A 56,886-nucleotide genomic window follows, 5' to 3' on the forward strand; every position below is an offset into this window, starting at 1 on the left:
TTTAAAGAAAGCGTAATAGCTCACTAGTCGAGTCGGCCTGCGCGGAAGATGTAACGGGGCTCAAACCATGCACCGAAGCTACGGGTATCACCTTTTGGTGATGCGGTAGAGGAGCGTTCTGTAAGCCTGTGAAGGTGAGTTGAGAAGCTTGCTGGAGGTATCAGAAGTGCGAATGCTGACATGAGTAACGACAATGGGAGTGAAAAACTCCCACGCCGAAAGACCAAGGTTTCCTGCGCAACGTTAATCGACGCAGGGTTAGTCGGTCCCTAAGGCGAGGCTGAAAAGCGTAGTCGATGGAAAACAGGTTAATATTCCTGTACTTCCAGTTATTGCGATGGAGGGACGGAGAAGGCTAGGCCAGCTTGGCGTTGGTTGTCCAAGTTTAAGGTGGTAGGCTGAGATCTTAGGCAAATCCGGGATCTCAAGGCCGAGAGCTGATGACGAGTGCTCTTTAGAGCGCGAAGTGGTTGATGCCATGCTTCCAAGAAAAGCTCCTAAGCTTCAGATAACTGGGAACCGTACCCCAAACCGACACAGGTGGTTAGGTAGAGAATACCAAGGCGCTTGAGAGAACTCGGGTGAAGGAACTAGGCAAAATGGCACCGTAACTTCGGGAGAAGGTGCGCCGGCGAGGGTGAAGGACTTGCTCCGTAAGCCCATGCCGGTCGAAGATACCAGGCCGCTGCGACTGTTTATTAAAAACACAGCACTCTGCAAACACGAAAGTGGACGTATAGGGTGTGACGCCTGCCCGGTGCCGGAAGGTTAATTGATGGGGTTAGCGCAAGCGAAGCTCTTGATCGAAGCCCCGGTAAACGGCGGCCGTAACTATAACGGTCCTAAGGTAGCGAAATTCCTTGTCGGGTAAGTTCCGACCTGCACGAATGGCGTAACGATGGCGGCGCTGTCTCCACCCGAGACTCAGTGAAATTGAAATCGCTGTGAAGATGCAGTGTATCCGCGGCTAGACGGAAAGACCCCGTGAACCTTTACTATAGCTTTGCACTGGACTTTGAGCTTGCTTGTGTAGGATAGGTGGGAGGCTTTGAAGTGGGGACGCCAGTTCTCATGGAGCCATCCTTGAAATACCACCCTGGCAACCTTGAGGTTCTAACTCAGGTCCGTTATCCGGATCGAGGACAGTGTATGGTGGGTAGTTTGACTGGGGCGGTCTCCTCCCAAAGAGTAACGGAGGAGTACGAAGGTGCGCTCAGACCGGTCGGAAATCGGTCGTAGAGTATAAAGGCAAAAGCGCGCTTGACTGCGAGACAAACACGTCGAGCAGGTACGAAAGTAGGTCTTAGTGATCCGGTGGTTCTGTATGGAAGGGCCATCGCTCAACGGATAAAAGGTACTCCGGGGATAACAGGCTGATACCGCCCAAGAGTTCATATCGACGGCGGTGTTTGGCACCTCGATGTCGGCTCATCACATCCTGGGGCTGAAGCCGGTCCCAAGGGTATGGCTGTTCGCCATTTAAAGTGGTACGCGAGCTGGGTTTAGAACGTCGTGAGACAGTTCGGTCCCTATCTGCCGTGGACGTTTGAGATTTGAGAGGGGCTGCTCCTAGTACGAGAGGACCGGAGTGGACGAACCTCTGGTGTTCCGGTTGTCACGCCAGTGGCATTGCCGGGTAGCTATGTTCGGAAGAGATAACCGCTGAAAGCATCTAAGCGGGAAACTTGCCTCAAGATGAGATCTCACTGGGATCTTGAATCCCCTAAAGGGCCGTCGAAGACTACGACGTTGATAGGTTGGGTGTGTAAGCGCTGTGAGGCGTTGAGCTAACCAATACTAATTGCCCGTGAGGCTTGACCATATAACACCCAAGCAATTTGCGCGTAAGCCGAATTGTGGTGGTGAAGACGAAAGCCCCGAAAGTTCGCAACATCACAAATCACATATCCGAATTAGCCAAGAGTGTTCACAAGACATTCTGGGCAACCGAATTTCTTGACGACCATAGAGCATTGGAACCACCTGATCCCATCCCGAACTCAGTAGTGAAACGATGCATCGCCGATGGTAGTGTGGGGTTTCCCCATGTGAGAGTAGGTCATCGTCAAGATTCATTTCGCAAAACCCCTATCTGCGCATGCAGGTAGGGGTTTTGTCTTTTCCGGCTATTTAATCCTTCCTACCTCGGTTCAAGGCAAAGGTCTTTTGCGCCTCGGATAGCTCCGCAGACGGCGCCAGGGGTGCGACAATTATTACCGTCCGATGACGTGACTTTCCCGCACCGACCCTGCGTCAAGACTTAGGTTCGGGGCAATCCTCGCACCCGGACAGAGCGATGCCAGCGTACCGTGCTGCGCATTTCTGGACCTCCACCGCCCTATACACTGAGGTAAGAAGCAAAATGGCCAAGGCCGCCGATGTCGTTGTGCAATGCCTGGAAAACGAAGGTGTCGAGTATGTGTTCGGCATCCCCGGCGAGGAGAACCTCGACCTGCTCGAGTCCCTGCGCAAATCGAAGATCAAGCTGGTACTGACCCGCCATGAGCAGTCCGCAGGCTTCATGGCTGCCACCTATGGTCGCCTGACCGGCAAGACCGGCGTCAGCCTGTCGACCCTCGGCCCCGGCGCCACCAACCTGGTGACCGCCAGCGCCTATGCCTACCTCGGCGGTATGCCGATGATGATGATCACCGGCCAGAAGCCGATCAAGAAGTCCAAGCAGGGCCGTTTCCAGATCATCGACGTGTGCGGCATGATGGACCCCATCACCAAGTACACTCACCAGTTCGCCTCGGCCGACAACATCCCGGCCCGCATGCGTGAAGCCTTCCGCTTGGCCGAAGAAGAGAAGCCGGGTGCCGTGCACCTGGAACTGCCGGAAGACATCGCCGCCGAGCAGACCGACGCGCTGCCGATCCCGCGCAGCCTGCACCGTCGCCCGCTGGCCGAGCACGTGGCCATCGAAGCCGCTGTCGAAAAACTGAAGAACGCCCGTAACCCGATCCTGGTGATCGGCGCCGGCGCCAACCGCAAGATGACCGCCAAGGTCCTCAAGCAACTGATCGACAAGACCGGCATCCCGTTCATCACCACCCAGATGGGTAAAGGCGTGGTCGACGAGCGTCACCCACGCTTCCTGGGTAACGCCGCGCTGTCCTCCGGTGATTTCGTGCACCGCGCCGTCGAAGCCGCCGACCTGATCGTCAACATCGGCCACGACGTGATCGAGAAACCACCGTTCTTCATGGTTCGTGGCGGCACCGAAGTGATCCACGTGAGCTTCCGCTCCGCCGAAGTGGACGCCGTGTACTTCCCGCAGGTGGAAGTGATCGGCGATATCGCCAACGCCGTGTGGCAGATCAGCGAAGCCCTGACCGACACCAGCCACTGGGACTTCACCCGCCTGCTGGCGATCCGCGAAGCCAACGAAGCGCAAATCGCCGAAGGCGCCGACGACAACCGCTTCCCGGTCTACCCGCAGCGCATGGTCGCCGACATCCGTCGCGTGCTGCCGTCCGAAGGCATCGTTGCCCTGGACAACGGCATCTACAAGATCTGGTTCGCCCGCAACTACAAGGCGCACAAGCCCAACACCGTGCTGCTCGACAACGCCCTGGCGACCATGGGCGCCGGCCTGCCGTCGGCGATGGCAGCGCACCTGGTGTACCCGGATCGCCCGGTGATCTCGGTGTGCGGCGATGGCGGCTTCATGATGAACAGCCAAGAGCTGGAAACCGCGGTACGTCTGGGCATGCACCTGACTGTGGTGATCCTGCGTGACGACGGCTACGGCATGATTCGCTGGAAGCAGGCCAACATGGGCTTCACCGATTTCGGCCTGGACTACGGCAACCCGGACTTCGTCAAATACGCCGAAGCCTACGGTGCCAACGGCCACCGCGTGGAAAGCGCCGAAGGCTTCCTGCCGCTGCTGGAGCACTGCATCAAGACCCCAGGCGTGCACGTGATCGACTGCCCGGTCGACTACAGCGAGAACGACCGCATCCTCAACAGCGAGCTGCGTGAGCGCGCGCTGGCGGTCTAAACCGTAACAAAACATCGTTGGCGAGCCGGCCCCGCAGTCTAGTGGGAGTCGGCTTGCTGACGACGGCCCACCGCTAGACAGCGCTTGTTACCGCTTCACCATAAGCATCTACCGCGCCCCACGGTCCAGCCTTTGGCACGCTCAGGTTCCTAAACCTTTATGGAGAACCCGAGATCGTGACCATCGGATCGACTCACAACCATCCCGCCAATATTGCCATTGAGCCAACAACTCCGGTTCTGCCTTGGGCTGCCCGCTTCCCCAACCCTCCTGATCTTTGTTTCGATTATCGCCGCTTGCTCGAACAGTACTGCCTGCGCACGGCTATCGATACCGTGATCAACCTTTGCAGCCACACAGATGCACGATTCAGGGGCGACTTCACCCTTGACGACTATCCGCATTATCAGATCCGCTAACTGGCGATTTGAACCAAGTGCGTAGGATTGTTCTTTCAGGCGTTTGCGCATTCTCCAGTCGTGCCATGGGAATCTCCTGACTATTGCTCCTTTAGCTTTGCCCGTTCTACTGGCGGCCTTCCACAACAACCACAAAGGAAGCCGCCATGCAGCAGCAATGTTCTCCCGTCAGCCCCGTCCGAATCGCCGTCATCCAGTACGACCCGCAAGTCGGCCTGGAACACTCCGGCGACAACCTGGACAGAGGCCTGACCCTGGCCCGCCGAGCCGCACGCGAAGGCGCTAACCTGATCGTGCTGCCGGAGCTGGCCAACACCGGCTACACCTTCCAGTCTCGAGCCGAAGCCTATGCTCATGCCGAAACGCTGCAGGATGGCCCAAGCCTGCAGGCCTGGGCGCAATTTGCCCGTGAGCAGCAGGTGTACCTGGCTGCCGGTTTCGCCGAGCGTGATGGGCTAAAACTCTATGACAGTGCGGTGCTGTTTGGTCCCGAAGGACGACTTGGGCATTACCGCAAAGCGCATCTGTGGAACCAGGAAAAGCTCTGGTTCACCCCGGGGGACCTGGGCTTCCCGGTGTTCGAAACGCCCATCGGCCGTATCGGGCTGTTGATCTGCTGGGACATCTGGTTCCCGGAAGTACCCCGGCTTATGGCTGCCCAAGGCGCCGATATCATTTGCAGCCTGAACAACTGGGTGTGGACGCCGCCGCCGCTGTTCGACGAAGCCGGGCGCTGCATGGCGTCGTACCTGACCATGACCGCCGCCCACGTCAACAATGTCCACATCGCAGCCGCCAACCGCATAGGCCGTGAGCGTGGTGGGCGTTTCCTGGGTTGCTCGCTGATCGCCGGCACCAACGGCTGGCCTATCGGCGAGGTGGCCAATGCCGAGGAGGAGTGCATCCTGTACGCCGATGTAGATCTCGTTGCGGCGCGTTCGGCCCCGATCTGGAACAGCCTCAACGACCTGCCCCGGGACCGACGCACCGATCTGTACGACGCTACCTTGGGGTATCGCTTGCATTCGGCGATGCCACGTTGAGGGGGGAGAGGTCGTGGAACATGCTCTCTCTCAACATCGACAACGTGTACCTGCCCTGATCCTCAGCAGCCTGATTGCGCTGCTCGTTGCCGCCCTGGCGCTTGACCAGTGGCCAGACTATGCACAGCTCACCGCGACACTGGATCAGCCATTGAGTCGGTTGCGCTGGATCATCGGCGATATCAGCGAAGTCGCCTTCTACAAGCACGAACTGCCTGCCTTGGGGCTTCTGCTGGGCGCAAGCCTTGCGCACTGGGCGCACTTGCGAGGTCATCGCTGGCAAGGGTTTGCCATCTGCTATGGCACCGGCCTGTGGCCGTGGCTGTTCATCAGCTCGTTGCTCGGTTTGCTGTTGAGCCATGCGCTGTGGGGCTGGACCCTCGCCAGCGGCCTTTGGCAACCGACCTTCGTCGCCTTCGTATCACTGCCAGCTGCCATGGTGCTGTTGTTCGGCGGTGGCTGGCGGGTGGCGATCAATGGCGCGCTGTTAGGCGCATTACTGGTAACGCCTGCCAGCCTGTTGCTGGTCAATTACCTGTGCTATCCGCTTCAGTTGCCCGCGGTAATAGGCAACGTCAGCGGCATGGCCCTGGCAAGCGTGATGGCGTTCCTGTTGTGCAGGCGGTTCCCGGGCCTTGTACGTGATGGTCAGCGTCCTGTAAGGCCTGCACCCGTTGCCAGCAACCCAGACTACGGGGTGATCTGGACGCTGCGCCGGGTTTTGGCCGACTTCAGCGAAGCACCGTTTTTCGGCAATGAACTGGCGAGTCTCGGGTTATTGCTTGGCGTGGTGTTGGCTTACGTGCTGGCTCCGGCGGCACCGGCCTACGGCTCGCAACTGGTGCTGCAGATGCTGGCAGGGCAGGCGCTCGCCTCGTTGTTTGGCGTGCTGTTCTGGCGACGTCAATGGATCGAGCGAGGCTGGTATCCCACCTACATCCCGATCGTTTCGATTGTGCCGGCCGCAGTGCTTACCCTAGGTGGCAGCTGGCAAGTAGTGGTCTCTAGTGCCGTGCTGGGAGCGCTGATTGCGCCGCCGTTGGCCGTGGCGATCAGCCAGCGCTTGCCGGGCTACATGCATGGCTATATCGGCAATGTGTTGTCCATGGCTATCAGCACCTTGGCCATCGTGCCGCTGATCAATCTACTGCCAGGGGGTGAAGCATGATGCGTTTGTCGGTCGGCAGCCTGGGCGGCACGGTGAGCATGCAGGCAGAGGCAGCAGGGCAGGGTGTAACCCCGAAACTGGACTGTGAAGCGCTGCTGGCGATGTTGCCGCAGTTGCGCAACATCGCCCGTATCCGCACCGCCACGCTGTGCCTGCTGCCCAGTGCGTCACTGGGCTTCGAGACTCTACTGGGGGTACTTGCGTGGGCCCGTGAAGAGATCGAGGGTGGCGCACAGGCCGTGGTGCTAACCCAAGGCACCGACACCCTTGAGGAAACCGCCTGGTTTCTTGATTTGCTCTGGCCCTTCGAAGAGCCCTTGATCATCACCGGGGCCATGCGCTCAGCTAGCCAGCCGGGTACTGATGGCCCGGCGAACCTGCTGGCAGCGGTGCAAGTGGCGTTGGATGTGTGCAGTCGCGGGCGCGGTGCATTGGTGGTCATCAACGACCAGATCCATGCGGCCGCCGCAGTTCGCAAGACGGCAAGCCTGGCAATGGCTGCCTTCGAATCACCCGGCAGCGGCCCGGTGGGCGTGATGGTGGAAGGCGTCGCACGTTACCGCCATCCGCCGTTGCCCCGTCAGGTACTGTCATTACCAGCGCATACGACGCAACGTGTTGCTCTGCTGGAGTCCTGTCTGGGTGCTGACACTGCCTTGCTGCAGGCGCTACCGCAGCTGGGATATGACGGGCTGGTAGTGGCGGGCTTCGGCGCGGGCCACGTTTCCCTTGTCTGGGCTGAGGCTATGATGGCCCTCGCCAGTCACATGCCCGTTATCGTCGCCACGCGCACCGGCAGCGGCCCGACGGCGCGAACCACCTATGGCTTTGTCGGCGGCGAAATCGACCTGCAGGCCAAGGGTATGCGCATGGCCGGAGCGTTGTGCCCACGCAAATGTCGCATCCTGCTGTGGCTGTTGATTGGTGCTGGGGATGTGCCGCAACTGGAGCAGTGGCTACCCCGATGAGACGATGCCCGCTCCCCACGGAGCGGGCACGTTTTGCTGCTGCTGTGCTAGGGTGCACGCACATTTGCCCAGGACACCCCACCCATGCTCCCCCCGCTCAGCGAAAAAGAACTCGACCGCCTCGAAGACCTGCTGATCACCTACGGCAACGACTATTCGGTCATCAACCTGGCCGAGCTCAACGGCCTGTTCACCGCCCTGGCCAGCTCGCCGACCCAGGTCAATCCGGAAATTTGGCTGCCTGCCGTTTCAGGCGGCAAGGTCCCGAAATTCAAGAAGCCCGCCCATGAAGAGGCCTACACCGCGCTGATGCTGCGCTACGCCAGCCAGATCGCGGAAGAACTGGCCGACAACCTTGCCGACTTCGAGCCATTGTTCGAAGAGAGCGAGGATGAAGGAGGGCCGGCGATCATTCTCGAAGAGTGGTGCTTCGGCTACATGCGCGGCACGCAAGTCGCCGAATGGAGCGCGCTGCCACCCGAGCAGGACCGTCTGCTCAAGGCCATCTCGCTGCATGGCCTGGAAGACAACTTCGAGTTGCTCGACTCGATGAGTTTCGATGAACTCCAGGCCTGTGTGCCGCAGGTAGTGGAGGCGGCGCGCGGGTTGTACCAGTATCAGAAACAGCAGCGCCATTGAGGCCTTCGCGGGGCCGATTATTCCACCTGCCGAAATACTGGATTGCTTGCGGCACTCATTCTGCTGCCAACCGATCCAGTGCAGCATGTTCTCCAGCAGCGCCACTCCCGGCGCTGATCCGGAGCCAAGCACATGCCAACCCCGATCAAACTCTACAACTTCCCCAAGTCCGGCCATGCCCACCGCATCGAGCTGATGTTGTCGCTGCTGAACCTGCCCACCGAACTGGTGTTCGTCGACCTCGCCAAGGGCGCGCACAAGCAACCCGATTTCCTCGCCCTCAATCCGTTCGGCCAAGTGCCGGTGATCGACGACAACGGCACCGTGATCGCCGACTCCAACGCGATTCTGGTGTACCTGGCCAAGGCCTACGGCGGTGAACGCTGGCTGCCCCAGGACCCGCTCGGTGCCGCCCGCGTGCAGCGCTGGCTGTCGGTGGCCGCCGGTCCCCTGGCCTTCGGCCCTGCCGCCGCACGGCTGGTCACGGTATTCGGCGCCTCGTTCAACACCGACGAGGTAATCGGCCGCGCCCACACCCTGCTCAAGGTCATCGATGCCGAACTGGCCCAGCGCCCGTTCCTGGTGGGCAGCGAGGCGACCATCGCCGATATCGCCAACTACTCCTACATCGCCCACGCGCCAGAGGGCAATGTGTCGCTGGAACCCTACCCGAATGTGCGCGCCTGGCTTGCCCGCATCGAAGCGCTGCCAGGGTTCGTGCCGATGCCGCGCACGGTCATCGGCCTGCAGACCACGCTGTAACCCCTGAGGAATGCCGCCATGCGCTCTCCCTGGCACGAAGGTGAAAAACGACTGCAGGAGCAGGTCGGCGTTGCCGAGCGCATGGAGGCGTTCGGGCAGAAAGTCATCCGCGACCATATGCCTGACCAGCATCGGGTGTTCTACCACCAGCTGCCGTTCATCGTGGCGGGTGCCGTGGATGCGCAGGGTAAACCCTGGGCAACCCTGCTCGAAGGCCCGGAAGGCTTCGTCAGCTCGCCCGATCCGAAGCAACTGCTGATCGACACTGAGCTGGCCAGCGATGATCCCGCCACGCCTGGCCTGGCCCAGGGCGGCGCCATCGGCCTGCTGGGGATCGAGCTGCACACCCGCCGGCGCAATCGCCTCAACGGCCAGGCCCGCCGCGTCGCAGGGGGGCTGCTGGAGGTGGCGGTCGAACAATCGTTCGGCAACTGCCCGCAGTACATTCAGTTGCGCGAATACACCCGTGTCGATGAGCCCTCACAGGGGCGCCAGGATGCAACGGCACTCGATGCTCGAACCCGGGCGATGATTGAAGGCGCCGACACCTTCTTCGTTGCCAGTTACGTCGAACATGACGATGGCCGGCGCTCGGTGGACGTGTCCCATCGCGGTGGCCGCCCGGGTTTCGTCAAGGTCGAAGGCAACCGGCTGACCATCCCCGACTACGCCGGCAACCTGCATTTCAATACCCTCGGCAACCTGCTGGTGAACCCGCTTGCCGGGCTGTTGTTCGTCGATTTCGCTACCGGCAATGTGTTGCAGCTGTCCGGCCGCACCGAGGTGATGCTCGACAGCCCGCTGATCAGTGCTTTCGAAGGCGCCGAGCGGCTCTGGGCGCTGGACGTCGAGCAGGTGGTGCTGCGCCCGGCAGCGCTGTCGCTGCGCTGGGCCTTCCAGGAATATGCCCCGACCAGCCTGGCGACCGGCACCTGGGTCGAGGCCGAGCAGCGCCTGCAACAGCGTGAGCGGCAGCGCCAGTGGCTGGCCTGGCGGGTGGAGCGTATCGAACAGGAAAGCCGCGACATTCGCTCGTTCTATCTACAGCCCGATGATGGCAAGCCCGTGCCCTTTGCCCCAGGGCAGCACATCCCTATGCGCCTGCAACTCGACGGCGAGGCGCCGCTGGTGCGCACCTACAGCCTTTCCAGCGCACCGTCCGACGGTTACCTGCGTATCAGCGTCAAGGCCCAAGGCCCGGCTTCGCGACACCTGCATGAGCGCTTGAAGGTCGGTGACGTGCTGCAGGTGCGCCTGCCCATGGGCAATTTCACCCTCGATCAACAGAGCCAGCGGCCCCTGGTGCTGATCGGCGCCGGGGTCGGCATCACACCGCTGATGGCCATGCTCCGCGAGCAACTAAGCAGCGGGCAGGGCAGGCGTATCCACCTGTTCCACGGCGGGCGCAGCCTGGCCGAATTGCCGTTCCGACAGGAACTCGCCGCACTCAAGCAGCAGGCCGGTGACCTGCTGGCTATCCACCGCGCCCTGAGCCAGCCCGAAGCCGATGCCGTACCTGGCCGCGATTTCGAGTTCGCCGGCCGTCTGGGCATCGCCCAGATCAAGGCCGTACTGGCGCTGGACGACTACGACTTCTACCTGTGCGGCCCGGCCAGTTTCACCCAGGACCTGTACGAAGGCCTGCGTGCGCTGCATGTGCCCGACGCACGCATCCACGCCGAGGCGTTCGGCCCCTCGACCCTGCGCCGCCACACTGACGACCGGCAACCCGTGCTGCAACAGCCCCCGGCCGCCACCCAGCCGGTGCCGGTGTACTTCGCCAGCTCCGCCAAGGAAGCCCGCTGGGCACCCGACAGCGGCACGCTGCTGGAGCTGGCAGAACGCCGAGGCCTGTCACCGGATTTCAGTTGCCGGGGCGGCTCCTGTGGTACCTGCAAAACCCGCGTGGTCAGTGGCCAGGTGCATTACCCCAACCCGCCTGCCGAGCTGCCCGATAGCGGCACTGTACTGATCTGCTGCGCGGTGCCGGCCCAGCCGGAGGACGGTGCGCAGCCGTTGGTGCTGGAGCTGTGAGGTTGGCCGGTGAAGCCAGCACAAAACCCCGCTATAACAGATAATCCCCCGCACCCCCTAGGCCCAGGAGCCCGCATGGACCAGATCCACCTGATGAAGGTGTTCGTCGCCGTCGGCGAACTGGAAAGCTTCGCCGCCGCCGCCCGTCGCCTGGCGATATCGCCTGCGGCAGTGACCCGTGCCGTCACGGCCCTGGAAGAACAACTCGGGGTCAAGCTGCTGCTGCGCACCACCCGCAGCGTGCGCCTGACCGAAGCCGGCGGGCGCTACCTGGAAGATACCCGGCATATCCTCGCCAGTATCATCGAAGCCAACGAAGCGGCCGCCGGCATCAACGCCGCGCCCAAGGGCGACCTGGCCGTGACCGCGCCAATCCTGTTCGGCAAGAAGTTCGTCATGCCCTGCATCGTCCGCTACCTGCAGCAGTACCCCGAGGTGGACGTATCGGCCTACTTCCTCGACCGAGTGGTGAACCTGGTGGAGGAGGGTATGGATGTGGCGGTACGGATCGGCCAGCTACCCGACTCCGGCCTCAAGGCCCTGCGCGTGGGCAGCATGCGCAGGCTGCTGTGCGCCTCGCCTGGGTATCTCGAACAACACGGCACCCCACGCCATCCCAGCGAGCTGCAAGGCCACGCGATCATCGCCGCCGGCGTTCTCTCGCCACGCACCGACTGGCGCTTCGGCGCCATCGACGACCCGACCCTGATCCGCATGAAGCCACGCCTGACCGTGACCAGCAACGACGCGGCCATCGCCGCCGCCAGTGCCGGGCTGGGTATCGCCCGGTTGCTGTCCTACCAGGTGGCGGACGAGCTGGCGGCCGGGCGGCTGCAGGTGATCCTTGCCGAGTACGAAGAAGCGCCCTGGCCGATCCACGTGCTGCACCGCGAGAGCAAGTACGGCTCGACCAAGGTACGCACCTTCATCGACATGCTGGCCGAACACCTGCGTGCTCAGCAGCATTTGAATTGAACTCGATGACATCGTACAACCATGGAGCTAGGCCACCAAAATTTCCCCCACTAAGCATAGGTAAGCCCTGATATAGCTCAATCACAGGCAAGTACGCGCTCATGACAATTTAAAAATTGTTGTACGACGACCTATGACATGGCACTCTCGCACCTGAAACATTTTGTCTCAAGTCGCCCGGGCGACCACAGGCAATCACCAGCAACTCTAAAAATAATTCAGGTGATCCATGAGCATAAAAGGCATCCGTTGGTGGATGGTCAGCCTTGTTACAGCTGGACTGGTCGTCAACTACCTCGCCCGCAACACCCTCTCGGTGGCTGCCCCCACCTTGATGTCCGACCTCTCCATCAGCACCGAGCAATACGCCAAGATCGTCGCCACCTGGCAGATCTGCTACGCCCTGATGCAACCCATCGCCGGCTGGGTCATCGACTTCATTGGTACCAAGCTGGGCTTTGCGGTGTTCGCCCTGGCCTGGTCGCTGGCCTGTGCCGGGGCGGCGCTGGCCAGCGGCTGGCAAAGTCTGGCGTTCATGCGCGGGCTGCTGGGGATGACCGAAGCGGCCGGCCTGCCTGCCGGCGTCAAGGCCACCACCGAATGGTTCCCGGCCAAGGAGCGTTCGGTCGCCATCGGCTGGTTCAACATCGGTTCTTCGCTCGGCGCCTTGCTGGCACCGCCGCTGGTGGTCTGGGCCATCCTGCACAGCGGCTGGCAACTGGCGTTCGTCATCGTCGGCGTCTCGGGGATCGTCTGGACCCTGCTGTGGATGCTGCTGTACAAGCACCCCAAGGACCAGAAGCGCCTGAGCGCCGCGGAGCGCGACTACATCCTGTCCGGCCAGGAAGCCCACTTCAAACAGGAAGCGCGGGTCAAGGGCGCCTGGAAGCGCATCTTCAAGGAGCGCAACTTCTACGCCATCGCCTCGGCGAGGATTCTCTCCGAGCCGGCCTGGCAGACCTTCAACGCCTGGATCCCGCTGTACCTGATGACCGAGCGGCACATGAACATCAAGGAAGTGGCGATGTTCGCCTGGCTGCCGTTCCTGGCCGCGGATATCGGCTGCGTGCTGGGCGGTTACTTGAGCCCGCTGTTCCACCGCTACTGCAAGGTGTCGCTGTTCACCTCGCGCAAGATGGTCCTGGTGTTCGGCGCCAGCTGCATGATCGGCCCGGCCTGCATCGGCCTGGTGGAAAGCCCGTACACGGCAATTCTGCTGCTGTGCATCGGCGGCTTTGCTCACCAGACACTATCCGGCGCGCTGTACTCGATCACCTCCGACTCGTTCAGCAAGGACCAGGTGGCGACCGCCACCGGCATGGGCGGCATGTTCGGCTACCTGGGCGCGGCAGTGTTCACCCTGGTGTTCGGCATCCTGGTCACGCAGATCGGCTACAGCCCGCTGTTCGTGGTGCTGGCGGCGTTTGACATCATTGCGGCGGTGGTGGTGTGGAACCTGGCGCGCGAGCTGCGCAGCGAACCCCGTGAGGCGGCACCGACAGAGGCGCAGGTGGTGCTCGGCACGGGCCGTTAAACCCGTTGCGATGGATCAAAGGGGCTGCTTGCAGCCCCTTTGGCGTTTTCAGTCGGTGCCAAGTGCCCGGTACTGCAAGCTGAAACCCAGGTGCAGTTGTTCATGTTGGCGCAGCAGCCGCAAGCCGGGCCGATCGGGCAGGTGATGGGCGTTGATCGGGTGGCTGACCGGCTCGATGCAGAAGAAGCCCTGGTCCTTGGGGCAGTACAGCAGGTAGTGATCGGCACCCCTGGCATGGCAATCGAGGCGATAACCCGCCGTCGGCTGGACAATGCTGCAGGTGCCTTGCCAACCACTGAAGGCATGATCGACCCCATCGCTGGGCAATGCCTGCAGCGTGTCGAAACACCATTGCGGCGGGATCGTGGCCTGGCGCGAGGGCAACTGCCCCTCATCACCCACCCACACCTGCTGCGCGGGCGCCAGCAAGCGGGTGTCGGCAAAGCGCGGAAAGTACGGGTGAAACCCCAGCCCATGCCAGGTCGGCCGTGGGTCGAGGTGGGTCGCTTCCAGCTCAAGGGTCAGGCAGCCTTCATCCAGGCGTACGTCCAGGGTCGCGCGGTAAGCAAAGGGCACCTGGCTGTCCAGGCTCAGGCGGGCATGGCCGTCATCCACGCTATCGACTTGCCAGGGCTGCTGCCAGGCACTGCCATGGATAGGGTAGGGGTCATGGTCGGTATTGGGCGCCAATGCCAGCCAGCCATCAGGGCACTGAAAGCCGCCCTCAGCGATGCGGTTCGACCAGGGCGCCAGCAGGTAGCAGCCCAGGCGTCGTGGTGAGCCGCTGGCCAGCGCGGCGCTGTCGCTGTGGCGCAGCAGAGCCTGGCCGTTGGCCTTGGCCTGCCAGTTGATCAGGCTGGCGCCCAGGGTGGGCGCCAGGCTCAGGCGGGTCAGACGGTCTTGCAGGTGCAGTTCAGGCACAGGCATTGCGGCGCTCCGAAGGTGCAGGCGGTTTCAACCCGCCTTGCGGTAGGTCAACAGGACGATCCCGCATACCACCACGGCGGCGCCGAGCAGCTGCAGGGTATTGAGTTGCTGGCCGAGCAGGGCCCAGCCCAGCAACAGGGTGGCGATCGGCTCGATGTTCATCACCGGGGCGTTCTGCGCCATGTTCAGCCGTGGCATGCACACGAACAGCAGGGTGAAGGCCGTGCCGTACAGCACCACCAGGCTCGCCAGGGCCAGCCAGCCGCCACTGCTGCCCGGCAGCGCCAGCCCGGCCGGGACCAGGCCGCCGGAGCCTGCCAGCAGCATGCTGGCGAACACGATCAGCAGGGTCAGCATGCTGCGCACCGGGCCGCGAACGCCGGCCAGCTTGTGGTCGGTGATCCACAGCGCGCAGGCGAATACGCAGGCCGCGCAGAACGCCAGGCTTACCCCCAGGGCCCAGTCCGGGTTGGCCTCGGCGCTGCCATTCAAGCGAGAGGGCACATCCAGCGCCAGCACCAGGCCGAACAGGATCAAACCCATCAAGGCCGCGGTGCGCCGGGTCGGCCGCGGCCCGCCGAGGGCCCAGCTCAGCAGCGCCAGCAGGATCGGGAAGGTGTTGCCCACCAGCAGTGCCAGGGCCACCGGAATACGCGCCACGGCCGAGTACAGGCACAGGCTCTGGGTGGCGATCAGCAGGCCCAGCAGCAGTTGCCAGCGCCAGGAGCCGGCAGGTAGCCCCAACGGCTGGCGCTGCCACAATACAAGGCCACCCAGGGCCAGCAGGGTCAGGCCCGAGCGGCAGAGGATGGCCAGTAATACGCCGGTGTCGTCGTCGAAGGCGATGCGCGCGGCAATGTGGTTGCCGGCGAAGCAACAGGCCAGCAGCGCCAGCAGCGCTACCGCCAGTTTGCGCGGGAAGAGGTGAGGTGTAGCGAGGGCGACAGCCATGATGCAGGGTCCGTTTGCAGGGAAGGGCGGGCCATCAAGGCCCGCCTTGTGGCATTACAGCACCACGCTTGGCAGCCACAGCGAGATGGCCGGAATGTAGGTCACCGCCATCAGTACCAGGAACAGTGCCAGGTAGAACGGCAGCAGCGCCTTGACCGTGGATTCGATACTGACCTTGCCGATCGCCGAACCGACGAACAGTACCGCACCCACCGGTGGGGTGATCAGGCCGATCCCCAGGTTGACCAGCATGATCATGCCGAAGTGCACCGGGTCCACACCGATGCCGGCGATCACCGGCAGCAGGATCGGCGTGAGGATCAGGATCAGCGGCGCCATGTCCATCACCGCGCCCAGCAGCAGCAACATGAAGTTGATGCACATCAGGATCACGTAGCGGTTGTCCGACAGGGTCAGGAACATCGTGGTGATCTTCGACGGGATCTGCATCAGCGTCATGACGTAGCCGAAGCTCGCCGCAAAGCCGATCAGGATCATCACGATGGAGATGGTCCGCACCGTGCGGTGCATCAGCTTGGGCAGGTCGCGCCACTTGTAGTCGCGGTAGATGAACATGGTCACGAAGAACGACCAGACCACGGCGATCGCCGCCGATTCTGTGGCGGTAAACACCCCGGACAGAATGCCGCCGAGGATGATCACCATCGCCATCAGGCCCCACAGCGCTTCACCGGCGATCTTCATCGCCTGGCGCAGCGGGATCACTTCGCCCTTGGGGTAGTTGCGCTTTTTCGCGAAGATCAGGCACAGGCCCATCAGCACCGCGCTCATCAGCAGCCCGGGCATCACACCGGCCATGAACAGCGAGGCGATCGACACCGTGCCCCCGGCCGCCAGCGAGTACAGCACCGAGTTGTGGCTGGGCGGGGTGAGCAGGGCCTGCACCGAACCGCTGACGGTGACAGCGGTGGAGAACTCACGCGGGTAGCCCTTGCGTTCCATCTCCGGGATCAGCACCGAGCCGACCGAGGCGGTGTCGGCCACCGACGAACCGGAGATCGCGCCAAAGAAGGTCGAGGCGGTGATATTGACCAGCGACAGGCCGCCGCGCACGAAGCCCACCAGCACCCCGGCGAACGCCACCAGCCGCCGCGACATGCCGCCTTCGGCCATGATCGCGCCGGCCAGCACGAAGAACGGAATGGCCAGCAGCGAGAACTTGTTAACCCCACTGGCCACCTGGATCATCATGGCCTGCAGCGGGATGTCGATCCACCACGCGCCGATCAGCGCCGACAGGCCCAGGGCATAGGCCACCGGCATGCCCAGCAGGATCAACGCGAGGAAGCTGCCTATCAGAATCAACGCATCCATCATGCCGCTCCTTCGTGTTCTTCGACGACGTCAAAGCGCATCACCTGGCGATGGCTCTGGTCGCCCAGGATGAGTTTTTCCAGCACGAACATCAGGGTGACAGCACCGCCGATCGGGATCGGCGCATAGGTCAGCCCCACCCGCACCGATGGCAGGGTGGCAAGGAACTGCTTCCAGGTAGTCACACACAGCTTGTAGCCGTACCAGGTCATGAACACGCACACCAGCAGCATCAGCAGCTGCACCAGCAGCGCCGCGGCCTTGCGCTGGGCCGGCGGCAGGCGGTCGGTGACCATCGCCACCGCCATGTGCGCACCGGCGCGGTAGCTGGCGGCGGCGCCGATGAAGGCGAACACCACCATCAGCAGGATCGCCACCGGCTCCGGCCAGCTGGAGCCGGTGCCCAGCACGTAACGGGCGAAGATGCCCCAGGGAATGATCAGCGTCATGGTCAGGATCGACAGGCCGGCAATCCAGATGCAGCAGCGGTACAGGGCGTCGTTCAGACGCAGGAATGAATTTTTCATAGGGCATCACCGAAGCTGCAGGGGGGCGCGTGCCGCCCTGCAGGAGTCATCTGGGAACGGAACCGGGGTTACTGGACCTCGGCGATGCGCTTCATCAGGTCGGCGTACTGCGCACCGTACTTTTCCCGCACCGGGGCGGTGGCGTCGAAGAACGGCTTCTTGTCGACGCTGATGAACTCCACGCCCGCTGCCTTGAGCTTGGCTTCACTGGCTGCCGACTTGGCGTCCCACAGCGCCCGCTCTTCCATTTGCGCCTCGCGGGCGACGGTCTTGACCAGGGTCTGCTGCTCGGGGGTGAGCTTTTCCCAGGTGGTCTTGGACATCACCACCGGCTCCGGCAGGATCAGGTGGCCGGTCAGGGTGAAGTACTTGGCGCTCTGGTAGTGGTTGTGCTCCAGCAGGGTCGGCGGGTTGTTCTCGGCGCCGTCGATCACCCCGGTCTGCAGGGCGCTGAAGATTTCCCCGGTGTCCATGGCGATGCCGTTGCCGCCCATGGCGTTCATCATGTCGAGGAACAGCGGGTTGCCCTGTACGCGGATCTTCATGCCCTTGAGGTCTTCGATGCTGCGCACCGGCTTTTTCGTGTAGAGGCTGCGGGTGCCGCCGTCCATCCAGGCCAGGGCCACCAGGTTGAAGTCGGAGTTGGTGATCTTGTCGAGGATTTCCTGGCCGATCTCGCCATCGATGACCTTGCGCATGTGCTCGTGGTCGCGGAACACGAACGGCATGTTGAACACGTTCACATCCGGCACCACCGGGCCGACGATGCCCAGGCTCACGCGGGTCATCTGCACGGCGCCGATCTGCGCCTGCTCGATCACTTCCTTTTCCGAACCCAGCACACCGCCGGCGAACATCTTGAAGGTGATCGCGCCGTTGCTGGCCGCTTCGAGTTTCTTGCCCATGTGTTCTTCGGCGACCACGGTCGGGTAGCCGCTGGGGTGGATCTCGGCGAACTTGATGTTCAGGGTGGCGGCCGAGACCGACATGGACAGGGCGAAGGGGAGGGCGGCCAGTAGCCACTTGTGCTTCAAGGTCATGAGGAAACTCCGGTGTTGTTATTGTCTGGTTTCGTTCGTGTGGGCAGTGCGGTAGAGCAGGCTCAGTTGCCCCAGGCAGGCTCCTCCAGGCCTTTGACGCCTGGGTTCAGGGCGAACACGCCACCGGCCAGCGGCTGGTCGGCAAGGTCCACGCCTGCGGGGCGAATCGAGGTGACGAACAGCGTGTCCAGGCCAGGGCCGCCGAAGGCGCACATGGCCGGCTTCTTCACCGGTACCGGCAGCGAGCGGTCGAGCTTGCCGTCGGGGGTGAAGCGGTGCACCAGGCCTGCGTCGTTGCCGCAGATCCAGTAGCAGCCGTCCTGGTCGATGGCGGCGCCGTCGGGGCGGCCGGGGTAGTCGCGCATGTCGACGAACAGCCGGCGGTTGCTGGGGGTACCGCTGTCGGTGTCGTAGTCGAAGGCCCAGATGGCCTGCACCTGGGGGTGCGAGTCGGACAGGTACATGCGCTTGCCATCGGGGCTGAAGGCCAGGCCGTTGGGCACGATCATGCCGTCTTGCTGCAGGTGCAGCGGCTGGCCGTCACCGTCGTGGCGGTACAGCGCGCCGACCGTGGCGCCTTGCTGCATGTCCATCAGCATGGTGCCGGCCCAGAAACGGCCCTGGCGGTCGCAGCGCCCGTCGTTGAAACGCATGCCCTCACGGGCATGGGCCACGCTGGCCAGGGGGCGGCTGACCAGGGTGCCCTGGGCGGTGGGTTGCAGATGGAACAGGCCGCTCTGCATGCCGGCGATCCAGCCGCCCTCGGGGCTGGCGCTGCGGGCGATACAGGCGAGCATTTCATCGGCCTGCCAGCGCTGGTGCGCGCCGTCCGCCAGCCGCCAGCGGTGCAGTTGGCCGGCGGGAATATCGACCCAGTACAAGGCCTGTTCGCCGGGGTGCCATACCGGGCTTTCACCGGTGCCGTTGCGGGCGTCGAGAATCAGTTCTGCGTGCATGGGCGGCCTCCTGGCCCTGGGTGGCTCAATCGAAGGGCCCGGCAGCGACGAAGGCGCCACCCTGGTAGACCATCGCCGGGTCATCGGCGGCCGGCATCGGCTGCGCCTGCACCTTGGCCTGGTACACCTCGGAGGAGTCCTTCGGCGCGTAGCCCAGGTGCGCGGCGTAGCGGTTGTCCCACCACTGCGTCGGGTTGGCCGAGGCACCGTAGACCACGGTGTGGCCAACGTTCGGGGTGAACAGGCCGCGCTCGATCAGTTGGGTGAGGTCGTCATAGCTCAGCCACGAGCTGAGCATCCGCCGGTTCTGCGGCTCGGGGAACGACGAGCCGATGCGGATGCTGACGGTCTCGATGCCATAGCGGTCGAAGTAGAAGCTGGCGACGTCTTCGCCGTAGCATTTGGACAGCCCGTAGTAGCTGTCGGGCCGGCGCAGGGCATGGGCGTCGATGCGCTCGTCCTGTCTGTAGAAGCCGATGGTGTGGTTGGAGCTGGCGAAGATGATGCGCTTGACCCCGTGCTTGCGTGCTGCCTCGTAGATATGGAACACACCGCAGATGTTGGGGCCGAGGATCTCCTCGAACGAGCGCTCCACCGACACGCCGCCGAAGTGGACGATGGCGTCCACCCCTTCGACCAGTGCCTGCACTGCAGCCTTGTCGGCCAGGTCGCAGTTCACCACCTCTTCGTGGGGGCCGCTGGCGGGCGCCATCGGGCTGATATCGGACAGGCGCAGCACCTCGGCGCAGCCCTGGAGGCGCTCGCGGAGCACCTGGCCCAGGCCTCCTGCGGCGCCAGTGAGGAGCAGGCGGTTGAAGCGGGTAGTGGTCATGGCAGGCTCGCAGTCGTCAATTGTTGTATGTTGTCGTATGACTTTTGGCGATTATCGACAGCGTTTCCGCTGCTTGTCAATCACTCACAGCAGCGACAGCGGGTAGTTGAAAATCAGGCGGTTCTCGTCGAATTCGTTGTTGCTGAAGCTGCGGCGGATGTTCGAGTTGCGCCACTTGATGCTCAGGTCCTTGAACGCTCCGCTCTGGATTACATAGGCCAGCTCCGACTCACGCACCCATTCCTTGCCATCGCGGATGGCGCCACTGTGCACGTCGTCGCCGCTGATGTAGCGGTTCATCAGGGTCAGCCCCGGCACACCGACGGTGACGAAGTTGAAGTCATGGCGCACCTGCCAGGAGCGCTCGTTGGCGTTGTCGAAACTGGCGTTGTAGCTGTCGTTGGCCAGGGTGCCGCCACTGGTGCCGTTGACCCGCATCCAGGTGTCGCCGCTGACCTTCTGCAGGCCGACGTAGAAGGTGTTGCCACCCACCCGTGCCGAGAACATCCCCGAGTAGGTCTTGTTGTCCAGTTTGCCGGCGCGTTCGGCGCCGTCTTCGCCGCCCTGGAAGTAACCGAGGTTGGCGCCCAGGGTCCAGTTGCCCAGTGGCTGGCTATGGCTCAGCTGCAGATACTGCTGTTCGTAGACGTCCTTGAGTTGCGCGTTCCACAGGCCGATCAGGGTGCGGTCCTGGTTGAACTTGTACTCGCCGCCGGCGAAGTTGAAGCGGTCCGAGATGCCACGGCCGTAGCTCATGTCTTCCATGCTCGCATCGTTGCGCGGGCTGTTGCCGCGGAACTGGCCGCCGTAAAGGGTCAGGCCGGCGATTTCGCTGGAGGTGAGCTGGCCGCCGCGAAAGGTCTGCGGCAGCGAGCGACCATCGTCCGCCCGCAGGATCGGCAGCACCGGCATCCACTCACCGATCTTCAGTTCGGTCTTGGAGATGCGCGCCTTGCCCGCCACCGCCAGGCGGCCGAAGTCGTCGGCCGGGCGCCCGTCGTCGTGGCGTGGCAGCAGGCCGGTGCCATAGGTGCCGCCACCGCCGTCGAGCTTCACCGACCACAGCCCCAGCACATCGGCGCCGAAGCCGACCGGGCCCTCGGTGAAGCCGGAGCGGGCATCGAGGATGAAACTCTGGGTCCACTCTTCGGCCTTGCTCTGCGGGTTGCGCGGGTCGACGAAGTTGCGGTTGATGTAGAAGTTGCGCAGGCCCAGGGTGGCCTTGGCATCCTCGACGAAGCCGGCGGCCAGGCTGGCGCCAGGCAGGTTGCCGAGCAGGGCGGCGCCGAGCAGGGCGAAAGGCAGGGGTTGGCGGATGTTCATGGTTGTTGTGCTCCCGAATGTGAGGCAGCCGATTGCCGGGCACGCGCAAGCGGCCAACGGCAGGGGCGGGTCAGTTCAGCCCGTCAGGGCGTGAGGGGTCGAGCCGGAAGGCGCTAGGTAGTCAGGGCCTGCGGCAAGGGTTCGCCGGGGAGCGTTATCGGGAGACGGGTATGCAGCGACGGGCGCGAGGTGCGCGAACGGAATGTTGGCATGGGACTCTTCACTGATTGTTGTTTTTGTTGTGTGTTGTCGTACAACTGTGACGATTATTATCAAGTGAGAATCGGCTTGTCAACGTTCCATGGGATTCAAGTGCTGTTGGGTTGTACGATCCCTGTGCAGGAGCGGCCTTGTGCCGCTCCTGCACAGAGCGTCTAAGGCATTTCCAGGGTTGGCAGCCCAATGGCAAGCGGTTCCAGCGCCTGTCGGGCACACTCGCCCAGCACCTTGAGCCCCTGGGCCAGCTCCGGCGACAGCGGCCTGCCCAGGCACAAGCGCAGCCCCGTGGTGGGCTGGCCATCGGCGAAGAAAATCCCGCTGCCGGCGATGTGGTAGCCCCGCTCATGGGCCAATTGCTGAAGCAGGGCCATGTCGGTACCCGCCGGCAATTCCAGCCAGTGGATGAACCCCCCACGCGGCGGCACGTAGACCGTGTCCGCCGGGAACGCCGAACGCACCAGCCCGTGCATCGCCTCATTCACCGTGGCCAGCTGGCTGCGCAGTCGGGCGCAGTGCTCGTCCATGTAGCCGCGCCCGATGAACTCGTTCAGCGCGCTTTGCGCCAGGCTCGACACCGCCAGGTTGCGCGAGAACATCTGCGCGAGGATGGCATCGCGGTACTTGCCGGCCACGCACCAGCCCACCCGGAAGCCCGGGGCGACGGTCTTGGAAAACGACGAGCAGTAGATGGTCTGCCCGGTGCTGTCATAGCTCTTGAGCGCGCGTGGCCGCTCGGTTTCCGGCACCAGGTCGAAGAAGATGTCGTCCTCGATGATCGGTACATCGGCCTCGCGGGCCAGTTGCGACAGCCTGGCGCGGGCCGCCTCGGGCATGATGAAGCCGCGCGGGTTCTGCAGGGTCGGGTTGAGGAAGATCACATCGACTTTTTCAAGCTTCAGCGCCTCTTCGAGGTGCTCCATGTCGATCCCGGTTTCCCCGTGGGTGCGCATGGGCAGCGCACGCATCCCCAGGCGCTCGATGGTCTGCAGGATGCCGTAGTAGGTGGGGGTTTCGATGGCCACCGTGGCGCCGCGCTGGGCCACGGCCTCCAGGGCCAGTTCCAGGGCGACGGTATCGCCGGAGGTCACCAGCACTTCGTCCGGGCCGCAGACCACGCCCCGGGTCAGCATCAGCCCGGCAATGCGCCGGCGCAGCGCCGCATGCCCAGGTGGCGTCACCAGCCCGGCGATGGCCAGGTCGGCCTTGCTGGCCAGTGTGGCCATGCACTTGTTGAGCAGCACGTGGGGGGTGAGGTCGCCGTGCAGCACGGCCGAACTCAGCGACAGGGTGGTGCGGCTGGCCGCCTGGGAGAGCATGGCGACCACCGCGTGGTTGACGTTGACCGTGACGCTGGAGAAGTCGAAACGGCTGGCCGGGCTGGCGCGCCCCGCCGCCGACACGAAGTAGCCGACCCGCGGCTCGGTCAGCACATAGGCGTTGGCTTCGAGGTCGGCCAGGGCCCGCTGCACGGTGGTGATGCTGGTGTCGAACAGGCGGGCCAGGGTGCGGATCGACGGCAGCTTGGTTCGTGCCGGCCATTCACCGCTGTCGATCTGGCGGATGATCCAGTCCTTGACTCTCCGCCAGCGTTTATCAGGTGTTTCGAACCGATCCATGGGGTCTCTTGTCAGCTCAGGAATGACCTCCCAGAACATAAAGTAAAACCACCCCGGTTGCAGCAACGATGGCGATGTTCAGCGCTACCAGGCCGAAGGCGAAGCGAATCAGCCCGTGCTCTTCATCGCGGTTGGCGGCTGCCAGCCCGGTGATCAGCGACAGGATCGACAGCGAGCCCAGCGCACCATGCCCGGCGGCGCTGTTGACCATCGCCGCCAGCCATGGCCCGTAGTCGCTGCCCAGGGCGGCGATCGACGGCATCACCAGGGTGTTGCCGCCCACGTTGGAGCCGGTGACGTAGCCCGCGATACCCGCCAGCAGCGCCACGGTCGGCGCCAGCGAAATCCCCGACAGCGATTGCAGGGCGCGCTGCGCCTCGACCAGAAAGCCCGCGTTGACCATCACCTGCGACAGCAGCAGGAACAGGAAGATAGTCGCCACCGGGAACTTGGCGCGCTTGAGCAGCGAGGCCCACGGGAAGCTGCCGTCGGCGCGCTGGCGCAGGGTCATCAGCACGGTGACGATCAGCAGCGCCAGCCCTGGCGAGGCCAGCGGCTTCCACGAAACATGCTCGCCCTTGATCACCCACAGGCCATCCCAGCCCGACAGTACGAACAGTGCGCGCGAGGCAACGATCACCCCCAGCAGCGCCAGGTACGGCCAGGCTGCCGCCGGCCAGCGCACCAGGCGCTTGCGCTGCAGGTACGAAATCACCAGGCCCACGGCGGCCACGGTCAGCCCCGCCAGCACGCCCGATACCTCAGGCCCGACAAAGCGGTTGATGCCGTACAGCACCGCGCTGAACAGCACCGATACCGCACACAAGCCCAGCCACGGCAGGGCGCTGCGAATACCGGCCTGCCACAGGGCGATGCCCGCCAGCACCAGGAACACCGGCGCGCTGATCAACGCCGAATGGCTGCCCAGCTCGTTGGCCGGCAGGTGGGTGAGCAAGCCGCCGATCACCGTGGCCAGGCCCAGGGTGCCCCACGGCATGATGACCATGCCGGCCAGGGCGATCTTCATCCCTGCCTGGCGCGAAAACAGCCCCATCAGCAGCGGCACGGTGGCGATCAGCGAGACGCCGAAGCCGGTCATCGCTTCCAGCAGCGGCGCCAACCCCAGCACGATGAAGATCACCTGCGCCGGTGGCTTCCAGCCCAGCTCGCGCACCCAGGCACCGATGGCCTGCGGCGCGCCGCCGCGCTCCACCAGGATGACGAAGGCCAGCCCCGGCACGATCACGCAGGCGGTGCTGAGGAACAGGATCATCGTGTCCTTGATGATCGCCGAGCTGGCGGCGGCCGACAGCGGCGCCGCGGCGCCCATGCCCCACAGCAGGAAGACCACCGCGACGCCGGCCAGCGCTGCCTGCACGGGCGGGCGACGCACCAGCAGGATCAGCGCGATCACCAGGCCGATGGGCGACATTTGCAACAAGAGAGCAGCCATGTGCTGTGTTCCTTAATCGTGGGTCTGACCGCTGTACTCGGTGGCGCGCATCGAGGGGCGGTCGCAGAAACGCTGGTACCAGGCGTTCAGGCGCGGGTGCTGGGAGAAGTCGCCAAGCTCGCGGAACACGATCCAGTCCAGGGCGGTGCCCAGGGCCACGTGGCCCACGTTCAGCGGGCCGTCGAGTTCGACCTGTTGTTCGAGGTAGCGGTACGACTCTTCGAGCTTGTACTTCTGCCCCTCACCATAGGCCGGGTAGCGCAGGTGCGCCGGGCGGCGTTCGACTTCCCAGCGCAGCTTGATGCCGACATCGCACAGGCCCTGGGCCAGCGCCTGCAGGCGCAGGGCCTGGTAGCGCTCGGGGCCTTGCAGCGGGATCAGCTTCGGCCCCTGGTGCAGGGTGTCGAGGTAGTCGCAGATCACGATCGAATCGAACAGCGCCTCGCCCTCGGGCAGCATCAGCACCGGCACCTTGCCCAGCGGGTTGGCCTGGTAGATGGTCTCGTTGCGGGTAGTCGGGCTGGTCTCGTGGTGGATCACCTCCAGGCGCTCGGCGAGCCCGAGCTCATGGGCCATCACCAGCACCTTGCGGGCGTAGGGCGAGTGGGTCTGGTAGTAGAGCTTCATGGGGCGGTCCCTGTGTCGAGGATGGCCGAGGCGGCCTTGTGGGCGTCGATGAACAGCCGCGACGGCGCGCCGGCCGAGGTGACGTAGTGGTTGTAGTAGCACGAGCCCTCGGCCAGCGGCCCGAGCACCCAGAGGTTGCGCACCGGTTCGCCGCTGCTGGCGCGCGGGTGGCAGGCCGCGTCGACATCGATGCCATCCAGGCCCGGCACATCGGTGCGCGGGCGGATCAGGCCAAGCCGCGCCAGGTCGCGCACCGGGGCGCAGTCGCTGTCCTGCACGCCGCTGCCCTGCACGTAACCGGCCACCCGCCGGTAAGGCTTGGCGGCTGGCACGGCGCCCGGTGGCAGGAAGGTCAGCAGCCCGGCGTCGCTGAGGGCCAACAGGTCGGCGTGGCGTTCCTTCTGCGGCCCGGCCACCAGGCGGTTGATCGCCTTGTGCCAGCGGCCGTAGAACTGCCGGTGCGAAGCCTCGGTGAGGCCGTCGAAGTCGACCGCCTCGCGCAGCCGGTCACGCAGGTCGCGCCACACCTCGATGGCCGCCTTGACCGGCGATTCGGCGCGGCCGATGCGGGCCTCGTGCAGGTCGGCCTCGATGGCGTCGTAGATCCACGCATGGTAGTTGTGCGCGTTTACCTGCGCCGGCAGGCTGTGCAGGATCAGCGCCTGCGGGTCGATGGCGCCGGACAGCGCCTCGTAGTGACGCAGCAGGCCCTCGCTTTCGCGGGTATCGGTAGGCGTTTGCAGGCTGACGGTGCGCAGTTGCTCCAGCACTTCACGGTGGCGCGCCGGGTCGGTCTTGCCGTGCAGCACCGCCATGCCGGCCGCGCGCATTTCCAGCAGCATGCGCGGCAGCACGTCACGCTCGAAGTCCAGCTGGCCGTTCGGCGCCTGCTGGCGCAGTGCATCGATATGGGTGCTGGTGAGGAAGATCGGCTTGTGCCGTGGCGCCCGGGTCAGGCCATTGGGGCGCGCGCGGAACGGCAGGCCGTCACGCGACTGGATATAGATCACCGGCTCTTTGCCGGACGGGAAGTACACATGGCTGGCGTCGGCCATGCGGTGGTAGGCGCCACCGCGGCCAGCGGTCAGCGCCGCCAGGGTATCCATCGCCCCCAGGCCCAGCCCTTCGAGCAGCACGGCTTCGCCGGCGGCGATGCTGTCGAGGCTGCCCGGCAGCGGGTAGATATCGCCCACCCGGCCTTCCTCGTCTGCCCGCACCCGCCCGGTATGGCCGACGGTCAGGATCAAGCGGTCCACGGTCACACTGTCGCCCGACGGCAGCTTGAGCTGGTAGGCCTGCTGCGCATCGGTGCGCAGGCCGACCACCGGGTGCGGGTGCAGGCGCACCGCCACCCAGGCTGGCGCGCTTCTCAGAATGCGCGAGAAGGCGTCGGCCAGATAGGCGCCGAGCAGCCGGCGCGGGAGGAAGTCCTCCGGCTCCACCGCGCGCCCGTCGTCGGCCACCAGGCCGGTCTTCGGGTCGACCTTGACCCCCTTGGCCCGGCACCACTCCAGAAAGTCCGGCCCCGAGCGTTCGCGGGCATCGTGCAGGGTGCCGAAGGCCGCCGCGTCGGGGTACACCCCGAGTTGCCCGGCCACGGTGTTGAGCAGCAGGTAGTCCGGTTGGTTGGGCCAGTGGGCACCGGTGCCGAACACGTTGGGGTCGAAGATGTCGATCACCAGCGGCTGTTGCGGGCGGGTTTCGGCGATGCTCAGCAGGCGCTCGAAGATCGACAGCCCGCGCGAGCCGCAGCCCACCAGGCCAATGTGCAGGGGCTTGCTCACCATCTGCGCTCCTCCCCGAAGAACGACGGCACGGCGACTGCCGAGCCTTGCTCGAGGGCCACGTCATGGATACGCCGGCCCAGGGCCAGGTCGAGGATGCCCATGCCGAACGGCGAATAGATCAGGGGTTTGTCACGGTTGACCTGCAGTTCGCCGCGCAGGATCTGCGCCACGGTGCCGGTGACGAAATCGCGGTGGCCGAAGCGCTGTTCGGCCAGGTGCGGCGAGGTGTTGGCCTTGAGGCAGTGGCTGACGTCGTCGAAGTAGTTGTAGCTGGCGGCGACGATGCCGGCATCGATGTCGCGCAGCGAGATGTTCAGCACGATCTGGCCTGGGCGGAAGGTGTCGTCGCCGCTGACGTAGGGGGTGCCCGCGCTGGTGGCGAACACCACGATATCGGCCTTGAGCGCTTCTTCCAGCGACCACAGTTGCACCTGTGGCAGGCCCAGTTGCTCGCCGAAACCGGCCAGAGCCTCGGCCGACTCGCGGTTGAGGTCATGCACGCCGACCTGGCCGAACGACCAGTCGTCGCCGATGAAGGTGTCGAGGATATTGCGGGCGATCACGCCGCCGCCAATGATCGACAGGCTGCCAGCGCGTTTGTGTTTGTCATTGAGCAGCCAGGCGCCCAGCACGGCCGAGGCGGCGGTGCGCACGGCGCTGATCAGCGCGCCTTCGAGCAGCGCGTAGGGGTAGCCGGTTTGCGGGTCGTTGAGGATCAGTACCGCCGAGGCCCGTGGGATGCCGGCGTGGATGTTGTCCGGGTAGCTGGCGATCCACTTGATGCCCGACACCGACTGTTCGCCCTGTTTGTCGACGATCGCCGCCGGCAGGGCAATGATGCGGTTGGCTGGCTCTTCGGGGAAACGCAGGAAGTAGCTGTCCGGGTTGACGGTTTCGCCGCGCTCGTGGGTGAGGTAGGTCTGCGCGACCACCTCGATGGCCTCCTGGCGCATGCCGGCAAGGATGTCCTTGACGGTGGCGCCGGGGATCACGTGGAACGGGGGAATCGAAGCTTGTGCGGTCATGACTGGTTACGCCGTAAGGGAGAGAGGGAATTCGGGGAACAACGGTTGCAGCGCGTCCGGGCCCAAGCGTTGGCTGACCCAGTCGTCTGAATAGAGGGTTTCCAGGTAGCGCTCGCCCATGTCCGGGGAGATCGCCACCACCACATCGTCCGGGCGGATCTGCGCTGCCCACTGCTGCACGCCGGCCAGCACCGTGCCGGTGGAGCCACCGAACAGCAGGCCGTAGCGCTGCGCCAGCCAGCGGCATACCTGGACCGTGCGCACTTCGGGCACGGTGAGGAAGGCGTGGATATCGCTGGGCTCGTAGATCTCAGGGCGGCGGCTGGTGCCGAGCCCCGGGATATGGCGGGTGCCGCCGGGCAGGCCGAAGGTCACCGAACCGACCGAGTCCACCGCGATCACCTTGGTGCGCGGGTGGTGGTCGGCGAAGTAGCGCTTGCAGCCCATCAGCGTGCCGGTGGTGCCGGCGCCGACGAACAGGTAGTCGACATGCCCGAACTTCTCGGCGATGGCCCGCGCGGTGGCGTTGTAGTGGGCCAGCGGGTTGTTCGGGTTCTGGTACTGGTTGAGCCAGATGTAGTCGGGGTTCTGCGCGACCATCTGTTCGATCAGGCGGATGCGCGAGTAGAGGAAGCCACCGTTCTCGTCGCGCTGGTCGACCACGATCACCTGCGCACCGAGGGCCTGGATCAGCTTGCGGTTGGGCGCCGAGGTGTTCGGGTCGATGACGCAGACGAACTGGTAGCCCTTGGCCGCGCAGACCATCGCCAGGGCCACGCCGAGGTTGCCCGACGAGGATTCGATCAGCCGCGTTCTGGGGGTGATCAGCCCACGGCTTTCCAGGTCGGCGACGATCGCGTGGGCGGTCTTGAGCTTGATGGAGCCGGCCGGGTTCAGGCCCTCGATCTTCAAGTGCACCTTGGCACTGCACAGCTGATCGACCTGAACGTAGTTATTTTCGTTTATCAGTTGCTTGATCATTAGGGCATCCCTGTCAGATTTCCTGAATGAAGCGTGCCGTCCGGCCGTTGGGCCGGCAGGCTTTGAAGTAACGGGGCAGCAGGGAAGTGGGGTACCGGGTGGTAGCGCTTGCCTGTTCTACGGTTATCTACAAACGCGCTTTCCATCCGTGGAAACGATGTTGCTCATGATGTTGGGGTTGGTATGCAACTGCGCGCCGGGTGTGCCTGCGCTGCGGGAGTGATGGTGCGGGGCGGGGAGGGGAGGGCGACAGATACAGAAAATCGGGATTTTTCAATACAGGGGGGGCAGGCAGGGTGGGCCTGGCGGGACCCTTGTGGGAGCAGCCGTCTTGCTCACAATTCAAGGCGCTGGCGCGATCCCTGTGGGAGCGGGCTTGCCCCGCGATTGCAGCAGCGCGGTTTATGGCACCGGCATGGCCGGTGTTCGCGGGGCAAGTCGCAGCGGCGCACCGCCGCTCCCGCGCTATGGACTGCGCGATGTGTCATACAGCGCAAGCCAAGGCTGTGGCTAGGTCAGCAGCTGATTGCGGCAAGCCTCGAGAATCTCATCCGCCAACGGCGAATCATCCGGGCAGGCGCGGGACAGCGTGATGGCCCCCACCAAGGTGGCAATCACGCTCAAGCGCCGGGCACGCTGAGCCTTTTCATCGGCAGTCTCGATTGGCCCGCCAGCCGCCTGCAGCGTCTGCAGCAACTGCTCCAGTCCTTCGGCAAACACCGCCTTGACCGCCTCGGGCTGGCGCGCCGCATCGTTGCTCAGCGCCGCCAGGGTGCAGCCTTGCGCTGGATTGTCGCGGTGCTCCCTGGACAGGTACTGGCCCAGGAAGTCCGCCAGATCGACCCCTTCACTGCGCGCCGCGCTGCCGGCCAGGCCACAAGCCGCGGCCTCGGCCATCAGGTCGGCCTTGGAGCCGAAGTGCTTGTAGAACCCGCCATGGGTAAAACCGGCAGCGGCCATCAGGTCGGCCACACCGACCCCGTCATACCCCCGCTCGCGAAACAGCGAGGAGGCTGTTTCGACAATGTGCGCGCGGTTGGCTTGGGCTTGTGCCTTGCTGACTTTCATGGCGGGCGACTCCTGCACCGGGGGGGGTGGGGCTCATCATACATTGATGTCACTCATCATCAAAACGTTGACATTGTTAGATTATGACCGTAATCATAATGGCAGGCCCACCCAACCTTGAGGATCTACCCATGAGTGCCTTGCCTACCGTTCTTGTCACCGGCGCTTCCAGCGGCATCGGCGCCACCTATGCCGAACGCTTCGCCCAGCGCGGCCACGACCTGGTACTGGTCGCCCGCGATCAGGCCCGGCTGGAGGCCCTGGCCGATCGCCTGCATGAGCAATTTAGTGTCGCGGTCGAGGTGCTGGTCGCCGACCTGACGCAGGAAGCTGCCTTGGCCAAGGTCGAAGCCCGTTTGCGTGAAGATGGCCGCATCGGTGTACTGATCAACAACGCAGGCCAAGGCCAGTCGGGCGGTTTTCTCGGGCAGAACGGCGAAAGCCTCGAACGCCTGATCGGCCTGAACGTCACCGCCGTCACCCGCCTGGCTGCCGCCATCGCCCCACGTCTGGCCGAGCAGGGCAGCGGTGCCATCGTCAACATCGGTTCGGTGGTGGGGCTGGCGCCGGAGCTGGGCATGACGGTGTATGGCGCCACCAAGGCCTTCGTGCAGTTCCTGTCCCAGGGGCTGGCGCTGGAACTGGGGCCAAAGGGCGTCTACGTGCAGGCCGTGCTGCCGGCGGCGACCCGCACCGAAATCTGGTCGCGCTCCGGGCTGGACATCGATTCGCTGCCTGAAGTGATGGAGGTACAAGATCTGGTCGATGCCGCACTGGTGGGCTATGACCGGCGTGAGGCGATCACCATTCCGCCGTTGCAGCATGCCGAGCGCTGGGCGGCGCTGGACGGTGCGCGGCAGATGTTGATGGGGGATTTGCGCCAGTCCCAGGTGGCTGAGCGTTATCGCGCCGTGTAGCGGGCCAGGCTCACAGCCCCTCGCCAAGATACAGCCGGTGTGCCTCACCAATCCGCGCACTGGCTGTGGCAGGCACACCCGCTTCCCTGGCAAAGCGTGGCCACTGTGCGACGGCCTCGCAGACTTCCTTGATGATCCGCCGTGCGTCCATGCCGCGAACCTGGCTCGCCACGCTCAGCAGGTCATCGAGGGTGAAGTCGTCCCGCTTGCCGTTGACCGTCATCTGGTGGGTGTCTACCCAGAAGCTGCCGGGCAGGTAGGAATAGGACACGTCGTAGGCCGGCGTGAGGTACCAGGTGCCGTCGGTATCCATCATGAAGGCCGTGTTCTTGGTGTGATCGTCCTGGTTCCGGGCGACCAGGTTGAAGACCATGCGCCGGTAGAACTGCTCGGCCCCGTCTCGGGAAATCCTCAGTGCACGCATGACCCCGAACGCCTCGGTATACGAGTACTGGCCAGGCTTGCGGAAGTCGGCATGGTCGAGTGCGCACAGGGTGGCCATGTGGATTTTCTCGCCTTCGGCCGTGCGGTCGAAGCGCTTGGTCATGAAGTGGGCGCGGCCTCCCTCTTCCAGCAACCGGCACTCGGTCATGCTGATGCCCGCGGCCTTGGCCATCAGGTGGTAGGCGTACTCGATCCGCCCGTAACCCTGTGAATCGGCCAGCAGTTTCGAGTCCTTGGCCACATCGAACTTGAGCAGCCAGTACTCGAACCCGGGGGGCGCGGTGACCTGGCCTGAGCGGATCTCACCTTGAGCATCGATGGCGATGACCGCTTTCGCCCGTGCCCCGCCCGCGCTCGTGCCGATGTGGATGAGGTGTTGCAGGGCCGCGTCGTCCACTGACGAGTCATGGGCGTTGAGCCGTTCGGCGATCGACTCGCGATCCGACAGCACCTCGCTGGCGAGGCGCACCAGGGCGTCGATCTGGATACTTTCTGCCTTGTCTCGTTCGGTGGCCAGCGCCGGGCGGTATTCCAGCGCGCCCATGCCTCGCTCGCCCTGGTACAGCAGGCGCTCGACCGGCGTGAACGTGGCTTTGCTGCGCCCTTGCTGGGCCAACCAGGCATCGATCAGCGCATTGCCGAAGTCATCAGGCAGGGAGTCGGCCAGAATCGACGGCAGGCCTTTGAAGGTTTCGCGGTCCAGCCCCTGGAAGACGTAGACGTAGTCCGCGCGCAAGGGCATGTGGACAGGCGAGATTTCCAGGCCGGTCCTGACGAATTCGGGGGTGTATTCGAATTCTCCAACCTGGGTTTGAGGGTTCCAGTTGAGTGCGCCTACGTACACATCCCAGAGGTAGATTTGTGCGATCACCAGCTTTCATCCTTGTGGGGTTTCTGGCCACCAATGAGCGAGGGCTTGCCAATCGGGGTTTTGCCGGTGTGTTCAGGCGCCGGCTGTGTTGCCCGTGTAACTGTCGCTCGCTGCCTTTGCTTGCCCTGCATTTTCGCCAGCTGCAAGGGGCTGCTTCTGACTTCCTCGATCAGGCTGGCGAGGCGCTCCAACTCCCCAAGCACCCGCAGCACGGCGATTACATTGACCAAGGTGCCTTTACCGGCGGTGAGCTTGCGGTAGGTCTCCCGAGAGATCCCGGCTTCATGGGCAACGATGTCCTGGCCGATATTACGCTTCAAGCGGATCGCTTCAATGCGCTGGCCGATCTCACGGGCGATGGCGTCGTCGGTCATTGATGTGGCTTTCATAACGCCTGGAATCCTATGTTTAAAAGACCTTTATCGATCTCTTTGCCTAGAATATTAGGCGTTGAAAAGTGATTTTTAAAGGTTAACCAAGCATTTTATAAAGCTTGTAAAACTAGGCGTTATACGGATTTTTGTGCATTTGAGCTAAGTATTCTAGGCGTTAGCGTTGTAGGGTCGGCTGAGTGACTATGCTGCCTTTGTTTACGACATTTCGTTTCGCGGAGGACGGCTTATTGATGTGCGTCCCGCAGTGGCCAAGCCTGCGAACACCTTTTCCAGCTTCACCACCGCGGCCTTCATCTCGGCGGTCGTTTGAGCGGCAAACCCCATCAGCAAGCCAACGTCGTTCCTCGGCACCGCATACAGGCCACCCAGCCCGAGCAGGTCGATCCCCACCCCGCGCGCGGCCCTGACCACGGCGTCTTCAGGCAAGGCCTGGACGAAATGGCAGGGCATCTGCAACCCCCCGGCCGGGATCTGCGGCACGAGAAATGCCGCCAGGTGCCGCTGAATGAGATCTGCCAGTACATCGCGCCGCTCGGCGTAGAGCCCGCGCATGGCCCGCACATGGGCGTTGAAGTGGCCGCCCTCCATGAACCTGGCCAGGGTCAGCTGGGCGATAGAGGCGTTATGCCCGTCCTGCAGGGTTCGGGCGGCGGTCATCGGCGCGACGAGTTGGGGCGGCAGCAGCAGGTAGCCGATGCGCAGCCCGGCGAACAGCGATTTGGTGAAGGTGCCGATGTACAGCGTGCGGTCATGCGGGTCCAGGCCCTGCACGCAGGCGGTGGGGCGGCCGGCGTAGTGGAACTCGCTGTCGTAGTCGTCCTCGATGATCCAGGCCTGTTGCTGGCGCGCCCACTCGATCGCCAGCAGGCGCCGGTCAAGCGACAGGGTGGCGCCGGTCGGGTACTGGTGGGAGGGGGTGAGGAACAGCGCCCGGGCGTCCGGCGCGAGCCGGGCCATGGCGTCCACCTGCAGGCCATGTTCGTCCACGGGCACCGGTATGCATTCCAGGCCTGCTGCGGTGACGGCCTTGCGGGTGCCCTGATACAGCGGGTCCTCGACCAGGACTTGGTCACCTGCGTCCATGAGCACCTGGGCGCTCAGGCCAAGGGCCTGCTGCGAGCTGGTGAGGATCAGGATGCGCTCGGCGGATGCCTGGGCGCCGCGCTCTAGGTTGAGGTAATCGGCGATTGCCTTGCGCAGCGGGGCCATGCCCTGTGGCTCGCTGTGCTCCAGCGCCCGCGTGCCGTATTCCTTGTACACCTGCCGCTCCAGCTTCTCCCAGATGGCCAGGGGGAAGTGCCGGGTTTCGGCCACGCCCGGGGCGAAGGGGCGGGGCGACTGGAAGTTGTGGACGCCACCGCTGTGCAGAATCGCCGTGCCTCGGCGGCTCAACTGCACAGGGGCTTCGCTGTGTGCCGGCTGCTGGCGCTTGCGCAACGGCAGGCACCGGGCCCGTTGCGACACGAAGCTGCCGCTGCCTACGCGCCGCTCGATGAATCCCTCGGCGTGCAACTGGCTGTAGGCCGATTCCACGGTATCCCGCGACACGCCCAGGGACTGGGCCAGCGGGCGCGAGGCGGGCAGCGCCTTGCCCACCGGCAGTGCGCCGTCGAGGATCAACTGGCGGATCGCCCGCTGGATGCGCACATGCAAGGCCAGCGCGTTGTGGGCGGGGTCGTTGATCCAGGCTTTTACCGATTCCAGTTGTGCGTGTTTGAACATTGGCCTGATTCCCTGGCTGATGGACCTGATTGATGGCTGCCAATGCCGGGGCGCGAAGCGCCCCCGGCAATCTCAAGCCTTACCCCTTCCTAGAACCCCAAAGTGGTCTGGTCATTGCCAAGCAATTGGCAGGTAAAAACCAACCATTTATCCGCTATAAAACCCAGGCCCGCAAGCAGCCGCCAAGGAAGGCAAGCGCTGCGGGCAGGCCGGCCCCTCACTCATTCACGCTGTCTTGTCCAAAAGGGTTCCAACAATGACCACCACCCAACTGCCCGTTTTCGTTCGCCGAGTGAAGCAAGCCGATCTGCAGCCCTGGTGCGACTACTGGGCGCAATACCAGGCCTTCTACCAAGTGGACCTGGGCCCAGCCATCACCGAGCGCACCTGGGCCCGTTTCTTCGACCCGGCCGAGCCCATGCACTGCGCCGTGGCCACCGACGGCGAGCAGCTCTTCGGCTTCGTCCACTACGTGTTCCACCGTTCGACCTGGGGGCGCAACGACTTCTGCTACCTGGAAGACCTGTTCGTGTGCCCGAGCGCACGGGGCCGGACGGTCGGCAAGCGGCTGATCGAGTTCGTCCAGGACCAGGCCCGGCAGCAGCAATGCGACCGGCTGTACTGGCATACCCAGGAGACCAACCAGACTGCGCAGCGGTTGTATGACTGGATTGCCGAGAAGCCGGGGGTGATCGAGTACCGGATGCCGTTGGATGTTGCTCACTAAGTCCATAGTGAGCTGATGAGGGCGTGGGAGCGGGCTTGCCCCGCGATTGGCCGCAAGGCGCTTGGCGATAGTCTTGCAGCGTTCTCTAGATCGAGCGCCGCCCGCGCGGCGCTTCGCGGGTAAACCCGCTCCCACAGTTTGTTTCGGGCCAGTCTCTCCTGTGCCATCACCTGGTCAGCCTTGTTGGTACGACTCGGTTTCAGTGTGGGCGTTGCCGCCGCCCCGCATGACTCAAGGCATGCACCAAGGCAGGCGCCGGTACTTTCACAGGAATAATTGGCCCGAAACAAACTGTGGGAGCGGGTTTACCCGCGAAGCGCCGCGCGGGCGGCGCTCGATCTGCTAGGCGCTGCAAGGCTTTCGGCGAACACCTGCCGGCCATTACGCAAACACCTTGAAAGCGCTGCCTTCGATGTCGCAAGACTCATGATCCGCTCTATACTCATCAACGGTCTTGCCCTCGACCACGTGACTGGCATGTTCCAGTCCGGCACATCGATGCCCTTTGTGGCGAGGGCAAGCCCTTCTTCTGCCATTCCCCCTTCGTGTGGGAGCGGGTTTTCCCGCGAAGGGCCGCAGCGCGGCCCCAGGGACCTTCAATCCTCAACCCCATGCAACCGCAACGCCCGCTGCGCACATTCCTTCCAGCTCAACTTGCGCTTTGCAGCCACGGCCAAAGGCACTTCCGCCGCCATCACCACCGGCATATCCCGCATCCGTACCCAAGGCTCACTCTGCCAATACAACAGACTCGCCGTATGCCCACCCGGCCAGCACATCCTGCCCAGGCGCGGCAGGTCGTTCAGCGCCGAGTCCTGCCCATCGCGCAGCACCGCCACCACCTCATGGGTCAGCCAGTGGCGCAGATGGCGGTTCTCCGGAATGTGATGATGGGCCAGCAGGGTGTAGGCCCCGGACTCGCTGACCATGGTGGTCTCGCTGTACTGGCCGTAGCGCAGCAGCTGCACGGTGCGATGCTGGTCCGGGTCGAGCTTGCGGATGCAGTGTTCGTCGAAGAAGCGCCCGGTCATCCGGCCGAGTTCGTGGGCGCAGAACCAGGCTTGGGATTCGAGCCAGAGGGTGTGGAGGGGGCGGTTGTGGCGGGTGAAGAGGGTGGAGCTGTAGTGGTTGTCCATGATTGGCTTCCAGAGTCAGGAAAGCCGTTGCTAACGGGAACGGGATTCCGCCGCGTGAGCGTTCTTAAGCGCTGACCAGCCAAGCTAGAAGACAACACCTACTTCGTCAATTCAGGAACACATTTTGAAGTAATAGTGGCGTTATGATATTTCTTGGCTACTCAACCGGAGATAGGAAGTCTCATGAATCGATCTGAAAGAGCCAGTCAGATATGGGCGGTGCTTGCCTTGGCGGCACGTAACCGACAGTCGCTTACGTATGGGATGCTCTCTAGGTTGATTGGAGTTCCTGCAGCAGGTATGGGCAGGTTACTGGAGCCTATACAGTCGTATTGCATTCTGCAGGACTTGCCACCTCTAACACTTTTGGTTGTTCAAAAAAGTTCAGGTCTGCCAGGGCGTGGTTTTATCGGGGCTAAAGCTGCGGACTACGCACGAGATCAAATGCGAATATTCGCATTTGACTGGCTGGCGCATGGGAACCCCCAAGCAGAAAAGCTCGAGCAGGCAGTATTGGAGCTTCCATCTAATGGTGAGGATGTCGACTCGGACGAGTGAGACTTCGATATAAAAAAGGCTGCCAAACGGCAGCCTTTTTGGATAGCAGGACGATCAATCCCAGCTCAGAGCCCCACCAGTCTGATACTCAATCACGCGAGTCTCAAAGAAGTTCTTCTCCTTCTTCAAGTCCATAATCTCGCTCATCCAAGGGAACGGGTTAGTAGTCCCCGGATACTCTTCCTTCAACCCAATCTGGGTCAAACGACGGTTAGCAATGAACTTGAGGTAATCCTCCATCATCGCCGCGTTCATCCCCAGCACGCCGCGTGGCATGGTGTCGCGAGCATATTCGATCTCCAGCTGAGTCCCTTGCAGGATCATCTGGGTAGCCTCTTCCTTCATCGCCGCATCCCACAGATGCGGGTTCTCGATCTTGATCTGGTTGATCACGTCGATGCCGAAGTTCAGGTGCATGGACTCGTCACGCAGGATGTACTGGAACTGCTCGGCAACGCCGGTCATCTTGTTGCGGCGGCCCATGGACAGGATCTGGGTGAAGCCGCAGTAGAAGAAGATGCCTTCCAGCACGCAGTAGTAGGCGATCAGGTTGCGCAGCAGCTCTTTGTCGGTCTCGACGGTGCCGGTGTTGAACTCCGGATCCGAGATGGCGCGGGTGTACTTCAGGCCCCAGGCCGCCTTCTTAGCGACCGACGGGATCTCGTGGTACATGTTGAAGATCTCGCCTTCATCCATGCCCAGCGACTCGATGCAGTACTGGTAGGCGTGGGTGTGGATCGCCTCTTCGAAGGCCTGGCGCAGGATGTACTGGCGGCACTCCGGGTTGGTGATCAGACGGTACACGGCCAGGGCCAGGTTGTTGGCAACCAGCGAGTCGGCGGTGGAGAAGAAACCGAGGTTGCGCATCACGATGCGGCGCTCGTCTTCGGTCAGGCCGTCCATGCTCTTCCACAGGGCGATGTCGGCGGTCATGTTGACCTCTTGCGGCATCCAGTGGTTGGCGCAGCCGTCGAGGTACTTCTGCCAGGCCCAGTCGTACTTGAACGGGACCAGCTGGTTGAGGTCGGCGCGGCAGTTGATCATGCGCTTTTCGTCAACGGCGACGCGGGCCGAGGAGCCTTCCAGCTCGGCCAGGCCTTCGGCGATGTCCAGGGCGTCCAGGGCAGCCTTGGCGCGCTTGACGGCGTCGGAGTCCGAGGCGGTGGCGGCGCGGGCTTCCAGGGCGGCGGCACCGCCGGCGCTGTCGAGCTTGTCCAGGGTGGCAGCTGCGGCGGCTTGTGCGCCGGTGTTGCCCTTGGCGGCTACTTCGCCGTCTTCTTTATCGAATTCGTCCCAGCTCAGCATGGTGAGTTCTCCTGCTTGAGGGCCATCTTGAGTATGGCCGGTGGATCTTGGTTGCGGTGCTTAGGCCCCGGATGGGGTACTGCAGTGCACGCAAATCTGAATGCCCTTTGAGGGGCTGGCCCGGGTATTGGCGCCCGGGCCTATTGTGTTTGGCTGTGGGGCAGGGGGCGGCAGTGCCGGCCTGTTCGCGGGTAAACCCGCTCCCACAGGGTTCCGTGTGGCTACACGAAAAAAGAGGCTTCCCGGGGGAAGCCTCAGCCAAGCCTTATTGGCAGGCTTCGCAATCCGGCTCGTCGATGGCGCAAGCCTTCGGTACCGGGGCTGGGCCTGCGGCCTGGACCGGGGCGCTGTCGCCACCGCTCGACACGGCGTTGAGCTTGCCGGTGTTGATGGTCGACTTCTCGGTGCTGGTCGCGGCCAGGGCACGGAGGTAGTAGGTGGTCTTCAGACCACGGTACCAGGCCATGCGGTAGGTCACGTCCAGCTTCTTGCCCGAGGCGCCGGCGATGTACAGGTTCAGCGACTGGGCCTGGTCGATCCACTTCTGGCGACGGGAGGCGGCATCGACGATCCACTTGGTCTCGACTTCGAACGCGGTGGCGTACAGGTCTTTGAGCTCTTGCGGGATACGCTCGATCTGCTGCACCGAACCGTCGTAGTACTTCAGGTCGTTGATCATCACCGAGTCCCACAGGTCGCGGGCTTTCAGGTCGCGCACCAGGTACGGGTTGATCACGGTGAACTCGCCCGACAGGTTCGATTTCACGTACAGGTTCTGGTAGGTCGGCTCGATGGACTGCGACACGCCGGTGATGTTGGCGATGGTCGCGGTCGGCGCGATGGCCATGATGTTCGAGTTACGAATACCTTTTTGTACGCGGGCACGGACCGGTGCCCAGTCCAGGCTTTCGGTCAGGTCGACGTCGATGTACTTCTGGCCACGGGCTTCGATCAGGATCTGTTGCGAATCCAGCGGCAGGATGCCTTTGGACCACAGCGAACCCTGGAAGGTCTCGTAGGCGCCGCGCTCGTCGGCCAGGTCGCAGGAGGCCTGGATCGCGAAGTAGCTGACCGCTTCCATCGACTTGTCGGCGAACTCGACGGCAGCGTCGGAGCCGTAGGCGATGTGCTGCAGGTACAGTGCGTCCTGGAAGCCCATGATGCCCAGGCCGACCGGGCGGTGCTTGAGGTTCGAGTTACGCGCCTGCGGCACCGAGTAGTAGTTGATGTCGATCACGTTGTCGAGCATGCGCACGGCGGTGTTCACGGTGCGTTGCAGCTTGGCGGTGTCCAGCTTGCCATCGACGATGTGGTTCGGCAGGTTGATCGAGCCCAGGTTGCAGACCGCGATCTCGTCCTTGTTGGTGTTCAGGGTGATCTCGGTGCACAGGTTCGAGCTGTGGACCACGCCCACGTGCTGCTGCGGGCTGCGCAGGTTGCACGGGTCCTTGAAGGTCAGCCATGGGTGGCCGGTCTCGAACAGCATCGACAGCATCTTGCGCCACAGGTCTTTGGCCTGGATGGTCTTGAATACCTTGATCTTGTTGTACTCGGTCAGGGCTTCGTAGTACTCGTAGCGCTCTTCGAAGGCCTTGCCGGTCAGGTCGTGCAGATCAGGTACTTCGCTTGGCGAGAACAGGGTCCACTTGCCGTCATCGAAGACGCGCTTCATGAACAGGTCAGGGATCCAGTTGGCGGTGTTCATGTCGTGGGTACGACGACGGTCATCACCGGTGTTCTTGCGCAGCTCGATGAATTCTTCGATGTCCAGGTGCCAGGTTTCCAGGTAGGCACACACGGCGCCTTTGCGCTTGCCACCCTGGTTCACGGCAACGGCGGTGTCGTTGACTACTTTGAGGAACGGCACGACGCCTTGCGACTTGCCGTTGGTGCCCTTGATGTACGAGCCCAGGGCGCGCACCGGGGTCCAGTCGTTGCCCAGGCCACCGGCGAATTTCGACAGCATGGCGTTGTCGTGGATCGCGTGGTAGATGCCCGACAGGTCGTCCGGCACGGTGGTCAGGTAGCAGCTGGACAGTTGCGGGCGCAGGGTGCCGGCGTTGAACAGGGTTGGCGTGGACGCCATGTAGTCGAACGACGACAGCAGGTTGTAGAACTCGATCGCGCGGGCTTCTTTGTCTTTCTCTTCCAGCGCCAGGCCCATGGCCACACGCATGAAGAACACCTGCGGCAGCTCGAAGCGCACGCCATCCTTGTGGATGAAGTAGCGGTCGTACAGGGTCTGCAGGCCCAGGTAGGTGAACTGCTGGTCGCGCTCGTGGTTGATCGCCTTGCCCAGTTTTTCCAGGTCGAAGTCGGCCAGGGCCGGGTTGAGCAGTTCGAACTCGATACCTTTGGCCACGTAGGCTGGCAGGGCCTTGGCGTACAGGTCGGCCATCTCGTGGTGGGTGGCGCTCTCGGCCACGCCCAGGAAGCCCAGGCCTTCGGCGCGCAGGGTGTCCATCAGCAGGCGGGCGGTGACGAACGAGTAGTTCGGCTCGCGCTCTACCAGGGTGCGGGAGGTCATCACCAGGGCGGTGTTGACGTCCTTGATGGCCACGCCGTCGTAGAGGTTCTTCAGGGTTTCGCGCTGGATCAGCTCGCCATCGACTTCGGCCAGGCCTTCGCAGGCTTCGCTGATGATGGTGTTCAGGCGCGCCATGTCCAGCGGCGCCAGGCTGCCGTCGGCCAGGGTGATGCGGATGCTTGGGTGCGGCTCGACCACGGCGCCGGTGTTGGCGCGGGTGGCGCGCTCTTTGGCGCGCTGGTCGCGGTAGATCACGTAGTCGCGGGCGACCTTTTGCTCGCCGGCGCGCATCAGGGCCAGTTCGACCTGGTCCTGGATTTCTTCGATGTGGATGGTGCCACCCGATGGCATGCGACGCTTGAACGTGGCGGTGACCTGCTCGGTCAGGCGCGCGACGGTGTCGTGGATGCGCGACGAAGCGGCAGCGGTGCCGCCTTCAACTGCGAGGAACGCCTTGGTGATGGCCACGGTGATCTTGTCGTCGGTGTAGGGGACGACAGTACCGTTACGCTTGATCACGCGCAGTTGGCCTGGGGCGGTGGCAGCCAGGTCCTGGTTGGACTCGGCCTGCGGCGCCAGAGCCTGCGGGTTCTCGCGAGTTGTGTCGGTTTGCATGGGTGGGTGTCTCCACAGTTTCTATAGTGTTCAGGCGCCTTTTGGGCGCCCACCGTTCCGTCCACTTGCCTGGTGGCCCAGGCGGGGATGCGCATGAAGCACACGCATCCGTCCGCTCGGGCGTACCGACTTCGGGACAGACTCAGGAATAAAGGGCAATAACCTGCCGCTCCCTGGCCGAAGTCAAAGTTTTTGGGCGAACCCAAAATCTGTTGCTGTTGGGTGTCAGGCCTGGCCTGCAACACCCATACCCGAACAAGGCCTTGAAAGGGCTTGCCTCGGTCGCCTCCGCAGGAGCGGTTTGGCTGCTGGAATCACGTTAAGTTCAGCAGGTGAAATTCGCTTGAATTTGCCTGTTGACTTGTGTGTGTGATTTTGCTCGAACCCCAACATCTAGTGGTTCGCTGCGTTCGGGATACAAGATAATGCGGTCTGGGGGGCTTTGCAAGGCGAGCGCCTGTGGATAAGTTGTGGGTACTTTGTGTGTGATTCCTGGGTAGTCGCTGTAGGCCTTGTCCCAAGAGGTTTTCACGATTTTTCTGCGTCTCGCCGCCCTTGGGCAGTTTTTTGCGGGCGCGAACCCTATCACAAAAAATGCTTCAGCCAAGGGGTGTTTGAGGTGATTGGCAGGGGTGAGCCCGGAACGTAGTATCCGGGGGCGATGTTGCTCTTTGGTGAAAGGGAATCATCAGCACAATCAAGTTGTTGTGGTGCCTGTGCGGGCCCATCACGGGGCAAGCCCGCTCCCACATCATGGCGTGAGCATCGTGGGAGCGGGCTTGCCCCGCGATGGGCCCGCACAAGCCTGCAGTACCCCCGAACAAGACCAACAAAGGGTAAAGGGCCATGGACCAGCCGAACAACCGCATCCTGATCGTCGAGGACGACCAGCGCCTCGCCGAGCTCACCGCCGAGTACCTCCAGGCCAACGGCTTCGAGGTGGCGGTAGAGGGCGATGGCGGCCGCGCGGCGCGGCGCATCATCGACAGCCAGCCCGACCTGGTCATCCTCGACCTGATGCTCCCCGGCGAAGACGGCCTGAGCATCTGCCGCCGGGTGCGCGGCCAGTACGCCGGGCCCATCCTCATGCTCACCGCCCGCAGTGACGAACTCGACCAGGTCCAGGGCCTGGACCAAGGCGCCGATGACTATGTATGCAAACCGGTGCGTCCCCGCCTGTTGCTGGCGCGCATCCATGCCCTGCTGCGCCGCAGCGAAGCGCCGGAGCGCCAGCAAGCACTGGCCTTCGGCCCGCTGCACATCGACCAGCGCCTGCGCGAGGCGCGCCTGGGCGGCCAGCTGGTCGAGCTGACCGGCGCCGAATTCGACCTGCTATGGCTGCTGGCCAGCAACGCCGGGCGGGTGCTGTCGCGCGAAGAAATCTTTACCTCATTGCGCGGCGTCGGTTACGACGGCCAGGACCGCTCCATCGACGTGCGCATCTCCAAGATCCGCCCCAAGATCGGCGACGACCCGATCAACCCGCGCCTGATCAAGACCCTGCGCAGCAAGGGCTACCTGTTCGTCGGCGAGGCCGCCCAGGCACCGGCCCCATGAATTCCATTTTCCTGCGCATCTATGGCGGCATGCTCGCCGTGCTGGTACTGGTGGCCGTGCTCGGCGTGCTCAGCCTGCACCTGGCCAACGAGGTGCGTGCCGGCCAGCACCGCGAAGGCCTGGCCCAAGGCACCTTCAGCCTGATGGCCGACAACCTGGCGCAGCAGAACGACGTGGAGCGCAAGCGTTCGCTGGTGATCTGGGAGCGGTTGCTGGGGGTGCCGCTCGACCTGCAACCCCTGTCGGCTTTCACCCTCGATGGCGGCCAGCGCGCACGGCTGTACCGCGACCTGGTGGTGGTGGAAAAGACCGGCCCGCATGCCGCCCGGGTGCTGCGCCGGGTCGGGCGCGAAGACCAGTTGCTGGTGGCCGAGGTCAAGCAGGTCAGCGAGCAGTTGGCGCGTGCCACCCTTTATCTGCTGGCCGACGAACTGGTGCGTTACCCGGTCACCGAGCAGCAGAGCCGCCTGGCGCAGATCCGCCAGAGCAAGGGTTTCGGCTTTGACATCGCCCTGCAGCGCATCGAGCGCGCGGCGCTGGATGACGACCAGCGGCGCCGGGTGGAGGAGGGCGACACGGTGATGGCGCTGGGCAAGGACGGTGACTCGATCCGCGTGTTTTCGGGCTTGCCCGGCTCGCCCTGGGTACTGGAGATCGGCCCGCTGCACCAGCTCAACCCGTACCCGCCGCAGTTGCTGATCCTGATCGCCTTTCTTGGCCTGTGCCTGATCGGCTTGATGGTCTACCTGCTGGTGCGCCAGTTGGAGCGGCGCGTCTCGGGCCTGGAAGTGGCTGCCACGCGCATCGCCCAGGGCAGCCTCGATACCCGCGTGCCGGCCGGTGACGCCGACTCGGTCGGGCGCCTGGCCGAAGCCTTCAATGGCATGGCCGAGCACCTGCAGCGTTCGCTGACCATGCAGCGCGAGCTGGTGCGGGCGGTGTCCCACGAATTGCGCACGCCGGTGGCGCGCCTGCGCTTCGGCCTGGAGATGATCGAGAGCGCCAGCACCGAGCAGGCCCGGGCCAAGCACCTGGCCGGCATGGACGGCGATATCCAGGACCTGGACAAGCTGGTCGACGAGATGCTGACCTACGCCCGCCTGGAACAGGGCGCTCCGGCCTTGCAGTTCCAGGCGGTGGACCTGGATGAACTGCTGGCCCGGGTGATCGACGAGCTGGCCCCGCTGCGCGCCGATGTGCGCGTGCTGCGCGGCGAATGCCATGGGCTGGACGGCGGCGCTGCCTGGGTCGAGGCCGAGCCGCGCTACCTGCACCGCGCCCTGCAGAACCTGGTGCGCAATGCCATGCGCCACGCCGAGTCCGAGGTGCGCCTTAGCTATCAACTCGGCCAGCAGCGCTGCCGTATCGATGTGGAGGATGACGGGCCGGGCATACCGGAGGGGGTATGGGACCGCATCTTCACCCCGTTCACCCGCCTGGACGACAGCCGCACCCGCGCCTCGGGCGGGCATGGCCTGGGCTTGTCGATCGTGCGGCGGATCATCTACTGGCACGGCGGCCGCGCCCTGGTGGGGCATAGCGAGCAGTTGGGCGGGGCGTGTTTCAGCCTGAGCTGGCCGCGCGAGCAGCCACGGGATTAAACGCTGATCAGGCTGAGCAGGTGGCCGTCCTGCACGCAGAACTGGCCATCGAGCTCTACGCCGTGGCGCCACTGCGCCGACAGGTCGGTCAGCAGGCGCAGGCGGGCGTGGCCATCGGCGGACCATGCCAGTAGCTCGGCGTGCTCGAAGTAGAAGCGTTGTCGGGTCAGCGGGTAGAGGGTCTTGAACAGGCTTTCCTTGAGCGAGAAGGTCAGGGTCACGGCCAGGGCCTGCTGGCTGCGGTCCAGGCGTTCCAGTTCGGCGGCGGTGAGGATCTCGCCGGCCAGGCGTTCGGCACGCTCCTCGCTCAGCAGGCTTTCCTGATCCAGCCCCAGGCCGCGACAGGCGCCGTCGGCTGCCACCACGGCGGCGGCCCAGCCCTTGCCGTGGGTGATCGAACCGTGGATGCCGGCGGGCCAGATCGGCGAGCGATCCTCGTGAGTGGCGGGCACATAGTCGCGGCCATCCAGGCGCTGCAGGGCCTCGCGGGCGCATACACGGCCGGCCAGGTACTCGGCCTGGCGCTTGGCCACCGAGCGTTGCAGGCTGGCGCTTTGCGTGATGCCGGCGCGTTGGAAGTCATCGGCGGCGAGCTGGGCCGGGTCGAAAGCGCAGCTGACCAGCACCGCGCCGGGGACCGGGCGGGGCAAGGGCCAGTGGTGCTGGAGGGGGGCGCAGCAGGCGGGGAGTCTGTTCATGGCGGGTATTGTGCCAGCCGTTGGGCGGGCGGTGGAGCTGAAATTGCTGGGGCCGCAAAGCGGCCCCTGCGGTTCTCAATCAAACGCCGACTTGAGGAACGCCTGCATGTCCTTCCACGAGCTCTCGTCCGCCGCTTTGTCATAACCAATGTCCGGCCCGCCATGCTCACCATGGCTCAACCGATCGGCATCCGGGTTGGTAAACCCATGCTTGGCCCCCGGAATCCCGACGAACTTGTAGTCGGCCTTGGCCGCATCCATCTCTGCCTTGAACGCCGCCACCTGCTCCGGCGTGACCATGCTGTCGGCTTCGCCATGCTCCACCAGGATCTTGGCCCGGATCACCCCGGGCTTGGCCGGCGTCTGGGTGACCAGTGCGCCATGGAAACTCACCACGGCATCGAGCTTCTCGCCGCGGCGCGCGGCGTCGAGCACCACCTTGCCGCCAAAGCAGTAGCCCACGGCGGCCAACTGGTGTTGCCGGGTGTTGGGCTGCAGCTTCAATAACTCCAGCCCCGCATCGAAGCGTTTGGCGGCGGCCTGCGGGTCCTTCATCGCCGCTGCCATGAACGCCTGGGCATCCTGCGGGTGTTCGGTGTGCTTGCCGTCGCCGTACATGTCGATGGCCAGGGCGTTGTAGCCCAGCGCTGCGAAATCCCGGGCGCGGCGCTTGGCGTAATCGTTCAGGCCCCACCATTCATGCACCACCACGATACCGGGGCGTTTACCTTCGATTGCGTCGTCATAGGCGTAGTAGCCGATCAGGGGGGTGCCGTCGGCATCCTGGTAGCGGATCTCGCGGGTCTGCACCGCTGCCTGGGCAAGGGCGGTACTGCACAGCAGGGCCAGGGCAAGCAGGGAACGCATGGGCAAAGCTCCTTCTTTTGCGGTGGGTATTTCGTTCAGCCGGGGTTCAGGCCGGGTTCAGCGGTGGTTCAGGGCGTCCTCCCTACTCTAGTCCCCAGACCGAAACAGCGCATCCAACTGGAGTACGAACCTATGAAAACCTTCAACACTCTGCTTGCCGCCATGGCCGTTTGCGCCGCTGGCATCGCCACCACTGCCCAGGCCGACGACACCTTCGCCAGCCTCACCTATGGCCAGACCAGCGACAAGGTCCGCAAGTCCGGCCTGCTGCAGAGCAACACCGACCACCTGAACACCGATGGCATCATCGCCAAGGACGGTACCTGGGGCGTTCGCCTGGGGCAGATGAACAACCAGGGCCGCTACTACCTGACCTACGACAACGTCTCGGGCGAGCACAGCGGCCTCAAGCTGCGCCAGGAAAACCTGCTCGGCAGCTACGACCTGTTCCTGCCGGTGGGCGATACCACCAAGCTGTTCGGCGGTGCTTCGCTTGGCGTGACCAAACTGTCCCAGGAATCCTCCGGCTACAGCCGCGACACCGACACCGGCTACGCCGTCGGCCTGCAGGGTGGCGTGCTGCAGCAGGTCACCGACAATGCTTCGGTGGAACTGGGCTACCGCTACCTGCGTAGCAACGCCAGCACCGAACTGTCGCCCCATGACGGCGCGAAGATCGGTACCCTGCGCCTGAACAGCAGCGCGCAGACCTACTTGGCGGCCAACTACAAGTTCTGAGGTCACTGTTATCCTGTACCGGCCCTTTCGCGGGTAAACCCGCTCCCACAGGTCAAGCGTAAGCCTATAGTGCGATGCAGTACCTGTGGGAGCGGGTTTACCCGCGAATGGGATCGCACAGGCAACCCAAGAAGGAGAGTTGCATGAAATTGCTGGTGGTCGAGGACGAGGCGCTGCTGCGTCATCATCTGTTCACTCGCCTGAGCGAGGGCGGCCATGTGGTGCAAGCGGTGGCCAATGCCGAGGAGGCCCTGTACCAGGCCGAGCAGTACAACCACGACCTGGCGATCATCGACCTGGGCCTGCCGGGCATGAACGGGCTGGACCTGATCCGCCAGTTGCGCAGCCTGGGCCAGAGCTTCCCGATCCTCATCCTCACCGCCCGCGGCAACTGGCAGGACAAGGTCGAAGGCCTGGCCGCCGGTGCCGACGATTACGTGGTCAAGCCGTTCCAGTTCGAAGAGCTGGAAGCGCGCCTGAATGCGCTGTTGCGCCGCTCCAGCGGTTTCACCCAGTCGACCATCGCCGCCGGCCCCCTGGTGCTGGACCTCAATCGCAAGCAGGCAACACTGGACGACGTACCGCTGGCGCTGACTGCCTACGAATACCGCATCCTCGAATACCTCATGCGTCATCACCAGCAGGTGGTGGCCAAGGACCGGCTGATGGAGCAGCTCTACCCGGGGGACGAAGAGCGCGACCCTAACGTCATCGAGGTGCTGGTCGGCCGCTTGCGGCGCAAGCTCGAGGGCGAGCAGGGCTTCAAACCGATCGACACGGTGCGCGGCCTGGGCTACCTGTTCACCGAGCGCTGCCGATGATCCGTTCGCTGCGCGTGCGCCTGATGTTGGCGGCGGCGCTGTTGGCGTTGCTGTTCATGCTGGCGCTGCTGCCGGCGTTGCAGAAGGCTTTCAGCCTGGCGTTGCAGGAGTCGATCGAGCAGCGCCTGGCTTCCGATGCAACCACCCTGATCTCCGCCGCGCGTATCGAGCGTGGCCAGTTGCAGATGCCGGCGCTGCTGCCGGACGAGCGTTTCAACCTGCCCTACACCGGCCTGCTCGGCTATATCTTCGACCGCCAGGGCAAGCTGGTCTGGCAGTCGCGGGCCACCCGCAACCAGAACATCAATTACCAGCCGCGCTACGACGGGCGGGGCAACGAATTCGCGCGCATCCAGCAAAGCGATGGCGACGAGTTCTTCGTCTATGACGTGGAGGTCAAGTTGCTGGGCGGCAAGAGTGCCGCGTTCAGCATCGTGGCCCTGCAACCGGTGCGCGAGTACCAGGAAACCCTCGATGGCTTGCGCGAGAAGCTCTACCTGGGCTTTGGCGCCGCCTTGCTGGCGTTGATGCTGCTGCTTTGGGCCGGCCTGACCTGGGGCTTGCGTTCGTTGCGCCGGCTCAGCGTCGAACTCGACGAGGTTGAAGCTGGCGCGCGGGAGGGGCTCAGCCGTGAGCATCCCCGTGAACTTCTACGCCTGACGGGCTCGCTCAACCGCCTGCTGCGTAGCGAGCGCGAGCAGCGCCAGCGCTACAAGGACTCGCTCGACGACCTGGCCCATAGCCTCAAGACCCCACTGGCGGTGCTGCAGGGCGTGGGCGAAAGCATGGCCCAGGGCAAGCAGGAGCCGGAACAGGGGCGGGTGCTGCAGGGCCAGATCGAGCGCATGAGCCAGCAGATCGACTACCAGTTGCAGCGCGCCAGCCTGCGCAAGAGCGGTCTGGTGCGCCATCAGGTGCAGCTCGGCCCGTTGCTCGACAGCCTGTGCAGCACCTTGGCCAAGGTCTACCGTGATAAACGCGTCGAGGTCAGCCTCGACATCCCGGCCCAGGCGCGGGTGCCGATGGAGCAGGGGGCTTTGCTCGAACTGCTCGGTAACCTGCTGGAAAACGCCTACCGGCTGTGCCTGGGGCAAGTGCGGGTCAGCCTGCATGAAGCGCCGGGGCTCCTGGAGCTGTGCGTCGAAGACGACGGCCCCGGCGTGCCCCCCGACCAGCGCGAGCGCATCCTCGAGCGCGGCGAGCGCCTGGACAGCCAGCACCCGGGGCAGGGTATCGGCCTGGCGGTGGTCAAGGACATCATCGACAGCTACGACGCCGAGCTGAGCCTGGGCGATTCGCCGTTGGGCGGGGCTGCGTTCCGAATCGCATTCCGACTCGATTGACGCTGCGGGGAGAACTCTACCCTCCTGGTCCAGGGGGCGCTTCTTAGTCCAGGAGGGCGGCGCGTGGGAGCGGGCTTGCCCCGCGATGAGGCCCGCACCAGCATCGCGGGGCAAGTCGCAGCGGCGCACCGCCGCTCCCACGGAACATCTTTACCGAACACCTCCAAGGCGGATTCCCGCCAACCCGCCTTGTACGATTTCCGCCATCGGGCGGGAATCCGCCATTTCCCACCTGCATTTACGCCCTGTCCGAGGGCGTTCCCACCCCGTAAACACTGGTCGTGCACCCCAAGCGGGCACCTTGGCATCACCCTTGCTATTCATCTGGCAGAGGCCTGCCCAGGCGCTCGAACACAACGACAAATCCCTCCGGGTGCAGGAGGGTTCGCGATTCAGGTGCCCCACATCCTGGGAAGGATGCGCCGGCACACTTGAGGAAAAATGAGCCATGACGACACGTCAGCCGCTGTACAAATCGCTGTATATCCAGGTGTTGCTCGCCATCACCATCGGTATCCTGCTCGGCCACTTCTATCCGGAAACCGGCGTTGCCCTCAAACCGCTGGGTGACGGGTTCGTCAAACTGATCAAGATGGTCATCGCCCCGATCATCTTCTGTACCGTGGTCAGCGGCATCGCTGGCATGCAGAGCATGAAGTCGGTGGGCAAGACCGGCGGCTACGCGCTGCTGTACTTCGAGATCGTCTCCACGGTCGCCCTGATCATCGGCCTGGTCGTCGTCAACGTGGTCAAGCCAGGCGCTGGCATGCACATCGACGTCAGCACCCTGAACGCCAGCAGCGTGGCCGCCTACGCCGCCGCCGGCGCACAGCAGACCACCGTTGGCTTCCTGCTCAACATCATCCCCAACACTGTGGTCGGCGCCTTCGCCAACGGCGACATCCTGCAAGTGCTGATGTTCTCGGTGATCTTCGGCTTCGCCCTGCACCGCCTGGGCAGCTACGGCAAGCCGCTGCTGGACCTGATCGACCGCTTCGCCCATGTCATGTTCAACATCATCAACATGATCATGAAGCTGGCCCCGATCGGCGCCTTCGGTGCCATGGCCTTCACCATCGGCCAGTACGGCGTGGGGTCGCTGGTGCAGTTGGGCTACCTGATGGCCTGCTTCTACATCACCTGCGTGCTGTTCGTGCTGGTGGTGCTGGGTGGCATCTGCCGCGCCCACGGCTTCAGCGTGCTCAAGCTGATCCGCTACATCCGTGAAGAGCTGATGATCGTGCTGGGCACCTCGTCCTCCGAATCGGCCCTGCCACGCATGCTGGCCAAGATGGAGCGCCTGGGCGCGAAGAAATCCGTGGTTGGCCTGGTGATCCCGACCGGCTACTCGTTCAACCTCGACGGTACCTCGATCTACCTGACCATGGCTGCGGTGTTCATCGCCCAGGCCACCGACACCACCATGGACATCACCCACCAGATCACCCTGCTGCTGGTGCTGCTGGTTGCGTCCAAAGGTGCTGCCGGCGTTACCGGTTCGGGCTTCATCGTCCTGGCAGCGACGCTGTCGGCCGTTGGCCATCTGCCGGTTGCCGGCCTGGCGCTGATCCTCGGCATTGACCGCTTCATGTCCGAAGCCCGCGCCCTGACCAACCTGATCGGCAACGCCGTGGCCACCGTGGTGGTGGCCAAGTGGGTCAAGGAGCTGGATACCGACAAGCTGGAGTCGGAGCTGGCCTCCGGTGGCTCGCCGCTGGTCGAGACCCGTCCGACCGACGACCTCGGTGTGGCAGAAGGCCCGGCGCGTTGATATAGAGCCTGGCAAGACAGAAAAGCCCATCTTCGGATGGGCTTTTTCGTGCCTGGCGGCCATAGCTGAAACGTTCTTTTGACGCCAATTTAATGTTACATTGCCATCACTTTGTATCTGCCTGGTGAGGGGGTCGGCCAGGCGTTGCATACAGGGAAGTCTCCGGCCCATTCAGGAAATTGAGTAATGCCCAGCCCGCTAGGCTCTTCGTTTGCCCGTTCCATCCCGGTATCGGGCAACAGCGTGATCGACAGCCTGATCGGCGGCTCGGCCTGGGGCACCGGTTGGGGCACGACCCAACTGACCTATAGCTTCATCACCCCGGCTTCGCGGTTCTCCCTGTGGTACTCGCAAACCAACGAATACGAAAATGCCTATGTGCTCAGCGCCGCGCAGAAAACCGCTGTAACCGGCGCCCTGGCCGCCTGGTCGGCAGTGGCGGACATCCGCTTCAGCCTGGTGTCGGAGACACGCACTTCTGTCGGCGACATGCGTTTCGGCGGTACCCACGACATGGCCGAAGATGCTGCCGCCTGGGCTTATTTCCCGGCGCGCACCCCCAATGCCGGCGACGTCTGGATCGGCAAGCACACTAATGAAGCCAAGCCGGTGGCGGGCTCCTACGACTTCATGACGTTCATGCACGAGATCGGTCATGCCCTGGGGCTGAAGCACCCGTTCAGTGGCCTGCCCGACAACGACGCGGTGCTGCCAGCCGAGCTGGATGACGTGCGTTACACGCTGATGAGCTACAACAACGCCTACAGCACCGCCAGCGGCTATGTCGAGCCCAGCACCCCGATGCTGCTGGACGTCCTGGTGATACAGGGCCTGTACGGCGCCAACACCAAATGGCATGCCGGCAATGACACCTACAGCTGGAAGCCCGACCAGGTGGTGTTCCAGACCCTGTGGGACGCGGGCGGTATCGACACCCTCGATGCCAGCAACCAGCGCACTGGCGTGGTGCTCAACCTCAACGAGGGTGAGTTCAGCAGCATCGGCGCGCAATTCTTCGACGTCGCTCGCGGCACCTGGATCAACAACGGCCTGGCTATCGCCTTTGGTGCGAAGATCGAGAACGCCACCGGTTCGGCCTTCGCCGACACCCTGGTCGGCAATGCCCTCGACAATGTGCTCGACGGCCGTGGCGGCCAGGACATCATGGGCGGTGGTTTGGGCAACGACACCTATATCGTCGACGACGAGGGCGATGTGGTGATCGAGGAGAGTGCCTTGCCGGGCGAGACCGACACGGTCATCGCGTCGGTCAGCTACAGCCTCGGCGACAACCTGGAGGTCCTCACGCTGACCGGCCGTGGCAACCTCAATGGCACCGGTAATGGGTTGAACAACCGTATCACCGGTAACGCCGGCAATAATGTGCTCGATGGTGGCGCCGGGGCCGACACGCTGATCGGTGGTGCCGGCAACGACACCTATATCGTCGACGACCTGGGCGATACGGTCGTCGAAGCCGCCAATGCCGGTGTCGATACGGTGCGGGCTTCACTGAGCTGGGTGCTGGGTGCCAACCTGGAAAATCTCGAGCTCACCGGCGCAGACGACCTCAGCGGCACTGGCAACGCCTTGGTCAACGTGTTGACCGGCAATGCCGGCAACAACACCCTGGACGGTGGCCTCGGGGCCGACCGCATGATGGGCGGGCAGGGTGACGATATCTATTACGTCGACAACCTGCGCGACATCGTGGTCGAGGAAGCAGGCGCAGGGCGCGACCTGGTGCGCGCCTCGGTCAGTCATGTACTGGCGGCCAATGTCGAGGATGGGGAGTTGCTGGGCAAGGCCAACCTCGACCTAACCGGCAACGCCGGCAACAACAGGCTCACGGGTAACGCCGGGAACAATGTGCTCAAGGGTGAGGGCGGCCAGGACACCTTGATCGGCGGGTTGGGCAACGATACCTACTACGTCGACAGTGCCGACGACCTGATCATCGAGGAGGGCTTGTCAGCCAACGAGATCGACACCGTTATCGCCGCAGTCGACTGGCAGTTGGGGGCAAACCTCGAGAACCTGACCCTGGTCGGCACGGCCGGCTTCAGCGGCACCGGCAACGCCCTGAACAACCGCATCACCGGGAATGCCGGCGACAACCTGCTCGATGGTGGCGCAGGGGCAGATATCCTTATCGGCGGCCTGGGGAACGACACCTACCTGGTGGACAATGCCGGCGACCAGGTCATCGAAGGGGCAGGCAAGGGCAGCGGTATCGATACCGTGCGTGCTTCGCTGGACTGGGTGCTGGGCAGCAACCTGGAAAACCTGTGGCTCACCGGCAGCGCAAACCTCAAGGGCACCGGCAACAGCCTGGCCAACCAGATCGTTGGCAACAGCGGTGACAACCTGCTGTTCGGTGGGGCAGGCAACGACCGCCTCGAAGGGGGCGAAGGCGACGACCTGCTCGATGGTGGGCTCGGCAACGATCAGATGGCCGGCGGCCTGGGTAACGATATCTACTACGTCGACAGCCTGTTGGACGAGGTCATCGAGCAGCCCGGCGAGGGGCACGACCTGGTTCGCGCCTCGATCAGCTACGTGTTGGGCAAGGATGTGGAAGACGGCGAGTTGCTCGGCAGGGCCAATCTGGCACTGACCGGCAACCTGGGCGACAACGTGCTGACCGGCAACAGCGGCGCCAACGTGCTGCGCGGCGGTGGGGGCGCGGACACCCTGATCGGCGGCCTGGGCAACGACACCTACTACGTCGATAGCACGGACGACGTGATTCGCGAAGAGGGGCAGTCGCCAGCCGAAATCGACAGTGTGTTCTCCTCGGTCGACTGGTCGCTGGGGGCCAACCTCGAGAACCTCACGCTGACCGGGCAGGCAAACCTCAACGGCACTGGCAACGCCTTGAACAACCGCATCACCGGCAATGAGGGTGACAACGTGCTCGATGGCGGTGCCGGTATCGACACCCTGGTCGGAGGCCTGGGCAACGACACCTATGTGGTGGACAACCTGCGTGACGTGATCGTCGAAACCAGCAAGCTGGCGAGCGAGATTGATACCGTGCGCAGCTCGGTGAACTGGACCCTGGGCGCCAACCTGGAAAACCTGGTACTGACCGGGCAGGAAAACCTCAAGGGCACCGGCAACCTGCTGGACAACCGGATCACCGGCAATGCCGGCGACAACCTGCTTGACGGTGGCGCAGGCAATGACGTGCTCGATGGCGGCGCGGGTGACGATGTGCTGGTCGGCGGCCTTGGCACCGATACGCTCACCGGTGGCGACGGCGCTGACCGCTTCGTGTTCAATCTGCTCAAGGAACTGGGGGTGGGGGACAAGCGTGATGTCATCACCGACTTCAGCCATGAACAGGGCGACCGCATCGATTTGAGCAAGATCGACGCCAACCTGCTGGTCAGGGGCCTCAACGCTTTCCAGTTCATTGATGACAAGGCGTTCACCGGTGCAGGCCAGCTGCGTTTCGCCGATGAGATCCTGTCGGGCAACATCGACGGCAACCTGAATGCGGATTTCGAGATCCACCTGGTGGGCGTAACCCACTTCAGCGCTGACGACCTGGTGGCTTGACCCAGCGCCGCGGGGTTATTCCACCCGCGTCTGCCCGCTGAACACCAGGATCTCCCGGCACCGCCGGCACAGGTAGCGCCGCCCCTGGCGCACCAGCTTGTGGCGCTGCGCGGTGAACGGGAAATCACTCTGCGGGCACGGGCAGTGGTAGATGTAACGGGTCACCGCCCGCCGTTGCACTTCGTAGTTGTGGCAGCGGTTGGGCGGCAGTTCGTACACTCCCCGCATGATCAACTGCCACTCTTCGCCATGGGCCTGGATGCGCTCGCCGAACAGTTGGTGGGCGACCAGATGCGCCACTTCATGGGCCACGGTCTGGCGCAGGAAGTCTTCCTGGTTCTCACGGTACAGCTGCAGGTTGAAGCGCAGCAGGTTCTCGTGCAGGTGAGCGACACCCGCCTTTTGCCCGCGCAGCTTGAAGCTCACTTCCGGGCGCGGGAAGGGGCGTTTGAAGAAGGTTTCGGCTTGCTGGTAACAGGTTTCGACGCGTTGCTTGAGCTGCTCGGGCATGGCGGGGTGGTTCTCCTGGCCGGGCATTATGCCGCAAGCGCTTCGGGCCTGCCGAGCCACCGATCAGCGGATGGAACGAAGCCGCCTTGCGGCGGCCTCGGGTGATGCTCCCGTGTCGGGTCGATCTAATAGGTGTGTGCTAGTTGGTGTAGACGGGCCCCACGCCCAGTCCCCAGATGATCACCGTGGCGGCCATGATCGCCACCAGGACCACCAGGCCCACCGCCAGCACCGAACTGGAGAACAGGAAGCCTTCATCGGACGGAATGTTCATGAACGTCGGTAGCCCCACATACAGTAAGTAGACCGTGTAGCAGATCGCCGCCGTACCGATCAGCATGCCCAGCCACAAGTGCGGGTAAAGCGCCGCCAGGCCGCCAATGAACAGCGGGGTGGCGGTGTAGGTGGCAAAGGCGATGCACTGCGCCATGCTCGGGTTGGCGTCGTAGGTGCGCGCCATCCAGTGGATGAAGGCACCCATCACGGCCACCCCGGCGAGCATCGCCAGGTACGACATGATGCTCATCCAGATCGCGCTTTCCATGGTCAGCATCACTGCCGGGCGCTCGCCGATTACCCAGCCGACCTGGGTGGTGCCGATGAACGCCGAGACGGCGGGGATCGCCGCCAGGATCAGTGTGTGCGTCAGGTACATGTGGCTGATGCTTTCGTCCTCGCCACGGATCTCCCGCCACTCCTGGTCAGGGTGGGTGAACAGCCCTACAACGTGATGAATCATACTGGTCACTCCTATCGTCGTTGCCAAACGCCCCCCAGATGGAGCGCCTGTGGCCCGAGGCCAGGAACATCGATTACTGCGGTCATGTGGCCTTATGTCGCAGTATAGGAAGCCGTTCCCCACACAAAACCGGCTTTTTAGAGCAAATTGCGCTGTCAGGCCCGGTGTTGATTCCCTTGAAGTCTTTATCGGAATGGCCTACAGCGGTGCGCCATTTGTGCGTAAAATATGCGCCTTTTGTCACACCTCGCGGATCCAAGCGCTATGGGCACCCTCTCGGTCAACCAGAACAAACTGCAAAAACGCCTGCGTCGTCTCGCTGGCGAAGCCATCACCGACTACAACATGATCGAGGATGGCGACAAGGTCATGGTCTGCCTGTCCGGCGGCAAGGACAGCTACACCATGCTCGACGTTCTGTTGCACCTGCAGAAGGTGGCGCCGATCAAGTTCGAGATCGTCGCGGTGAACATGGACCAGAAGCAGCCGGGCTTCCCCGAGCACGTGCTGCCGGCCTACCTCAAGGAACTGGGTGTCGAGTACCACATCGTCGAGAAGGACACCTACTCGGTGGTCAAAGAGCTGGTGCCCGAGGGCAAAACCACCTGCTCGCTGTGCTCGCGCCTGCGCCGTGGCACGCTGTACACCTTCGCCGACGAGATCGGCGCGACCAAGATGGCCCTGGGGCACCACCGCGACGACATCGTCGAGACCTTCTTCCTCAACATGTTCTTCAACGGCGCGCTCAAGGGCATGCCGCCGAAGCTGCGCGCCGATGACGGGCGCAACGTGGTGATCCGCCCGCTGGCCTATTGCAGCGAGAAGGACATCCAGGCCTATTCGGACATGAAGGAATTCCCGATCATCCCGTGCAACCTGTGCGGCTCGCAGGAAAACCTGCAACGCCAGGTGGTCAAGGACATGCTGGTGGAGTGGGAGCGCAAGCACCCGGGCCGTACCGAAAGCATCTTCCGCGCCATGCAGAACGTGGCGCCGTCGCAGCTGGCCGACCGCAACCTGTTCGACTTCACCAGCCTTACGATCGACGAAAACGCCACCCCGCGCTTTCTCGACGTGGTGAATCTCTGAGCCCATGCGCGACTACTCGTGGCTGTATGAGTACTGCCTGAACCGCTTCGGCTCGGCCCAGGCCCTGGAGGCCTTCCTGCCGCAGCCGCGCACGCCGGCGCAGTTGCGCGACATCAGCGATGACCGCTATCTGTCGACCCTGGCCCTGCGCGTGTT

The 56,886-nt window shown here is 63.8% G+C and carries 48 protein-coding genes and 2 rRNA genes (1 of these 50 only partly in view); 25 read left to right on the forward strand and 25 right to left on the reverse strand.

The window, feature by feature from the left end; translation table 11 throughout:
* The 12 genes from ACO6VM_RS08540 to ACO6VM_RS08595 form a co-directional block, all read left to right on the forward strand.
* A 23S ribosomal RNA gene (locus tag ACO6VM_RS08540) occupies positions 1-1,822 on the forward strand; the annotation flags it as partial.
* A 133-nt stretch (positions 1,823-1,955) separates the two neighbouring features.
* Positions 1,956-2,071: ribosomal RNA gene (rrf, locus tag ACO6VM_RS08545) — 5S ribosomal RNA — on the forward strand.
* A 291-nt stretch (positions 2,072-2,362) separates the two neighbouring features.
* Positions 2,363-4,006 carry an acetolactate synthase large subunit gene (locus ACO6VM_RS08550; RefSeq protein ID WP_125462933.1) on the forward strand — a complete coding sequence of 548 codons (1,644 nt, stop codon included), beginning with the start codon at positions 2,363-2,365 and terminating at the stop codon, positions 4,004-4,006.
* 176 nt (positions 4,007-4,182) lie between these two features.
* Positions 4,183-4,425, forward strand: coding sequence for a hypothetical protein (locus ACO6VM_RS08555; RefSeq protein ID WP_422403114.1), 243 nt, complete (start codon positions 4,183-4,185; stop codon positions 4,423-4,425).
* Between the two features lie 146 nt (positions 4,426-4,571).
* Positions 4,572-5,468, forward strand: a complete 897-nt coding sequence (locus tag ACO6VM_RS08560) for a nitrilase family protein (RefSeq protein WP_422403115.1) — start codon at positions 4,572-4,574, stop codon at positions 5,466-5,468.
* Positions 5,469-5,481: 13 nt separating this feature from the next.
* Complete coding sequence (locus ACO6VM_RS08565; protein ID WP_422403116.1) at positions 5,482-6,636, forward strand: hypothetical protein; 1,155 nt, start codon at positions 5,482-5,484, stop codon at positions 6,634-6,636.
* The gene (locus ACO6VM_RS08570; RefSeq protein ID WP_422403117.1) at positions 6,633-7,604 is read left to right on the forward strand and encodes an asparaginase; all 972 of its coding nucleotides are present in this window, start codon (positions 6,633-6,635) and stop codon (positions 7,602-7,604) included. The genes ACO6VM_RS08565 and ACO6VM_RS08570 overlap by 4 nt, the downstream gene beginning before the upstream one ends.
* Before the next feature lie 84 nt (positions 7,605-7,688).
* Positions 7,689-8,243 (forward strand): UPF0149 family protein, encoded by a 555-nt coding sequence (locus tag ACO6VM_RS08575; RefSeq protein ID WP_323833771.1) that lies wholly within the window; start codon positions 7,689-7,691, stop codon positions 8,241-8,243.
* 132 nt (positions 8,244-8,375) lie between these two features.
* A complete protein-coding gene (locus ACO6VM_RS08580; protein WP_422403118.1) occupies positions 8,376-9,005 on the forward strand; it encodes a glutathione S-transferase family protein in 630 nt (209 codons plus the stop codon).
* Positions 9,006-9,023: 18 nt separating this feature from the next.
* The gene (locus ACO6VM_RS08585) at positions 9,024-11,039 is read left to right on the forward strand and encodes a pyridoxamine 5'-phosphate oxidase family protein (protein WP_422403119.1); all 2,016 of its coding nucleotides are present in this window, start codon (positions 9,024-9,026) and stop codon (positions 11,037-11,039) included.
* Between the two features lie 75 nt (positions 11,040-11,114).
* Positions 11,115-12,014, forward strand: coding sequence for a LysR family transcriptional regulator (locus tag ACO6VM_RS08590; protein ID WP_422403120.1), 900 nt, complete (start codon positions 11,115-11,117; stop codon positions 12,012-12,014).
* 229 nt (positions 12,015-12,243) lie between these two features.
* Positions 12,244-13,548 (forward strand): MFS transporter, encoded by a 1,305-nt coding sequence (locus tag ACO6VM_RS08595; RefSeq protein WP_401059430.1) that lies wholly within the window; start codon positions 12,244-12,246, stop codon positions 13,546-13,548.
* Positions 13,549-13,596: 48 nt separating this feature from the next.
* Here ACO6VM_RS08595 and ACO6VM_RS08600 read toward each other — a convergent pair whose 3' ends face one another.
* From ACO6VM_RS08600 to ACO6VM_RS08670, 15 genes are all read right to left on the reverse strand, one after another.
* Positions 13,597-14,475 (reverse strand): aldose 1-epimerase, encoded by an 879-nt coding sequence (locus ACO6VM_RS08600; RefSeq protein WP_422403121.1) that lies wholly within the window; start codon positions 14,473-14,475, stop codon positions 13,597-13,599.
* Positions 14,476-14,502: 27 nt separating this feature from the next.
* Entirely contained in the window at positions 14,503-15,426 is a 924-nt protein-coding gene (locus ACO6VM_RS08605; protein ID WP_401059434.1) for an EamA family transporter, read from the reverse strand.
* Positions 15,427-15,480: 54 nt separating this feature from the next.
* Positions 15,481-16,761 carry a TRAP transporter large permease gene (locus ACO6VM_RS08610; protein WP_401059436.1) on the reverse strand — a complete coding sequence of 427 codons (1,281 nt, stop codon included), beginning with the start codon at positions 16,759-16,761 and terminating at the stop codon, positions 15,481-15,483.
* Positions 16,761-17,288 carry a TRAP transporter small permease gene (locus tag ACO6VM_RS08615; protein ID WP_125857696.1) on the reverse strand — a complete coding sequence of 176 codons (528 nt, stop codon included), beginning with the start codon at positions 17,286-17,288 and terminating at the stop codon, positions 16,761-16,763. Before ACO6VM_RS08615 ends, ACO6VM_RS08610 begins: the two co-directional genes overlap by 1 nt.
* A 68-nt stretch (positions 17,289-17,356) precedes the next feature.
* Positions 17,357-18,328, reverse strand: a complete 972-nt coding sequence (locus ACO6VM_RS08620; protein WP_125462943.1) for a TRAP transporter substrate-binding protein — start codon at positions 18,326-18,328, stop codon at positions 17,357-17,359.
* A 62-nt stretch (positions 18,329-18,390) separates the two neighbouring features.
* Complete coding sequence (locus ACO6VM_RS08625; RefSeq protein ID WP_422403122.1) at positions 18,391-19,284, reverse strand: glucurono-1,5-lactonase; 894 nt, start codon at positions 19,282-19,284, stop codon at positions 18,391-18,393.
* Between the two features lie 25 nt (positions 19,285-19,309).
* Positions 19,310-20,116: an NAD-dependent epimerase/dehydratase family protein gene (locus ACO6VM_RS08630; RefSeq protein WP_422403123.1), complete on the reverse strand. Its 807-nt coding sequence runs from the start codon at positions 20,114-20,116 to the stop codon at positions 19,310-19,312.
* 84 nt (positions 20,117-20,200) lie between these two features.
* The gene (locus tag ACO6VM_RS08635; protein WP_401059444.1) at positions 20,201-21,439 is read right to left on the reverse strand and encodes an OprD family porin; all 1,239 of its coding nucleotides are present in this window, start codon (positions 21,437-21,439) and stop codon (positions 20,201-20,203) included.
* Positions 21,440-21,813: 374 nt separating this feature from the next.
* On the reverse strand, positions 21,814-23,274 hold the full coding sequence (locus ACO6VM_RS08640; RefSeq protein ID WP_422403124.1) for a PLP-dependent aminotransferase family protein: 1,461 nt from the start codon (positions 23,272-23,274) through the stop codon (positions 21,814-21,816).
* A gap of 16 nt (positions 23,275-23,290) precedes the next feature.
* On the reverse strand, positions 23,291-24,727 hold the full coding sequence (locus ACO6VM_RS08645; RefSeq protein ID WP_258645272.1) for an L-lactate permease: 1,437 nt from the start codon (positions 24,725-24,727) through the stop codon (positions 23,291-23,293).
* A 12-nt stretch (positions 24,728-24,739) separates the two neighbouring features.
* The gene (locus ACO6VM_RS08650; protein ID WP_347150620.1) at positions 24,740-25,354 is read right to left on the reverse strand and encodes a glutathione S-transferase; all 615 of its coding nucleotides are present in this window, start codon (positions 25,352-25,354) and stop codon (positions 24,740-24,742) included.
* The gene (locus ACO6VM_RS08655) at positions 25,351-27,141 is read right to left on the reverse strand and encodes an FAD/NAD(P)-binding protein (protein ID WP_422403125.1); all 1,791 of its coding nucleotides are present in this window, start codon (positions 27,139-27,141) and stop codon (positions 25,351-25,353) included. The genes ACO6VM_RS08650 and ACO6VM_RS08655 overlap by 4 nt, the downstream gene beginning before the upstream one ends.
* Positions 27,135-28,166 carry a 2,3-diaminopropionate biosynthesis protein SbnB gene (gene sbnB, locus ACO6VM_RS08660; RefSeq protein ID WP_422403126.1) on the reverse strand — a complete coding sequence of 344 codons (1,032 nt, stop codon included), beginning with the start codon at positions 28,164-28,166 and terminating at the stop codon, positions 27,135-27,137. Before sbnB ends, ACO6VM_RS08655 begins: the two co-directional genes overlap by 7 nt.
* Positions 28,167-28,172: 6 nt before the next feature.
* Positions 28,173-29,147, reverse strand: coding sequence for a 2,3-diaminopropionate biosynthesis protein SbnA (gene sbnA, locus ACO6VM_RS08665; protein ID WP_306109320.1), 975 nt, complete (start codon positions 29,145-29,147; stop codon positions 28,173-28,175).
* Positions 29,148-29,657: 510 nt separating this feature from the next.
* Positions 29,658-30,215 carry a TetR/AcrR family transcriptional regulator gene (locus ACO6VM_RS08670; protein ID WP_422403127.1) on the reverse strand — a complete coding sequence of 186 codons (558 nt, stop codon included), beginning with the start codon at positions 30,213-30,215 and terminating at the stop codon, positions 29,658-29,660.
* A gap of 131 nt (positions 30,216-30,346) precedes the next feature.
* On the opposite strand from ACO6VM_RS08670, the gene ACO6VM_RS08675 reads away from it, so the two are divergent.
* On the forward strand, positions 30,347-31,132 hold the full coding sequence (locus ACO6VM_RS08675; protein WP_422403128.1) for an SDR family NAD(P)-dependent oxidoreductase: 786 nt from the start codon (positions 30,347-30,349) through the stop codon (positions 31,130-31,132).
* Between the two features lie 10 nt (positions 31,133-31,142).
* Here ACO6VM_RS08675 and ACO6VM_RS08680 read toward each other — a convergent pair whose 3' ends face one another.
* The 3 genes from ACO6VM_RS08680 to ACO6VM_RS08690 form a co-directional block, all read right to left on the reverse strand.
* Positions 31,143-32,447 carry a type II toxin-antitoxin system HipA family toxin gene (locus ACO6VM_RS08680; RefSeq protein ID WP_422403129.1) on the reverse strand — a complete coding sequence of 435 codons (1,305 nt, stop codon included), beginning with the start codon at positions 32,445-32,447 and terminating at the stop codon, positions 31,143-31,145.
* Positions 32,444-32,821, reverse strand: a complete 378-nt coding sequence (locus ACO6VM_RS08685) for a helix-turn-helix domain-containing protein (protein ID WP_422403130.1) — start codon at positions 32,819-32,821, stop codon at positions 32,444-32,446. The genes ACO6VM_RS08680 and ACO6VM_RS08685 overlap by 4 nt, the downstream gene beginning before the upstream one ends.
* A gap of 216 nt (positions 32,822-33,037) precedes the next feature.
* Entirely contained in the window at positions 33,038-34,564 is a 1,527-nt protein-coding gene (locus tag ACO6VM_RS08690) for a PLP-dependent aminotransferase family protein (RefSeq protein ID WP_422403131.1), read from the reverse strand.
* A 32-nt stretch (positions 34,565-34,596) separates the two neighbouring features.
* On the opposite strand from ACO6VM_RS08690, the gene ACO6VM_RS08695 reads away from it, so the two are divergent.
* Together ACO6VM_RS08695 and ACO6VM_RS08700 are read left to right on the forward strand one after the other, a co-directional pair.
* Positions 34,597-34,824 (forward strand): hypothetical protein, encoded by a 228-nt coding sequence (locus tag ACO6VM_RS08695; RefSeq protein ID WP_401059463.1) that lies wholly within the window; start codon positions 34,597-34,599, stop codon positions 34,822-34,824.
* Positions 34,821-35,291, forward strand: a complete 471-nt coding sequence (locus ACO6VM_RS08700; protein ID WP_422403132.1) for a GNAT family N-acetyltransferase — start codon at positions 34,821-34,823, stop codon at positions 35,289-35,291. The genes ACO6VM_RS08695 and ACO6VM_RS08700 overlap by 4 nt, the downstream gene beginning before the upstream one ends.
* A gap of 596 nt (positions 35,292-35,887) precedes the next feature.
* Here the strand turns inward: ACO6VM_RS08700 and ACO6VM_RS08705 are convergent.
* Positions 35,888-36,427 (reverse strand): Bro-N domain-containing protein, encoded by a 540-nt coding sequence (locus tag ACO6VM_RS08705; protein ID WP_422403133.1) that lies wholly within the window; start codon positions 36,425-36,427, stop codon positions 35,888-35,890.
* Positions 36,428-36,610: 183 nt separating this feature from the next.
* Here ACO6VM_RS08705 and ACO6VM_RS08710 point away from each other — a divergent pair, with 183 nt between their 5' ends.
* Entirely contained in the window at positions 36,611-36,985 is a 375-nt protein-coding gene (locus tag ACO6VM_RS08710) for a hypothetical protein (protein WP_390970395.1), read from the forward strand.
* A gap of 54 nt (positions 36,986-37,039) precedes the next feature.
* On the opposite strand, the gene ACO6VM_RS08715 is transcribed toward ACO6VM_RS08710, so the two are convergent.
* Both ACO6VM_RS08715 and ACO6VM_RS08720 read right to left on the reverse strand, forming a co-directional pair.
* The gene (locus ACO6VM_RS08715) at positions 37,040-38,290 is read right to left on the reverse strand and encodes a ribonucleotide-diphosphate reductase subunit beta (RefSeq protein WP_110993000.1); all 1,251 of its coding nucleotides are present in this window, start codon (positions 38,288-38,290) and stop codon (positions 37,040-37,042) included.
* Positions 38,291-38,555: 265 nt separating this feature from the next.
* Positions 38,556-41,432 carry a ribonucleoside-diphosphate reductase subunit alpha gene (locus tag ACO6VM_RS08720; RefSeq protein ID WP_422403134.1) on the reverse strand — a complete coding sequence of 959 codons (2,877 nt, stop codon included), beginning with the start codon at positions 41,430-41,432 and terminating at the stop codon, positions 38,556-38,558.
* Between the two features lie 846 nt (positions 41,433-42,278).
* Here ACO6VM_RS08720 and ACO6VM_RS08725 point away from each other — a divergent pair.
* Entirely contained in the window at positions 42,279-42,989 is a 711-nt protein-coding gene (locus ACO6VM_RS08725; RefSeq protein ID WP_110993002.1) for a response regulator transcription factor, read from the forward strand.
* Positions 42,986-44,590, forward strand: a complete 1,605-nt coding sequence (locus ACO6VM_RS08730; RefSeq protein ID WP_422403135.1) for an ATP-binding protein — start codon at positions 42,986-42,988, stop codon at positions 44,588-44,590. Before ACO6VM_RS08725 ends, ACO6VM_RS08730 begins: the two co-directional genes overlap by 4 nt.
* On the opposite strand, the gene ACO6VM_RS08735 is transcribed toward ACO6VM_RS08730, so the two are convergent.
* Together ACO6VM_RS08735 and ACO6VM_RS08740 are read right to left on the reverse strand one after the other, a co-directional pair.
* Positions 44,587-45,288 carry a 4'-phosphopantetheinyl transferase family protein gene (locus ACO6VM_RS08735; protein ID WP_422403136.1) on the reverse strand — a complete coding sequence of 234 codons (702 nt, stop codon included), beginning with the start codon at positions 45,286-45,288 and terminating at the stop codon, positions 44,587-44,589. The two genes, ACO6VM_RS08730 and ACO6VM_RS08735, sit on opposite strands and share 4 nt — an antisense overlap.
* A 75-nt stretch (positions 45,289-45,363) precedes the next feature.
* The gene (locus tag ACO6VM_RS08740) at positions 45,364-46,155 is read right to left on the reverse strand and encodes a dienelactone hydrolase family protein (RefSeq protein ID WP_401059478.1); all 792 of its coding nucleotides are present in this window, start codon (positions 46,153-46,155) and stop codon (positions 45,364-45,366) included.
* Positions 46,156-46,287: 132 nt separating this feature from the next.
* Between ACO6VM_RS08740 and ACO6VM_RS08745 the strand changes: the two genes are divergently transcribed.
* The 5 genes from ACO6VM_RS08745 (at position 46,288) to ACO6VM_RS08765 (ending at position 54,392) form a co-directional block, all read left to right on the forward strand.
* A complete protein-coding gene (locus ACO6VM_RS08745; RefSeq protein WP_125462962.1) occupies positions 46,288-46,893 on the forward strand; it encodes an outer membrane protein in 606 nt (201 codons plus the stop codon).
* 143 nt (positions 46,894-47,036) lie between these two features.
* The gene (locus ACO6VM_RS08750; RefSeq protein ID WP_422403137.1) at positions 47,037-47,714 is read left to right on the forward strand and encodes a response regulator; all 678 of its coding nucleotides are present in this window, start codon (positions 47,037-47,039) and stop codon (positions 47,712-47,714) included.
* Complete coding sequence (locus ACO6VM_RS08755; protein WP_401059484.1) at positions 47,711-49,057, forward strand: ATP-binding protein; 1,347 nt, start codon at positions 47,711-47,713, stop codon at positions 49,055-49,057. The genes ACO6VM_RS08750 and ACO6VM_RS08755 overlap by 4 nt, the downstream gene beginning before the upstream one ends.
* 448 nt (positions 49,058-49,505) lie before the next feature.
* Positions 49,506-50,828: a dicarboxylate/amino acid:cation symporter gene (locus ACO6VM_RS08760; protein ID WP_401059486.1), complete on the forward strand. Its 1,323-nt coding sequence runs from the start codon at positions 49,506-49,508 to the stop codon at positions 50,826-50,828.
* Positions 50,829-51,014: 186 nt separating this feature from the next.
* A complete protein-coding gene (locus ACO6VM_RS08765) occupies positions 51,015-54,392 on the forward strand; it encodes a M10 family metallopeptidase C-terminal domain-containing protein (protein ID WP_422403138.1) in 3,378 nt (1,125 codons plus the stop codon).
* Between the two features lie 15 nt (positions 54,393-54,407).
* Here the strand turns inward: ACO6VM_RS08765 and ACO6VM_RS08770 are convergent, their stop codons facing one another.
* Positions 54,408-54,902 carry a SprT family zinc-dependent metalloprotease gene (locus ACO6VM_RS08770; RefSeq protein ID WP_401059489.1) on the reverse strand — a complete coding sequence of 165 codons (495 nt, stop codon included), beginning with the start codon at positions 54,900-54,902 and terminating at the stop codon, positions 54,408-54,410.
* A gap of 139 nt (positions 54,903-55,041) precedes the next feature.
* On the reverse strand, positions 55,042-55,641 hold the full coding sequence (locus tag ACO6VM_RS08775; RefSeq protein WP_110993012.1) for a Yip1 family protein: 600 nt from the start codon (positions 55,639-55,641) through the stop codon (positions 55,042-55,044).
* 264 nt (positions 55,642-55,905) lie between these two features.
* Here ACO6VM_RS08775 and ttcA point away from each other — a divergent pair, with 264 nt between their 5' ends.
* The gene (gene ttcA, locus ACO6VM_RS08780) at positions 55,906-56,730 is read left to right on the forward strand and encodes a tRNA 2-thiocytidine(32) synthetase TtcA (RefSeq protein WP_125462967.1); all 825 of its coding nucleotides are present in this window, start codon (positions 55,906-55,908) and stop codon (positions 56,728-56,730) included.
* A gap of 4 nt (positions 56,731-56,734) precedes the next feature.
* On the forward strand, positions 56,735-56,886 hold the beginning of the coding sequence (locus ACO6VM_RS08785) for a DNA-3-methyladenine glycosylase I (protein ID WP_347150601.1). The gene runs 520 nt beyond the window's last position; only the first 152 of its 672 coding nucleotides appear in the window; it begins with the start codon at positions 56,735-56,737; its stop codon lies off the right edge, out of view.

The organism is Pseudomonas sp. GZD-209 (genome assembly GCF_049310485.1).
Classification (GTDB): domain Bacteria; phylum Pseudomonadota; class Gammaproteobacteria; order Pseudomonadales; family Pseudomonadaceae; genus Aquipseudomonas; species Aquipseudomonas sichuanensis.

Bases quoted from the DNA above. Each gene is read 5' to 3' on its own strand.
- ACO6VM_RS08550 (WP_125462933.1), top strand. From the start codon at position 2,363: ATGGCCAAGGCCGCCGATGTCGTTGTGCAATGCCTGGAAAACGAAGGT.
- ACO6VM_RS08560 (WP_422403115.1), top strand. From the start codon at position 4,572: ATGCAGCAGCAATGTTCTCCCGTCAGCCCCGTCCGAATCGCCGTCATC.
- ACO6VM_RS08570 (WP_422403117.1), top strand. From the start codon at position 6,633: ATGATGCGTTTGTCGGTCGGCAGCCTGGGCGGCACGGTGAGCATGCAG.
- ACO6VM_RS08575 (WP_323833771.1), top strand. From the start codon at position 7,689: ATGCTCCCCCCGCTCAGCGAAAAAGAACTCGACCGCCTCGAAGACCTG.
- ACO6VM_RS08580 (WP_422403118.1), top strand. From the start codon at position 8,376: ATGCCAACCCCGATCAAACTCTACAACTTCCCCAAGTCCGGCCATGCC.
- ACO6VM_RS08585 (WP_422403119.1), top strand. From the start codon at position 9,024: ATGCGCTCTCCCTGGCACGAAGGTGAAAAACGACTGCAGGAGCAGGTC.
- ACO6VM_RS08590 (WP_422403120.1), top strand. From the start codon at position 11,115: ATGGACCAGATCCACCTGATGAAGGTGTTCGTCGCCGTCGGCGAACTG.
- ACO6VM_RS08595 (WP_401059430.1), top strand. From the start codon at position 12,244: ATGAGCATAAAAGGCATCCGTTGGTGGATGGTCAGCCTTGTTACAGCT.
- ACO6VM_RS08600 (WP_422403121.1), bottom strand. From the start codon at position 14,475: ATGCCTGTGCCTGAACTGCACCTGCAAGACCGTCTGACCCGCCTGAGC.
- ACO6VM_RS08605 (WP_401059434.1), bottom strand. From the start codon at position 15,426: ATGGCTGTCGCCCTCGCTACACCTCACCTCTTCCCGCGCAAACTGGCG.
- ACO6VM_RS08610 (WP_401059436.1), bottom strand. From the start codon at position 16,761: ATGGATGCGTTGATTCTGATAGGCAGCTTCCTCGCGTTGATCCTGCTG.
- ACO6VM_RS08615 (WP_125857696.1), bottom strand. From the start codon at position 17,288: ATGAAAAATTCATTCCTGCGTCTGAACGACGCCCTGTACCGCTGCTGC.
- ACO6VM_RS08620 (WP_125462943.1), bottom strand. From the start codon at position 18,328: ATGACCTTGAAGCACAAGTGGCTACTGGCCGCCCTCCCCTTCGCCCTG.
- ACO6VM_RS08625 (WP_422403122.1), bottom strand. From the start codon at position 19,284: ATGCACGCAGAACTGATTCTCGACGCCCGCAACGGCACCGGTGAAAGC.
- ACO6VM_RS08630 (WP_422403123.1), bottom strand. From the start codon at position 20,116: ATGACCACTACCCGCTTCAACCGCCTGCTCCTCACTGGCGCCGCAGGA.
- ACO6VM_RS08635 (WP_401059444.1), bottom strand. From the start codon at position 21,439: ATGAACATCCGCCAACCCCTGCCTTTCGCCCTGCTCGGCGCCGCCCTG.
- ACO6VM_RS08640 (WP_422403124.1), bottom strand. From the start codon at position 23,274: ATGGATCGGTTCGAAACACCTGATAAACGCTGGCGGAGAGTCAAGGAC.
- ACO6VM_RS08645 (WP_258645272.1), bottom strand. From the start codon at position 24,727: ATGGCTGCTCTCTTGTTGCAAATGTCGCCCATCGGCCTGGTGATCGCG.
- ACO6VM_RS08650 (WP_347150620.1), bottom strand. From the start codon at position 25,354: ATGAAGCTCTACTACCAGACCCACTCGCCCTACGCCCGCAAGGTGCTG.
- ACO6VM_RS08655 (WP_422403125.1), bottom strand. From the start codon at position 27,141: ATGGTGAGCAAGCCCCTGCACATTGGCCTGGTGGGCTGCGGCTCGCGC.
- sbnB (WP_422403126.1), bottom strand. From the start codon at position 28,166: ATGACCGCACAAGCTTCGATTCCCCCGTTCCACGTGATCCCCGGCGCC.
- sbnA (WP_306109320.1), bottom strand. From the start codon at position 29,147: ATGATCAAGCAACTGATAAACGAAAATAACTACGTTCAGGTCGATCAG.
- ACO6VM_RS08670 (WP_422403127.1), bottom strand. From the start codon at position 30,215: ATGAAAGTCAGCAAGGCACAAGCCCAAGCCAACCGCGCGCACATTGTC.
- ACO6VM_RS08675 (WP_422403128.1), top strand. From the start codon at position 30,347: ATGAGTGCCTTGCCTACCGTTCTTGTCACCGGCGCTTCCAGCGGCATC.
- ACO6VM_RS08685 (WP_422403130.1), bottom strand. From the start codon at position 32,821: ATGACCGACGACGCCATCGCCCGTGAGATCGGCCAGCGCATTGAAGCG.
- ACO6VM_RS08690 (WP_422403131.1), bottom strand. From the start codon at position 34,564: ATGTTCAAACACGCACAACTGGAATCGGTAAAAGCCTGGATCAACGAC.
- ACO6VM_RS08695 (WP_401059463.1), top strand. From the start codon at position 34,597: ATGGCTGCCAATGCCGGGGCGCGAAGCGCCCCCGGCAATCTCAAGCCT.
- ACO6VM_RS08700 (WP_422403132.1), top strand. From the start codon at position 34,821: ATGACCACCACCCAACTGCCCGTTTTCGTTCGCCGAGTGAAGCAAGCC.
- ACO6VM_RS08705 (WP_422403133.1), bottom strand. From the start codon at position 36,427: ATGGACAACCACTACAGCTCCACCCTCTTCACCCGCCACAACCGCCCC.
- ACO6VM_RS08710 (WP_390970395.1), top strand. From the start codon at position 36,611: ATGAATCGATCTGAAAGAGCCAGTCAGATATGGGCGGTGCTTGCCTTG.
- ACO6VM_RS08715 (WP_110993000.1), bottom strand. From the start codon at position 38,290: ATGCTGAGCTGGGACGAATTCGATAAAGAAGACGGCGAAGTAGCCGCC.
- ACO6VM_RS08720 (WP_422403134.1), bottom strand. From the start codon at position 41,432: ATGCAAACCGACACAACTCGCGAGAACCCGCAGGCTCTGGCGCCGCAG.
- ACO6VM_RS08725 (WP_110993002.1), top strand. From the start codon at position 42,279: ATGGACCAGCCGAACAACCGCATCCTGATCGTCGAGGACGACCAGCGC.
- ACO6VM_RS08730 (WP_422403135.1), top strand. From the start codon at position 42,986: ATGAATTCCATTTTCCTGCGCATCTATGGCGGCATGCTCGCCGTGCTG.
- ACO6VM_RS08735 (WP_422403136.1), bottom strand. From the start codon at position 45,288: ATGAACAGACTCCCCGCCTGCTGCGCCCCCCTCCAGCACCACTGGCCC.
- ACO6VM_RS08740 (WP_401059478.1), bottom strand. From the start codon at position 46,155: ATGCGTTCCCTGCTTGCCCTGGCCCTGCTGTGCAGTACCGCCCTTGCC.
- ACO6VM_RS08745 (WP_125462962.1), top strand. From the start codon at position 46,288: ATGAAAACCTTCAACACTCTGCTTGCCGCCATGGCCGTTTGCGCCGCT.
- ACO6VM_RS08750 (WP_422403137.1), top strand. From the start codon at position 47,037: ATGAAATTGCTGGTGGTCGAGGACGAGGCGCTGCTGCGTCATCATCTG.
- ACO6VM_RS08755 (WP_401059484.1), top strand. From the start codon at position 47,711: ATGATCCGTTCGCTGCGCGTGCGCCTGATGTTGGCGGCGGCGCTGTTG.
- ACO6VM_RS08760 (WP_401059486.1), top strand. From the start codon at position 49,506: ATGACGACACGTCAGCCGCTGTACAAATCGCTGTATATCCAGGTGTTG.
- ACO6VM_RS08765 (WP_422403138.1), top strand. From the start codon at position 51,015: ATGCCCAGCCCGCTAGGCTCTTCGTTTGCCCGTTCCATCCCGGTATCG.
- ACO6VM_RS08770 (WP_401059489.1), bottom strand. From the start codon at position 54,902: ATGCCCGAGCAGCTCAAGCAACGCGTCGAAACCTGTTACCAGCAAGCC.
- ACO6VM_RS08775 (WP_110993012.1), bottom strand. From the start codon at position 55,641: ATGATTCATCACGTTGTAGGGCTGTTCACCCACCCTGACCAGGAGTGG.
- ttcA (WP_125462967.1), top strand. From the start codon at position 55,906: ATGGGCACCCTCTCGGTCAACCAGAACAAACTGCAAAAACGCCTGCGT.